The organism is Pseudoalteromonas sp. MMG033, from assembly GCF_057197785.1.
The window spans coordinates 4743231-4800901 of sequence record NZ_CM170070.1 but is presented as its reverse complement, the minus strand read 5'-3'; the positions used below and the strand labels follow the sequence as shown (position 1 = coordinate 4800901).

Genomic DNA, 57671 nt, shown 5'->3' with positions numbered 1-57671 from the left:
TATATTTCAATGCTTCCCTTTGGTCTTGGCTTTTTTTGGGTGGCTTGGGATGCTAAAAAACAAGGCTTTCATGACAAGATTGCAGGCACTGTGGTCGTTCGCTTACAAGGTGCAGGGGAGTAAGGGTAACGGCTCTGTCAGTTTTAATTTTCACCGTGTTTATTTATAAAGGCTGACTCTTTAAGGTCAGTCTTTTCACATTTCTGCTCTTATATTTCTACGTAAAAGCTGTATTTTCACTAAACTTCTTTTCTTAATTTAAAGGCTTTTCTGGTCAAAAAACATTCTCTTTTATGCAACGTAACCGTCACGCAAGTCATTTAATTTAGCTTAAAAATAAAACAATAAAAGAGTGTTAGGATGCTGCATAAAAAGCATTTTTTGAATAGATATCTAGTTGCGATAGTCATTTTTATTTTGTTAGTAGGTATTTATTTTTCACAACTGAGTGTTTCATCAAAATCAAATCAATCAGAACCACAAAAGTCTGGGCAAAAAAAAATCGTTCAAACTGATTTTTTATCTGACAGCAGCGAAAATAATCAATTGCAAGATCAGAGGTTAGTTTCATCTACCGACAGTAAAACAAAAGATACCACGTTAAAAAACGATTTGAATATCACAGCAAGTGACAAGCTTGGTGATACCTTAGAACAGCTAAAAGCAAGCATCATAAATAACCCCGAACCTCTTAAGCATGCCATTATGGGTCCGAGTAATAAGCATATCGCAATGCGTACACAGCTTTTGATGTTGCTTGAGCAAGATCCTAATTTAGTTACTGAATTGATTGATATATTTATCCATGACCCAAATAGCTTGCTTGGCAGGGAGCTCAGTGCGGTGCTATCTGAGTCAGGGCATCCAATGGCGCAAGTCGCGGCGCTCGATATGGCGCTGGATCTATCGAATGATGAGCAAGCAAGATCAGCTGGCCTGTTGCTCCTAGCGAAAATGGACGAAGTCACAGGTGAGACACGAGATCGTGTGTTGGCACATATTGATGCCGGGAATGATCTCAGTTCTGATCTGCAGCAGTTTGCTTTGATGGCATTAAAACCAGCTCCAAGTTCAGCAGAAGACTATCAACGCGTACACCAAACCTTGTCAAAAGTAGTACAAGCAGAAGATAAAAATGTGCGTCGCCACGGGGTTTATCAAATGGCTCAATGGGCGACCAACAATGAGGATTTAAAAGGCGTGAGAACATTGGCTTTGACCGATCCGGATGTTAATACACGTGCGCGCGCGGTCATGTCCTTGGGAGACAGCCCTTTTAAATCAGATGAAAATCGCAGTGTGCTTTGGCAAGTAGTGGATGATGAAAATGAGCCACCTCCCATTCGACTGTATGCACTTAAATCACTTTCCAGATATGCCTTAAACGAGACTGAAATAACAAAATTACGTTTGATGCATAGCGATATACGTGATGATTCAAATTGATATCACAGTTAAACAATGCTGCTTTGTAGTCGGTAGCAGAATAGACAGGATTTGGGATTAGTTTTCCAAACAAGCAAGAAAAACAATCAACTATAATTAAGGAAAAATGATGAAACTAGTAAATTTACTTATGGTAGTAGGTACGATGGCTGCGGCTTCTTTTGCAAGCTCTGCTGAAGCGCGTGGCACACACTATGGCACTGGTGGAGATGATATTATCATTGGTAGCACAGGTACTGATATCATTTATGGTTATGACGGTAACGACCGTCTTTATGGTGGCACGGGTGCTGACGTAATCTATGGTGGTAACGGTAACGATAAATTATATGGCGAAACGGCAGCGGATACACTATTTGGCGGAAATGGTAATGATTACCTAGACGGCGGCACTGCTGGTGACTCTTATTATGGCGGCGCAGGTTATGATATCTGTAAAAATATCACAGGTACACCGTATTATAACTCTTGCGAGAGCTTCTAATTTTAAGTTCTAATTACACAAAAACAATCTAAGGGAGTTAAGCTCCCTTATTAAGTTACGTTGGTGTGATTGTGGTATACACTCGTACTTCTTCGTATGACTTCTGATGATTAACCAATTACTTCAAAGAGTAAGGGTTAGAATATATCCTAACTAACAGTTTAATAATTCCTCTGCGCTTTTCCCTTAACACAATATACGCTATCGCTCGAGTGGGAGCCTTTATAGTATTAGTAGTACATAAGCCATATTGGGTGCATCAGCTTTAGACCAGAAATGACTTGCTAATTTAAAAGAGTTAATAGGCAAAAACTTCGATTATCTTTACTATGATGTTTTAAAACATTTAATGAGCCGAGATGAATAAGGTTATCGAGCTGGTTAAACGAGACCCTATAAGGCTAAAAGCACTTGATGCGGTTGCTCAGTTAGAATTGCCACAATGTTATATAGCCGCAGGGTTTGTGCGTAATTTAATTTGGGACTCACTCCATGATTTTAGTGAGTTTACGCCTTTGAATGATGTGGACGTGGTTTATTTTGATGCTGATGAAGCCGATTCAAATCGGTATTTAAAATATGAAAAACAGCTGTCTAATTGCATGCCTGAGCTTAACTGGCAAGTGCGTAATCAGGCTCGAATGCATATTAAAAATCAAGATGAGCCATACACCAGCACCTTGCATGCGATGAGCTATTGGCCTGAAAAAGAAACGGCAGTCGCGATTACTCAAGTCACAAAGCATCAATATGAATGCATTGCGGCTTTTGGCTTTGAGTCGCTTTTTCGGGGGCAGTTAACCTATAACCCAAAAAGGAAAAGGGCAGTTTTTGATACAAGAGTGCGTTCAAAAGGTTGGTTAGTACATTGGCCAAAGCTTAACGTGATGTAACGATGACAGGTAACTCACAGTAGGTAAGGGCAGGAAAGTATCTTAGCCTTCCTGCCATGTTAAAGAGATTAGATCTTTGCGACATTGGTTGGCCACGGATCTTCAAAAGTGCCGCCATTTCGCCAAAAATTAAGTTCTTCATCCGTTAAAAAACACGCTTCAAGTGCTTTTACGAAACTCGACGCCTCATCTTTTTGACCAATGACTGTCAGTCGGCAGCGCCTATCACCAAATCGACTCTCTATTTTATCGACTTTCTTCTTTAAAATATCATAGTGCTCTTGGGTAAAATTATGGCTTTCGTCTTTTAAAATGGGCGCGCGCCAGAATCCAACAAATTCTAGTCCAACGCTGCCATTAGCTTGGCTCCATAATAATGACATCTCATCTCTGGTCGGTAGCCAAAAGAACCCTTTACTGCGAAAAACACCATGGGTTAAGTGGTTATGGCACACCTCCCATAAACGCGTTGGGTGAAACGGTCGATCATCTCTAATGACTTTAGACACAATTTTTTGATTCTGTTTGCCTGATAGCGTTAAAGGGGCATTGACGGTGCTGCGCAGCTCGGTGATCAACTGTTCAACTAAAAAGAAGTTATAGTCTTCAAATCGGTGAAATTGCGTCACATCCATATTGCCCCAAGCCGTCCCAGAGATGGCCGCATAAGGGTTAATTGGGTGCAGTGCTTGCGCTATGTTCTCGACCGCTTTTGCGGTTATTTTATCCGTTTTGGTCAAAAATATTTGGTTAGAAAATAAGATTTGCTCAACCAGTAAGTTTTCAATGCCTCTGATTTGATTGCTCAGATTTTCTTGCCATTTAGGCACAAGCGATTGTGCAAATTGGTAATCGTCTTTTAACCAGGTTGAGTCAACGAGTGTGACAACGCCTTTTAACGCATAGTCGCGATTATTTTTGAAGAACTCAATCAAAGGCAAAGGGTGGCTGCTGCCAGAAGTTTCGATAATGATCCAAGGTGGTTGCGCATTTTTTTTCAGCGTTTTTAATGCCACTTTAAGTTCTTTAAGACCCTTTGCACTGCTAATACTGTGGCCACTGATGGTAAAAAAGTCATTACTATCATCATCAAAGACCTCGGTGTTTTTAATCAAAACGCCGTCGACATCCAATTCACTCATGTCGTTTACAACTACGCCTGGTACACAGTCATGCTCAACAGACTGAGAAAGTATACTACGCAGTAAAGTGGTTTTACCTGAACCTAAAAAGCCGTGCAAAATGGTAACTGGAATAGACATTAAATTTTCCTAATATGCTTCGATGTTTCTGGTTTTGAAGCTAAGCAGCAACAGAATAATGGGTTTATTTGGTACAATATAACATAACTTAATGTATCGGTGGTAAAGCGCTTGGTTGGTTTGGTTAAATACTTGGTAGATAATAAAAAGCGGGTCGATAGGATAAAGAAGATTATAAGTAAAAAAGCCGAAGTACATGACTTCGGCTTGTATTAACAGGCTAGATTAATCTAAGCCTCTGTTACGTAGTAGTGCATCAGTTGTTGGCTTTCTGCCTCTGAAGCCTTCATAAGCTTCAAAGTAGTCTAATGTGTCACCACGGCTATAGATAAACTGGTATAAACGCTCAGCAGTTTCTTTATCGAAGATGTCTTTCTTCTCAAGGAAAGCGTCAAAACCGTCAGCATCTAAGATTTCTGACCACATGTATGCGTAGTAAGCTGACGAGTAGCCACCTGCGAAAATATGACCGAAGTGTGTACTACGGTGACGCATGATGATTTCTTCAGGTTTGCCATATCCAGTTAAGATCTTGTTTTCAAATGCGCGAACATCTAAATCTTTCACATCTGTTAGCTGGTGGTAAGCCATATCTACTAGCGCAGACGCTGTAAATTCTACAGTTGCAAAACCTTGGTTGAACGTGCCAGCTTGTTTGATCTTATCAAGTAGCTCTTTTGGCATTGGCTCATTTGTTTTGTAATGTAGCGCGAACTTTTTAAGCATTTCAGGCTGTGCTATGAAGTGCTCAAATAACTGTGCCGGGAACTCAACCCAGTCACGGGGTACGCTAGTACCTGCAAGTGTTGGGTAAGTTACGTTTGACAATAAACCGTGTAGTGCGTGACCAAACTCATGGAATAAAGTTACTGCATCTGAGTAACTCATTAGCGTTGGCTCGCCTTCAGCTGGCTTATTTAAGTTCATGTTGTTCAGGATAAGTGGCTTCACGTCACCAGCTAGTTTCTGCTGAGAACGGAATGAACTCATCCAAGCACCAGAACGCTTCGTTGAACGTGCGTAGTAGTCACCATAGAACAAGCCAATTGCTTTACCTGCTTTGTCTTGTACTTCCCAAACACGGACAACTGGGTTGTATACTGGAATATCAGTACGCTCAACAAATTTCAGACCGAATAAACGCTCAGCTGTGTAGAACTGTGCTTCGATCATGTTGTTTAGTTCGAAGTATTCAGCGATTTGACCTTGGTCTAGGTCGAATTTAGCTTTACGCACTTTCTCTGCGTAGTAGCGCCAATCCCACGCTTCTAGCTCATGAGTCACGCCTTCTGCAGCCATTAGCTCTTTGATCCATTCGCGCTCTTGCTCTGCTTTTTCAACAGCTGGTTCCCACACTTTTAATAGTAGGTCCATCGCTGTCTCAGGCTTACTTGCCATTGAGTTAGTTAGTACATACTCTGAGTGATGTTTGTAACCTAGTAGTTGCGCACGCTTTGCACGAAGTTCAACGATTTCTGCAATGATGGCTTTGTTATCAAACTCATTGTCGTTGTCGCCGCGATTAGCCCAGCCTTTAAAGGCTTTTTCACGTAGGTCACGTCTGTCAGAGAATTGTAAGAAAGGCTGGACGCTAGAACGGTTCAGTGTAATAACGTATTTACCAGGTAGGTCTCTTGCCGCTGCTGCCGCTGCTGCTGCATCACGTTGTGCTTGAGGTAAGCCTGCTAAGTCCGACTCTTCTAATACCAAAGTGAACGCACGAGAGTCATTCAGTGAGTTTTGACCAAACTCAGTTGTTAGTGCAGAAAGGCGCTCATTAATTTTTGCAAATTCAGCACGTTCTTCGCCAGTCAGTTTTGCACCTGAGCGAACAAAGCTATTGTAAACACGCTCAAGTAGACGTGTTTGCTCAGCATTTAATAGTGCTGATTTACGGTTGTCGTATACCGCAGCTACACGCTTGAATAGTGCTTCATTCATACGAATGCCACTGCGATGACGTGTTAGCATAGGTGAAATTTCACGCTGTAACGACTGCATTTCATCGTTTGATTCAGTATTTGCAAGGTTACCAAATACAAGTGAAACACGGTTTAGTGTTGAACCTGCCAACTCCATTGCTGCAATGGTGTTGTCAAAATCAGCAGGGCGTTCATTTTCTGTGATCGCATCAATTTCTTTTTTGTGCTCAACAATAGCTTGTTTGAAAGCTGGTAAAAAGTGTGCTGTTTTGATGTCGCCAAGTGGTGGAGCACCAAATGGTGTGTTCCACTCTTGGAAAAATGGGTTTTGAGCAATGTTGCCAGCGGCCGCGTTTGCTGATGCTGATTCAGTTGCTTCTACTTGCGTTGCTTGTTGCTGTTCTGGTGCGTCTGAACAACCGTTCAGAAACATGGCTGCTGAAATTGCTAGCGCCAAATGCGTTTTTCTTAACACTGTATATCCCCTAGGTAAAGGTAGTGAAATTTAATATTTTTAGTTGTGCTTAGATGATACATAATAACAATACTGCATTGTTGGCATTTATCGCATAAAACTTACAGTTGAACCGAAAACCCACGTAAAAGGTACAAATCATGCTTAATGGTGGCGGTTTTTTCTGTTGTTCAACGGCGTTTGATGAACTGTGTTTTATACGTAACTTCCTCTCATTTTCGGCGCTTAATATCGAAAATGGATGTTAAACGCACTAAATATGTTGATTTAGTTATTTTCCTAAATTTAGCGATGAAATATTTTTATCAACTTAGTCGGTGACAATGTTATCTTATAACATAACGTATTTCAGCTGTTTTGTTATACGCTCTGTCGCATGTGTCTCAAAAAGGTAGCAGCGCATTGGTATATTTTTCAGCTGTTAACTAACTGAGTGACTGAATTAAGATGCAAAAATTATTTAAATTATCGCTAATTGCCACAGTGATGTTATCAACCTCATGTGCAATACAACCTAATAAAAAACAAGAAATAACAGAGCCAAGTGGCCCTAAAAATATTATTTTAATGGTGTCAGATGGCATTGGCTTTAATGGGTGGTTAGCAGCCGATTATTATCAAGGCCTTGCGGGTCAACAAACTTACCAGGTGACACGTCCTGATGGGACACAACCTCTGGTTTTTGGATTGGCACATAGCGCATTAAATTTAGTGGATGAAGATGGTAATACGTTAGCCAGAGGTGCAGATTTATCAACAGCAGCAGGTGCTGTAGAGCAAGGCTATGATCCGCAAACCCGTTGGCAGCGCTTTGAAAATGCGATGTTAAATGACTACACCGAATCAGGAAGTTATACCTCTTATACCGATAGTGCCGCAGCGGGTACGGCATTAATGAGTGGCCGAAAAACCGCGGTTGGTCGGGTGAATATGGATTGGAGTAATAGCGAGCAATTCGATACGATTGCGCAAATTGCAATGAAAAAGGGGCTATCTGCGGGTACTGTGACATCTGTGATGGTTTCTCACGCGACGCCTGCTGCTGCGGTGGCACACAATGTGTCTCGTAATAATTACGCTGAGATTTTCAACGAAATGAAAGACTCTGGCCTGTCGGTGATCATGGGAGCTGGACACCCAATTTATGACGCCAGCGGACAGTTAAAACCGCAAGACAAGCAAACATACAAATACGTGGGCGGTGAGCAAACATATAACGCGTTACGTGCTAACGAGAAAGGAAGTGCTGCTGCGTATATCGAGTCTAAACCTGAATTTGAAGCGTTGGCGCAAGGAGAGTCTCTTCCTGATCGCGTCGTCGGGATTGTCCGTTCAGGTTCGACATTGCAAGCGAGTCGAGCTGGTTTAAATAGTGCAAATACGCCTTCAGGGATGGCATTTAACGAGGGCGTGCCAAGCCTTGCAACCATGAGCTTGGGGGCATTAAATGTATTGAACCAAGACCCAGATGGTTTTTTTGCCATGATTGAAGGTGGTGCAGTGGATTGGATGGGACACGCCAACAATATGCCGAGATTCATCGAAGAGCAAGTCGACTTCAACCAAGCTGTGGACGCAGTAATCAAGTGGGTTGAAACCAATTCTAGTTGGGACGAAACCTTGCTGATTATCACCTCAGATCACGAATGTGGTGGGATCTGGGGAGAGGGCACTTGGACAAATGGACAAGGTGGTGCAGTTGCAATGGATAGAAGTAAAGAGTCTTTAGAAACGGCACGCTTTAACCCAGCAGAAGATCAATTTAATGCTTTTTTAGCGGTTCAAAACAGAGGTAAAGGTAATATCCCTGGGTATCAATGGGCTTCGCGTAACCATACCAATGAGTTAGTCCCTCTTTGGGTGCTGGGTAAAGGTGCTGACAGATTTAAGGAATTTTCTCGCACAGATCCAAAAGCTGGGCAGCTTTGGGGCGAGCATTATAATTGGAATGGTAACTACGTTGACAACACCAGCGTATTTCAGGTGATGGAAGCCGCATTATTGCGATCAACTGCCCGATAAATCGTGCTACCAAGTAAGCATGCGGCTCTGTGTGCTTACTTCCCTGATCTTCTTTAAATCAATCACTTTCTTAAATGTTTTACATTTAATACTGTTTAAATACACAGTGTCTGTGGTATCGTGTTTCGAAACTAAAAACAATCAACAGGAAGACCCATGCTTCAAACACGTGAGCACAATGAACCAAAGGATTTCGATTTTATTATTGGCGAGTGGCAAGTAAAACACCGTCGTTTAAAAGATATTTTAAATGGCTCGCAAGAATGGATTGAATTTGATGGCCAATCATCCACAGTGAAAACACTGGGTGGGTTTGGTAATGTCGAAGATAATCATTTGCACATGCCAAGTGAGTCAATAAGAGCAAAAGCAGTTCGCTCTTACAACAGTGAGACCAATGAGTGGTCTATTTGGTGGCTTGATGGGAGAAACCCTGGCGCAATGGATACCCCAGTTGTAGGACAGTTCACGGATGGCGTAGGGCGTTTTTATGCTGATGAAACCTACAATGGTGTGGCTGTTAAGGTCAGATTTGTATGGGACTCAACGAACCCGGATATGCCAACTTGGCAGCAAGCATTTTCTAAAGATGATGGCGAAACATGGGAAGTGAACTGGAAGATGGAATTTACCCGCGTCTAGTAATTCACAATCTACTACCTACGCTCGTCATCCTCCAAGTAGGTGAAATGGGGAAATAGAGTTCAGCCTATTTCCCTTATTTTTTACTAAAGCGCTTTAACCAAACGTGACTCTGACTCCTGCATTGACGGTAAATCCGTCATTGCGAGACCAAATATCAGTTGTCCAGCGTCCACTTTTTGCCTGTTGCGGCAGTAAGAGTGAGTAGTCTTTGGTTTGACGGATATTCAGTAAGTTTTCAGCATTTAAAAACCAACTGACATTGCCCAGCGTGATTTGGCCCAGCAGTCCAAGGTGCCAATATGGGTTGCTGTTGTCCAGATAGGGATTGTTTTCTAGCTTTTGCGTGCCAGTATAATAGGCTTCAAACCCAACTAAATGACTACCATGTTCTTCCCACATGATCACCGCACCAGCGGAGTGTCTTGGTGTCAAAGCAAGAGGTTCGCGACCAAAACCTGTCGATGTTGCTTTACTGGCATCTGTATATAAGTAGCTGGCGGTCAATTTAATGTCATGCCAACGATAACGCAGTAACAACTCAGTGCCGCGAATTTCACTTTGCCCAAGCGCATTCACAATACGCACCGTTTTACCTGAAAGCGTATTAGCACTATCTAGCATTTCAAGCTCTGTGACGTTATCCACATCAGAAGCAAATAAGGTCATGCTGGCTTCGATGCCATTGAACGTATAGCCAAGATCAATGGATGCGGTCGTTGCGCGCTCAGCTTCTAAATCTGTCATAGGAGCGAGTCGTGAAAGGCCCGTATCATCAATGTCTTCGATAAAGGGCGTGGGGGCATAGAATCCTTTGCCGTATGAGCCACGTACCGTCCAATCACTTGGGTTGTAGAGTACAGAAATGCGTGGACTGAATTGCGTGCCATATTCACTGTGCCAGTCCGCTCGGGCACTGAGTGACATCGCGACATCTTGGGTGATGTCGTAGTCTAATTGTGAAAATAGGCCCGGAACTTCAAATTGGTAGTTAAAGTCAGGGTAACTTTCTGATGAAAACGCATCGCTTTGATGCGCAATGCCCACAAGCCAAGCTGCATCGTCCGTATAGCCAGATAAACTCGTTTCAAGCAGGTAGCTTTCATGCGTGTCGTTTTCTAGTATTTGGCCATATTGATGGTCGTGATCTTGATGCATGACAGAACCTCGGACATTGAGGTTGAGTACGTCGTCTAATGGTTGCTCAAAGATAAAACCGCTGTCGAGCCTAGTGGTATCTTGTGCCTGAATATAGGGTTGTCCGTCAGGCATGAGTGCGCCTTCAAGAGTTCCCGCTGTACGCTGCTCAGTCATGGCACCAAATGTGGCATATAAGTTTGCACCACTGTCACTGGACCAATAAAGTCGAGGTCGCATAGTCGCTCGGTTGTAAGCAGCCATATCTACCCAGCCGTCATTATCAAGGTCTTTTGCTGCTTGATGGTGCGCCCCTGCAGTGATAGATGTACTGAGTGCTTCTGTTACTGGCGAAGCGACATAAGCAGTGATGTCTTGACCATCTTTAGAGGTCGCATTAAATAAAACTTCCCCTTCAAATTGGTCTGAGGGGGTGCGCGATATTAAATTGATCACGCCACCCAGTGCCGAGCCACCATAGAGCGACGATGCCGACCCTTTGATGATTTCGACATTGGCCAGATCAGTTGGTGGGATCTGAAGTAACCCGATTGACGCACTTTGGCCGCCGTATAAAGGTAAGCCGTCGCTTAATAGCTGGGTATAACGGCCGTATAATCCTTGTAATCTAATATTGGCACTGCCGAGCGCCGGTGATGTATTTTGTACTCTGACTCCTCCTGTTTCGGCGACGAGCATTGAAATGTTGCCCGGTCTCATCAGGGCTTTTTCTTGCACCTCTTCTGCATTGATGACTTCGGTGCGTGTGGCTGATTCTGTAACGATACGGCCAAGTCTAGATGCAGTAACTTGGATTTTTTCAACCTGATTATTGTTATGGTCGTGGTGATGATCGCCATGGCTGTCTTCATGATGATGCTCACCTGCATATGATACAAACGGCAGGAGCATCGCAGAGATGGCGATAGTAGAATAGGTGTTAAGCATTTTTACCTCTAAACATGCAAAAGCGATACGCACAATGCGTATAAATAAAATGAATTTTAAAAAATGTGCGAATTACAGGCGCACTGATCCTTAAGAGGTAAAAATAGGGGGACGAAAGAGTAAATCTTTCATGTCAATCGGGTGCTGATGGGCAATAGTATGTGCCAAGTGATGGTATTTAGATAATGATACTGATTGATTGTCTGGTTTCACATAGGCGAAAGTCATACAGGCATTTGCTGGACAAATACATTCATCTTCACAGCAGTCAACCTCACAACAGTCATCTTCACTTTGCGCGTTTTGTTTGGCAGTGTCTAAAGAGTTTGAAGCAGGGGTATGCATATCTGAAACAAGTACTGAGTCTTGTTCATAAGACATCACGAAATTATATGCGAGCGACTGGCCAACAAAGGCGACTAACACAGCAGCAATAACAAAGATGTGTGATAAGTGCTTAAGCATATGAATCTCAGTGACGAAAGTGAGCGTACTTTAGAATATTTTATCTAGTTTGTGAATAGGTATGCGGTCAACTGATGTTTATTCTCTTGATAAGTCTGGTGTGTAAATGCAACAGCGTTTTACTTAAATAGCGGCTGTGAGGAATGCAAGGAGTCAATCAAGCTAACAAGTACTATTCGATTATAAGAAATCCTAACCAGCTAAGGGTTTCTGGTTTTGCCGTATAGGTCAGATTATCAAAGTCGCTAAGTCAACGCTTCAGTTGTTAATTTAATATGTCCTTTTAGCCATGTTTATATCAAATTTCAAGCGTATTAAATGAATTTAAAATGATGAAGTTGGTGAATATATATTCGCAATAAAAATTAATCTCAAGGTTTTGTTAACTTTATCTTTTTTATAGGTTTTATTTTTGTAAGTTTATGATTTATATGTTTTTGTTTTTTCCTTTTTAATATAGCATTGCCCGGATTTTATTTTGCAGACCGACAAGTAGTTGATCTTATTTAGTCGATTTTTAAATTAGGGAGTGATGTCTGTTGATTTCTTTTAGGCGATCTAACGCTTTTTTTAGAGCATTTATTTCAATTATTTTTTTATTAAGCATAGCTGCATGCGGGGGAGCAGGAGAGGAGGAGGATTCAGCCGGCCCTCAAGAAGGGAATAGTGGGCATGAAACAATAAAGCCAGCACCCCAAGTTGATATTTATGGTGTGACGCATATTGATGAGCAGGAAGCGTTTAAACTCACTTTTAATACTAATGTCGGTGCTGATGCACGTATCACTTGGTCATATGACGCCGATATTGAGCTAAACATCTCAGGTGATGATTCATCGACATTAACGGTGATATCTCCCGATATAATAGAAAGTCAAAAAGTAACTTTTTTAGTTGAGTTATTGCTTCAAGATGGCACTTCTGCGACTGATGAACATGTTGTTTTTATCAATGCGCGTGATAACGTCCCACCAGAGGCCTCTATTCAAATTGATGAAATCCCTGTTGAGCGCCAAGCATTTGAGTTAATTGGCGTGGCAGATGACGTTGATGGCGAGGTTGTAGAGCATCTTTGGACTCACAATTCAGCACTGGCCTTAGTTCTTGCGGGTGAAAATAGTAGCACTTTAACGGTGACAAGCCCCGATATTCAATCATCACATGAAGTCTTATTTACCTATACAGTGACTGATAATCAAGGTGATAGCACCAGTGTCTCTAAGCTGATCTCAATAGAGCCTTTGACAGTAACTTTTACGCTTGCAGGTAAGGTCACTGATGCGCCAATTGCACATGCTAAAGTTGATTTTGAGGTCGGTACTGGGCTATGGACAGCGATTGCAGATGAAAATGGTGATTATGCTTTAGAAGTCGATGTCGATGAGGCGTATACCTCGGAGTTAGCGACATTAACGGCAACAGGGGTTGATGATCAAAGTAATGTGGTATTGGTTTCTCAGTTGAACTCTGTCGGTTTTATTGCGGAGCAAGCTGGTGCTGATAAAATTGTCACTGCGCTGGAGCTGTTTGATGTCAATATTACGAATGTAACGACAGCAGAATATGCACTTTTAGGTCAAGATCTAAATGGCTATAGCAATGATGATGAGCTAAATGAGGCAAAATCACGAATTTCGTCACAACAAAAATTAACGATTGCGGTGATGCTTAAAGCAATCATTGATCACGGAATTCAATTGCCTGAAGAAAGTGCAACAACACTTGAACTTGTTCAAAACTTTGAATTAACCGAGCTGTTAATAGCGCGCTTGCAAGCAAAGTATCCAGAGTTATTTACTCAAATTGAGAGCGATATACTCAATGATGAGACCTTGGTTGAGAGCACAGCGTTTTTGCCAGAAGGCGAATATATTTTGGCCGAAACACAGTTTTTCGATGGCCTGAATGTTCATTTAGATTTTAATGAAAATAATACCGGCTTTTTAACCCTGTCAGGCAAACGCATCTTTTTCAATTGGCAACAAAATGGCATCAATACGCGCGTCGATCTCAATGAAGAGTTATTGGTAAAAAATGCAGGATTAGAACAACACATTGGCTTTTACACTTCATCATTCTCGATTAAACATTATGAACGAAATCAACAGTCTCTAGCAGTACAAGTTGAATTTGATTTATCTCAACCATTAGATGAGCTACCGTCAGGGCAGTATTCGACAGTCGCTGAGTTATTTGCAAAAGATGATTTACCAGCAGTAACTGAGGAGATGCTTATAGGTACGTGGAGCTTAGACTTTGCGACTACGAATGAGCATTTTATTGTCGACCTGACATTCAGTGAAAATGGCATTGTCGAGATAAGCGAAGGTTTTGGGACTCGTCAAGGTGAGTGGCGTTTAAGCCAAGGCAATATTGAAATTGATGATGGGTTGCAGAGTTTTAAAATCAGCTTGATAAGAGCGTTTAACTTGGGCTATCAAAGTGTTGTATATCACGGTGCGGTATATCAGCAAGGCACTTTTGTTAAGCATCAAACTGTTAACTTTACTGAAATTGACTATCAAAAAACATGGCGAAAAACACACAGTAACAAGTCACACTCTGCATTTTATGTGGATGAGCAGGATAACTTTAACTTTAGATGGCACCGTCATATTCAAGGTAATAATGATGAGGGCGTTTTAAAACGATTTGAATATGCATTAAATGACCTTAAAACTGAATATTGTGATGTTGAGTTTATTGGGTGTGAGATTTCAACAACGCATCACTTTAAACTCTTGGCTCAGGTGGGTAATACCATTGCTGTTTCATATCATAGAGACAAGCACACCGTGTCAGACAAACCGACAGAGATACAGTTTTATACGCTATCTGATCACACGTGGCAGCACGGTGAGTTTACTCAAACCTTGTTTAGTACCAATAAAGTTGAGCAACTTTTTTCTGCCCAAACCAATTTATATTCTGTAAGAGGCAATGAGGTCTCGCAGTTGAGTAGCCAGTATTTTTGCTCATCAAATGAAGGCTGTTTCGACTCAATTGCATTGGATGACACTGTTTACAAGTCTTCGATAGAAAACCAGAGGCTGAAGCTTGAAGCGTATCCGAGCGGTGAGATTTCATATATGGAGATCATATATGAGTCTGACAATGCGATTTCAATGTGTCTCTATGCCCAAGAAAGCACTTGTACAAACGGTACAATACTGGACTTCACGTTTATCAAGCCAGAGCTTGACGTCGTTGTGACACAAACAGGTGAAGGGCGACTGATTACTTCGACAGATAAGTTCTACTTTAGAGAGCACTTTGCTGTTTTTATCGAAGAAGTGGATGGGTATATTCTTGACTCGATTTCAGGGTGTGCCGGGGAGCTAAAAACCGTTGGTGATCACGTCATATATGAAATCACAAATCCTACCACTGCTTGTGAGATTAAGGCTGAGTTTGTTCCTAAAGCTATGCATACGCAAAGCGCTGTATTAGTAGATGCAACACCGTCTGAATTGATGGATAGTTGGTTCTATACAATTGACTCCGGCAATGCAGGCACATATTACGGACTAGATAAGCAAGTTGGCTTCAATGTTGAAAGTTTAGGGTTATCTAATTACCAATTTATATTTTATGATTACGTTCAAACTCGCGTCAATGGCGAGGATTTTTATGCAGCTAAATCTTCACTTGAGTACGATGTTAACGGCACAACCGCGTGCTGGTACGGTGCCAAATCGGATGGTTCAGTAGATGCCATCTTCCAATTTGAGAGCACGGTTTGTACCGCGGTTGCGTTAGCATCGCAGCAGCCAGTGACTGAAATTGAAAGCAGTGAGCTTGTAGGTCAGTGGTATTTTAATTTTGATACCTCCCTTAATTGGTATCAACTCATTTTAAATGCCGACAGTACGGGGACACTCACCACATTAAATCGTGTTGGTGGAGAGGAACAAGTTTATATCAATTGGGCTATCAGCGCTGATGATAAGCTTGAAATCACGGATGAAACGGGCGCATTTTCTTCGCTACAGCTGATCAAAAAGGCGGATACAGTTTATACGTTTTTGGCAAATGAGTTGGTTGAAAGCAATGATGGGCAAAAGCCGAGCTGGCTGAGAAGCGGTGCATGGTCGTTTATCAAACAACAAGAGCAAGCAATTAGTTTATCAGACATAGCTGGGATGTGGCCTGTTAGCAATCATGAGCTGAGTGCTTTTTACCTTTTTGCTGATGGCGAAGTCCGAAATGGTCTGCTTAATGGGGCTGCATCTGCGGTACTTGATGGCAATACGCTCAGGGTTTCTGCAGGCTACAATTCGAATAGAGGAAAGTTTGAGCATTTATGTGATACAACGCGCTATGAATGTACGGAGCGTGTTATTGGGCAATATCACATTATCGCGTTGAATGGGCAAACTGCTTATATTCGTTTTGTTGACGAAATAAATGATCAGCATGTTTTCAAAGCGATCAATATTGACAGCAGTGACAATGTTTCTCAGGGAATTGAGACTCACCATGTCTCAAATACAACCTATTATGAGAAAAAAGCAGGCAAAGTCCGCACTTGGAATTTCCTCAGCAATTGGCGCGGAGAACTTTCAGTTACTTTTGATGGTGTATATCCCGCGTCAGCTGTTGAGCTGTCACAAGGTGAATTGGAAATCACGACAGATGATGAGGTGTTATCTTATCGTTTGATTGAGGTTTCATCAGAAGGTCTTACACTCTGCCAGCTGAGTCAGGGTACCTGTGCGCAGGATATGCAAACTAAGCTGTTTTTCCAAGTACCACATGTCGCTGTCTCACTGGACATACCTGAAATACTTGAGCCCAAACATAACTTAATTTCTGGTCAACTGAAATATGGTACGCAATTAGAGGTGAGGATTGCACGGCCAATGCAAGGTCATTACGCGGATTCATTTTCTGGATGTGGTATTACACGACCTGAAGAGATAAGTAGTGGTTATGTGTCTTTTTTATCGGATACGTTAACAGAGTCATGTTCATTACAGATGACCGCGGCATCAATTCCAGACTCAAACTCGCAAAGGTTAGGTATCAAGGATAAGGTGATAAGCCACTGTATAAATAAATCGTTCAACGAGTATGTTGAGTATCAAAATGCACTGTTTTGCCAGCGTGGTGGGTTAGATCTTGGTGAGATGACCAACTTGGAAGGGATAGAAAAGCTGACATATCTAACTCAGCTTAATTTTATAGGGGTCACGATTAGTAAAGAAGGTGCTCGAAGGTTAGCAGGTTTAACGAATTTACAGTCTATCAGTTGGGATACGAATTCCTCAGATAACACATTTGGCGACCTCGAGTTAGATTTATCACAACTCACGAATCTAGTAACCTTAGAGACTAAGTATATGCCTTTGGCAAGCATAACTTTGCCAAATACCCCAACCTTGCGAAAGTTGTCCTTGTCGCTTACCGGGCTGGCAGAAATCGATGTATCGGGGTTAACGGGATTAAGATATTTAGATGTGAGTTATTCAAAAATTAGCTCGCTGGATTTATCAAATAATAAAGCGCTGTATAGTTTAAATGGGAGTAGCTCTTCGCTGCAAAATATTACGGGTGTCACAGCGGAGCATATCCTTGATTCTGCTTATTTAGATAGAACACATTTTGAAACCTTGGATTTAACTGGGTTTGATAACCTAACTAGATTAGAGTTGGCTGTTTCGAGGTTAAAAGAAATAGATATATCAAAAGCGCCGAGGTTAAAAAGCTTTAAAGCGGATAGGTCTCAGTTACATACAATGAATTTTGCTAATGTTTCAGGTGTTACGTTCGCAAATCTATCAGAGACGCCATTGACAGAGCTCAGTGCTGAGATGATGCCAAATTTACAGTTTTTGGACCTAGTAAAAAACTCCCTAACGTATTTGGATTTGTCTCAACATCAGGATTTGCAAAGCGTGTCAGCATGGCAAGGCACACTCAAGAGTGTTATGTTGCCAGACAATGAAAATGCATTTGATGGCAATTTTTCACTGCAAGCAAATAAAATTGAACGATTGGTCATTCCGGCTAACTCTAATAATACAAGGATAGATGTAAATAATAATTTGCTGACTGAACTGATTGTTTTGGGTACGCCGAGTAGTGTCTATGCAGAAAACAACTTATTGGAGACTGTGTCGATACATTATGATTCAAAGGTGACTTCTTTGTCCCTTTCAGGAAATCAGCTAACGCAGGCTGATATTTCAGGGGAGATCGTAAACCTAGATCTATCGGATAACCAGCTAACATCATTTTCAATACCTGAGGGCGCTCAATTCCATAACTTGAACTTATCGAAAAATGCGCTGACCAGGCTCTCTGGTTCTGGCAAATTAGGTTCTGGTTTGGACGTTTCAAATACGTCGTTATCAGAGTTAGATTTAACGCCATTTGGTACGGTAACGAGTCTAGATATTAGCTTAACAAATATTGCATCTATAGATATACCAGCCACCTTGAGTGGTTTAACGGCTCGAGCAATACCAATGACAGAGCTAATCATTCCTGATAATAGTAATTTAAGGTACCTAAATTTAGAAAGTAATACGTTGAGCGACCTTCAAGGGCTAGAAAACATAGATAGATTTTTAAATATTTATCTAAGTGGTAGTACTATTAAACGTCAGCTTTTAGATACACTTATGGAAACGGAGAAAGTCTACTTACATGGGCTTTCATCCATTGATATAAAGTAAACATGGTTGATTAAAGTTGCATTAGCTTTAATCACAACCTATTGGTGAGAGGCTTTTATGGAGCCATGTTTAGGTTTTAAATAGGACTTTAAGTTGCTCAAAGTCCTTTGTCTTTCAATATAGGAAAATTTAACAAGTAGGGAGTTATATTTCTTAGGTTGTTACCAAAGTTAATATAACCCCCTTTTTTCACTCTTCAAAGTTCATCAAGCATCATCGTATCTTTTAAACATATCGGGGTGAATTAAGGTTGTATTTTAAGTTTTTAGGCTGCTGACCCCAATGTCTGAAAAAAGGGTTATATTTTTTTGTTTAATTCTCTGTTTGAAATTTTATATGTAAAGTCATGTTTTTTATTTGATTATTGATGTAGATTAATTGCTTGCTGGCCTTCATAAAGGCAGGGAATATTCATCAATAATAATAAAGGATTTGCTTTGAAAAGTTTAATACTTCTACTTCTTTTGGTTTTCTCCGGTCAATTGTTGGCCAAGGAAGCGCTGTCTAATTCGTTCTTACAGTTATTTAATAAAGGTGACAGGCATGACGCAAAGGACTATCTGTTAAAAAACATGTCACAAAGTCGTATTCAAACCTATGGCATTGAAGCGCACGTTGGTGCATTTTTAAATATACAAAATACGCATGGCAAGCTAACGCTAATTAAGGAGCTCTCTGAGAAAAATAACAACGAACGCCTGTTAGTGAAGTCAGAAAATCATCAGCTTACTTATACGTTGATGATTAATCGAGAAGCACAAAAGCCTTACGGCATGAACTATTTCTATCTACGTGACTCGCCAGCCAAAGAGAAAACGACAGCGGGACTCTCGGACCAAAAAGTTGCGAGTGAGCTTGCCATCTTGATGGAGCGTTTGGGTAACAATGATGCTTTTTCTGGCGTGGTATTGGTTGCAAAAGGAGAAAAGGTCATTTTTAACCAAGCTGTTGGTTTTGCAAACAAAGAGTGGCGAGTTAAAAACACATTAGATACTCGGTTTGCGCTTGGTTCAATAAATAAGATGTTTACGGCATTGGCTGCTTTAAAGCTAGTTGAGCAAGGTAAATTAAAGTTGGACGACAAACTTGTTGATTATGTCGACCGCAGTTGGTTGCCTGAAGGAGAGGTTGATCAAATCACTGTGCGTCACTTAATGACGCATACTTCAGGGCTGGGTAACTTTTTCAATGATGAATTTAATGATAGCAACAAAGAGTTATACCGAGACTTAGAAAGTTATAAACCACTCATAGCGGGGGCGACACTGCACTTTTCTCCAGGTTCACGTAACCGCTATAGTAACTCAGGGATGTTGATGCTTGGCCTTGTGATTGAAAAAGCCAGTGGGTTGTCATACTACGACTTTGTTCAAAAATACATTTACGATCAGGCCAATATGACTGACTCTGGCAGTTTTGAGTTAGATTCAACTACACCGAGATTAGCAACGGGTTATTTGAAGCGCATGCACAGTGATAATTGGGTGAATAGTACTTATACTCGCGCTGTAAAAGGCAGCCCTGCTGGTGGTGGATTTTCGACAAGTAAAGATTTACATCGCTTTGCACTTGCACTGACAAATTATAAATTACTCAATAAGGAACTAACCGAGCAAGCTTACAGTGAGAAGTCTGCCTACAATTCGGCAAAATGGTATGGCTACGGTTTTTCGATTGGTGGCCAGTCTGGTAATCGTATTGTTGGTCATGGTGGCGCTTATCTAGGAGTTGATGCACGTCTTGATATTCATTTAGATACGGGATATGTCGTGGTAATTTTAGCAAATCAATCAGATGTAGTATCGCCAGTTCGCAGGCACATTAACGAGTTACTCGAAAGGATAGAGTAATTTAATTATAAGTGTCATTAGGGGACTTACAAATTAAGCCACTTTGACTTCTCAAGGTGGCTTGGGTTGCATTATGTTTTTTGATCAGAACACGCAAAAGGTCAGAAGTCCAACTATTTAGGAATTGAGGTTTTGTTAGGTTATTGTTTTTATTGTAAATATTAATAAATTTATTTTTTAAATCTTTTTCTGACATTTTCTTACAGAAAATTGCATTTGTCCCCAATTTGGTATATTTTCCAGCCTTTATTCTATTGGGAAGAAAGATGAAAGGTAATATTTTAGCTACTTTAACTGTGCTTTCATTATTGCTTTTGCAAGGGTGTGCACACACGTCAAACTACGCCGCAAAATCTACATTAAATAGTAGTAGCGAAGCTGGTGAAAAATTAGATAAATCAAAAATCCTGTTGATGCCCATTGATGTTGAATTAGCGGAATTAACAGCACTAGGCGCATTAGAAACGAAAGCAGATTGGACTGAAAGTGCTAAAAAGCATATGAATGTTGCAGCGTCAAGAGTGATGGAAAAGCATAACGCGGATATTGTGCCTTTCGAATCAGATAATACTGATCCAAACGCTATTAGCTATCAATTATCCAAATTACACGAATCGGTTGGCTATTCAATTCTAGTACATCACCTTGGGCCTCAAAAGCTGCCATCTAAAGGTAAGGATTTTGACTGGACATTAGGTAATGACGCGCAAACACTTCGTCAAGAAACAGGCGCAGATTATGCGTTGTTTTTATTTATGCGTGATAGCTATGCGTCAGCAGGTCGAGTAGCAATGCAGGTTCTTTTAGGTGCATCAGGTGGAAGCCAAATTGGTTTTGCATCACTGGTAGATCTTGAGTCTGGAGATGTTGTGTGGTTTAACCGTTTGTTTAGTACCACAGGTGACTTAAGAAAAGAAAAGTCAGCACAAAGATCTGTACAGAATTTATTAGACGGATTTCCTAGCGCGGAATAACACATGAAGAATACGCTTTTATTTGTTTTTCTTGTTGTAGTCATAGTACCGATTTGTAATGCTCATTCTCAGCTAACATATTCGCCTACTATTGACGTGAACTATGAACCGGATTGGTCTTCAGATGAAGGCGGGTTTTGGTACAAGGTTAATCAACTGGAGGCAGATGTCAAAAGTTCTCCTTATCTTATTCGAGACAAGGAATTAAATAACTATGTTTCGAATATGGTATGTAAGATAGCTGGAGAATATTGTTCATCAATTCGTATTTATATTATTGATAATCCACACTTTAATGCTGCAATGTATCCAAACGGCATGATGCATGTTTGGACTGGTTTGTTGTTACGTGTAGAGAATGAAAGCCAACTCGCTGCCATACTTGGTCACGAGATAGCACACTTTTTGCGTACGCACCAAATTGATCAATGGCGACAAGCGCAAAGCACAGCCGCAGCCAATGTCATTCTTGATATAGGAATTGCAGCCGTAACGGGCGTATATGGTTTGGCTACCCTTGCTAATTTAGGTTCTGGTGCGGCTTTTAGCCGTAAGCATGAAAAAGAGGCTGATATTATGGGTGCTGAGCTGATGCACAAGGCAGGGTTTGACCCGCTTGAGGCGAGTTTGTTGTGGGGTAACATTCTTGAAGAAAGAAACTCGGACAAATCAAAAGAGTCGCGTTCTACATTTTTTGCAAGCCACCCAGCTTCAGAAGAGCGTAATAAATACCTTGAATCTCACGCACTAACACTGCCTAAAGTGAAGAGTGAGGATAATAATGGGTCAAGATTACAAGCCGTAGTCAGCGTTCATTATGAGCGTTTGATGAAAAACCATATTGCGCTTCAAGAGCAGGAGCAGACAGAAGTGTTGCTAGAGCGTCATAAAGAGATGGGTTACCCGTTATCTTTGATCCACTATTTTTATGGTGAATTATCAAGAAAACGAGGAAAAGAGCAAGATATAAAAGAGGCGATAACCCACTATAAGACAGCTCTGACTCACGCAGGTTATCCGAAAACAACACATAAACACCTAGCTTACCTGTACTTAAAAGTTAAGGAAAACAGTACGGCTAAAGCACATTTTGAAAAATATTTAGAATTGGTACCGGATGCTAAGGATAAAGCAATGGTAGCTTACTACATTAAAACTTTGGGATAGTAAAATGAAACACATTGCATTAGCACTGTTCTTACTGACACTAACTTCATGCGCTGCGTTTAAGCTGGTTAAGCCGCAGTCTGCAACTATTCATGGTATAACACTGACACCAACCACAAGTTGGAATAAAGTCAATGGTAACCCACATAAAAAATCTCAATTATGGACTAAAGATGGCTTAGCTTTAAATGGGTTATACATCATCGGTAATATTGCGGATGGAGAAACTATATTTAAGTCTTCTAACAAAGAGCTACCGTTACCTTCTTTTAATGCGGGCATGTTGCCAAATGAACTCGAAGAGTTTGTAAAAACGTCATTGAAAAATAGGCTTGATGGTTCAATCAACGTGAGCACGGAGAGTATGGCACCGCAAATGATTGGCGAAGATGTTGGCTTCAGAATCGAACTTTCTTATTTCCTTGAAGGTGGTTTGAAAAAATCGGTTGACGCACTTGTTGCTGTTAAAAATGACAGATTGTATATGGTTATGTATATTTCACCATCTCTACACTATGCAGAGCGTCATAAAGCCGAAGTAAATAGTATTTTCGGTTCTGTTTCTATACTGTAAAGTGTTTGATAATCCAGCTTCAACTTATCCGAATATTTGCTGCTGGATTTTTAAATTTGTGACATCCACCTATTCTTGTATGCAGGCATTACTCGAAAGGGTAGAGTAATTTAATTACAAGTGCCACTGGGATACTTATAAATTAAGCCACATTTTCAATGTGGCTCTGTACTCTATTAAATATTATAATTTACACTCTTGTAGTTTTCTTAACACTGCATTAGCTTCCATTTCATTTATTAAATCTTTAATTATTTGAATAAGCTCAGGCTCAAGATTTAGCACGTTACGGGCTACGTGGTTAATTTTCTCATTGTCTTCTAATTGCGTCAGCTGATCTATTTGCTCAGTTGTAAAAGTAGATAGTCCTTGCTCTTCTCTATCTAGGTTAATTTTATGAAGTTTTGATTTTATTGGGTGTTCATATTGTAGTTGATCAATGTTCAAAGAGATGCTTGAAAATACCTTTTTAAACATAGATTCAAAAGTTCTTAGCTTCCTAGCATCTATTTTCCCGTCCGAAATTTCGTGCACGCTTACTTCGCGAGCATCGCAATCATAGCTAAACTTTAGTGATTCATACATATTATTTATGAAGTGTTTGACCATGTCCTCTTTGTGTTCAAAGTTGGGGAAGATCATAACTCGACGGAGCTTAAGTAGTTGTTGGATCACCCTAGGCCATACCCCTGAGTTAGCCAGATAAATTGATTGATGCATCTTGCTCACTCGCACTACGGCCATGGAGTTAGATGCACCAAGCCAAAGATCACCACCCCAATTATATGACAGTTTTTGTGTTGACTTGTTATTTCGCTTTAATGACGGGCTCGCACTTTCCCAATCCCGAGTGAATGGCATAAACAATTGCATTAAGTATGAAATATATAGCGGACCTCGTGCGCTTGCATATGCGTATTTGTTATTTTCAGTTGCCATTCTTGCAACAAACAGCTTTTCATTATCTGACCGTTTTTGAATGGTTTTTAAAATGCGCCTTTCAAAGTCCATTGTCTCATTTTTCATTTCATTGAGGATTGACTCAGCCGATTGCTCTTTGCAGCTGGCAAGAGAGAATGTTTGGAATAGGTCTGTAGGTAATAGAGGTTCTTCGATGGCAAATGGTTTTTTAACCCCTGTAGCATCGAACCCTGCAGAAATAGTGACAACTTCTTCCGCTAATTTTACTTCGCTCAGTTCAGCAACAAAGTAGTTGCCTATTTTTATGCCATTTTTGTTTACATGGGCTCCACATGCATGAGTTAAATCCAAAATAGCACTGGTTATATCGTCTTCATTTCGGAGGGGCTGTGAACAGAAATATTCGATAACATCACTGGCTGAATTGATAAATTCATCATTTAAATCGTCAACCTCAGACATGACCTTTTCTGCCATGGTACGTTTGTGATTTAAATCGTAAAAGAGTAGCAAGAATGAATGACACCAGAGTTTGCGAATAGACTTTTTTTGTTGTTCATTAAAGCCTTGGTCTCCAATGCTTAATATAAAAGCAAAAGTTCTGATCTCATGGGTTTCTAAGAGCGTCATGCTCTTATTGCGCACAAAGATTGAAAGTAGGTCAAATATGATTGTGCTAAGATAGCCGTTGAGGTGTTTTTTACTTAAATCCTGTCGACTACAGATATGCCCAATATAGCAGGAAAAAATATTACTTATATCAACTTTTATTGATGCAGGAAGAGTATTAAAATGGTTTTCTAAAAGAACTATTGAAATCTTTTTGTCTATATCTATTTTTGTATTTTCCAAAACATATTGCTTATACTCTATATTTTCCGAAAACCACTGCTGTAAGAGTTCAAAAAAGCATATTTTAGGGAATACAAGGTCAATAAAATCAGGGTTTTGAAATTGGTTGAATCGTGATTTATATTTTTCTTCAAATTCTATTCTAATATTTGAATTGAGAACCTCTGGTTTGTTAGTAATTTTAACATAAAAAATTACTAACCCAGCAGACGACTCCAAATCTAAATAATTTTTCTTCCTTTTGGGTTTTTCTATTATAGTTAAGTCAATGTCACTAGTAATTTTATTCTTAGTATGCTCGATCATTAATATTGCTTGAGAAATGACTGCGTATTTGAATAGGTCTGGAGTGTTTTTGTTCTTTATAATTTCATAAAACAGTTCTAATACATCCGTTGCCGCGTGATAGGCCTCTGAAATTTGTGTGGTTGTATCTGTATATTTTAAGTCGTTTTTATTATCGACTTTTCTAGAGAAGTATGCGTTGGTTGATTTTCTAATGAGAGATATTAATGTACTAAATACTTCTATGCTGATATATGAACTTTCTGTGATCTTAATTAGTTCCTTTACTTCATCCGGTTTCCTTATTAGCTTATATATCACTTTTTCGTATACAGTTATAAACATTTCCCTGTCTTCAAATCTGTTAAAAAAAGAATTCTTAAGTTCAGTGATATAAGGAAGGCTAAGGCTATCTAGTAGAAGTAGCTGCCGATTATGCTCCTCTTCTGACAAGATTTCCTCATTGCCATTTTTCTTACTATTAAAACGATTGACGATGCTTTTGACGGTTTTTTCTAATTTTATAACAACGAAAGTTGCAGCACGTCCTATAGTTTGAAAGTTTTTTTGAATCTGCGTCAACCCGCTTTGTTCATCGGGGTTATAAATACGGTTAAAATAGCTAGGGAAACTCTTTTGCAGCATTAACTTATCTGATTGTAACAGGATAAATTTATTAACAACCTCAACCATGGCGTTTACTTCAGAGTTTTTGGTATTTTTATCACCTTCATAGCCTTTAAGAAGAAAAGAACATAAGTGTTTGTTGTTTATTTTTTTATTTGATGCCGGAATGTATTTTTTTGTCAGTTCAGCAAGAAACAGGCTTGAAAATATATTTAACTCTTCTTGGTTGCTATGTAATCTATTTTGCAACATTTTAGCTAGTTTAAAAGTTGTCGGGGCCAAAAATAAAGGGTCAAAATCATTTTCATTTTCCTCATTTGAGAGTAAAGCTTCCTCTATAAAATATATTTTCTTAAATAGCGCCATCGGTGCGTATTGTTGAGGTTCAGTAAATTTATTAACTAACTCTGTATATCTAGCTCTAAGTACCTTGTGAATAACACTCCAATCTCTAGAGTCAGACTCATATATTCTTCGATGTATATTGCATGAACCTATAATGCTCTCTGATGTATTATTTTTTTCGAGTAAATTAATTTTTATTTTCGAATCATCAATTTGCTCTTGTAACTTTTCTAGTGAAATAAAGTGAGCTTGCTCATTGCTCTTTAATTCTTCGAACTTATCTAATGCGCCTGGACGTTTTAAAATGATTCTATCTTCAGGTTCTAAAAGTGAAAATAGTGTTAAGGTATTTTGTGCTTTGCGAGCGAGTTCGGTTTTTTGGTTGGCTCCTTGCCCTAATAGTCGAATTATGGAATCGACTTTGCGCTCGTCTACACAAGCATGCTTAACCCAAATTGATGTCAGTGCATTGAATGTTTTTAGTTGCTTTAGTTTATCTGTATGGTCAGAAACCTTGAGTACGTGATCTAAGTAGTTATTTTCAGGTATGTTTCTTTTTTGAAAAAGTTCAATAAGGGGCTGATAAATTGTATCAGGTTTGCTGTCTGAATCAGCAGGTATTTGATTAAAAAAATCCAGTCTATGCTTTATTTCACCCGAAGTATATCCACTAAATTTATCTACAGTTGCTCCAGAAATAATGCTTTTAAAAATATTGGCATATTGAATTATCTTTCTGCTTTCAGATTGGGTTATTTCAGAAATTGAAGGAGAATAGGCTCTAAATATAGTGTTATCTTCAAATGCATTCAAGTCGTTAATTATCTCAGGTATGTTGCTTTTGTAGTGTTCACTGTTAAGGTCATTGCATTGTGCAATCATAGAGCTGTTATAACAATCAAGTGCTTCGTAAAATTCCTCACATAATCTATCAAGTAAGCCTTTGCTTTCTTTTGTTTTGATTCTTATTTTAAGTTGGTTAAGGTGGTGCGCTAAAAGTAATATGCTCTCTCTGTAATTAAAAAGATCTATATCTATTAGGCGACGTGAAAGGGGGGTAAGCTCAGAGCCCTGGCCACTGTCAATATCTTTAAAGGCATTTATTATGCTTTGTCGAGTGGCAATAAAGACCACCTGAAATTTACTGTCTTTTTTATGAAGTTGGTGTGAAAAATGGCTTAGATAATTAATGTTTCTTTCATATTTTTCGTTGCATGAATTTGAGTTTAATTTGTCAATTATATTTTTTGATGTGATTTTTATTATAATAAATACTTTTGATTTTTTTTCATGGAACAAGCTAAGCTCATCAATAAGTATAGCGGCTTTTTCGGGGCTTGGTATTGCTTTATGGGTGTCTTCGTTTGGGTTGGCTAACCACTCTAATGTTTTTTCATTATCTTCTAAGTTGATTTTTTGGAAAGTTTTTTTTATTTTCCTTCTTCGACGTTTTTGAGTGAGGATGTTTTTTTTATTTTCTAAAATATCTTTTATTGAATACCCGAATGATGAGTTTATATCTGTTATTATTCTAATGATGATTGCAAGTGCCGTACCAAGTGGGATTGCTACTTCTATTGGGACGGATAAGTAAAAAATAAACGATAATATAACTACTAATAAAAAAAGCAGGTAAAGGGAGTCAGAGCAACCTGAACCTTTAATGGCTTCATTAATTTTGTCTCTATGTGTGCTTGGTTCTGATTTTAAGATGCGGCTGAGCTTGAATTGATCTCTATCAGCTACACTTGTAATTACTTCTCTTATTTGTTGTTCAGCTGAATTTGGAGAGTCTAAAGAGATATCTATATTTACAGTACTTTGACTATTTCCAGAAAATGCGTTTTCCACCTGCTTTGCAAGCTCTAACTTTCCTACTTGAGGTAGGCCTGTAATATATATCGGCTGATTAATACAGTACCCATGCTTTTCAGCAGTTGCTTTTGCAATGTCATGTTCACGTTGATTAACTGTTAGTGCAAACTTTTGATCGGCAACCCTTTCTATATAGGTGTATGCGCCAGGTGTATATGTATGGTCGCCTTTATAACAACTTTCTTTACTCATCGCAGCTATCCTTGTGGGTAAAAAAGTTTTGCCACTGTTCAAATTTGGCATTTATATTCAGTTCATCGATATGCTCAATTTGTTGATAACATTGAGCTTTATTTTTTGCGAAGGTCAAGATGTGCTCTGAGATTTTGGAGATTTTGGAGTTTGAGGAGGTGGTAAAGGTAGCCATATCACCAATGATGATTAAAGGCCCTGATTTACTTCGGCTCATCATAACTAGTAGCATTTCCGGCGTAAAAAAACCTGTGTTTGATTGCGGGTTACCAGTTAATGAGTCATGTCTGACTAAGTCCACAATTGTCAGGTAGCGCTCATCACCCTGATACGGATAGACGCTGCCAACAAACTGATTAACATTGTTCTGAGCGTCGAGAAACTTATGTCTAACCTCATCTGAAGCTTTTGAAGCTTTATCCGTTTCACAATGAATTAAGTCTTTATAAACTTCGATTTGGTTGTTATACGGTGTAATGATACCAATGTCTTTATATGTGAGTGGTGTTTTAGTCAGTAATGAAGAGAAGAGCTTGGTGCCAATTTGAGCCTGTGGTGTATTGAGCTCCCATTGCTCATCTTCTTTGTCACGTTTATCAATGTCTTTAATAGTATTCTGACATAAAATTGTTGTATCAATCAGCCAAACCGCGCATGTATCATTACTTGTCGATGAGTTCGCTGGAATCAAAAAATTTGATTCGTTTGGCTCTCGGTAATGTATGTCAACTAACTCAACAATATCGGGTAAGCAACGATACACTTTCTTTAAGCTGGGCATGTCAAAAAATGATTGCTTGGCGATAAATTTAAAGAAGCTCGATTCAAGCGCTTTAGCAGTATGATGAGAAACCCCATATCTTTGCAGCATGGTGGTTTGGACTTCTTTATTTGGTTTCATTACCCCTAACTGTTTAGGATCACCAATTGTAAAGAGCCTAAAATTAGCATATTTCATAATTGCTAGAGTTTCCCCAATTGATGCTATGCCAAATTCATCAACATACAGCTGAACTTGGCTGGCATGCAAGGCATTAAACAGCGGAGTCTTTTCATACATTAGAGACGTCAGCTTTTCTATGGTGCCCCCTAAAATTACTTCACCATTTAATATTTTTTCAAATTGCTCTGAGTTGAGCGTATTTTTAGTCTCTTCACTTTGTTCACAGCTTTTGTTTTTATTTATTAAGTTACCTTCAAGGTCTGGGTGGTATTTGGCCCCGTTATCTTTTTTTTCACCCGCACGTAAAACAGGAATATTATAAAACTGCTTTAGTTTTAAGAGCACACCATCAACGGCTTTATTTGTTTGCGATGTAACTATGATAGGGGAGTGCCTGCCTCGACAATGCAAATATTGTTGAAAGATTATTTCTGATAGGATTGTGGATTTACCTGTTCCTACGGGTCCTTGACATAAGGTAACTTGTTTCCCTGTGAATACTTCAGACAAAAAGCGAAGTTGCTCTTTATCGCTACTAATTTTTGGATTCCTTAATATAACAAAAGGGATCTCAGGTTGTTGAAGTATTGTATTTTCTCTTTCGCCGATTAGTATCTGTGTTGTACTATTGGGCTTTAAGGAAAGTAGCTGATTTCTCTGTGCTAGGTCACTCTCAGGCCACTTATGTCGGCAAGTTTTCGGCCACTCATCTTCGCAAGTCTTCTGCCAATCCGTGATCCGCTTTAAAGAGTCTCTTTGTTTTGTGAGAGTGTTGCTGTTACTGTTACATTTTACAATTTTCGCTGCATCTAAACCGTTTGGATAACTGTGCTTTTTAAACTCTTTGCTATCCTCTTCATTCAGTTTTAGCTTTAATTGCCCATGCTTGAATTCCTCAACAGTAAACTTTTTAGTTTTTAACCCTCTTAAATATTTATGCTCAAATTTTACTTCGAGTTTATTCGGCGGGCGCTTAGGGTAATAGGACAAGAGCGCCTGTTTGTCTTGGGTACCATCAGCTTGAAAGGATAGTAAGCTTCTAATTGTTAGTGACTCATCCGTGAGCTGGAAGGGGCCGCCTTTTAAATAAGCATTGGGTGTTGCAAAATTAGTCTCTACTTTGAGCGCGGATAATTGCTTAAGATATTCAAGTGCAATGAGGTTTTGGCAAGTCATTCTAAATCTATGTTGTAGTGCCAAATTAAGCTCTATTTCATTTTTATTAGATATTAGTCGAGTGATCTCTTTTAGTTTCGGTGCTCTTTGCGGATCTTTGAAACATGCAATTAATTCAGCCGCAGTCGACACATTTTCGACATTAGCAACCTGTTCATAGTCAAAATTACTCGTTGCTCTGGCTCTCTTTTGGCGCAAAATGTATTGGTTAGTGGGGTGACAATACCAAATAAAAACATCAGAGCCATGATTAATTTGTGTTTCGATGACTTTATTGAACTTGTTTTCAAGGGACTTTTCTTGTGTGTCTGTCAAGATAATTAAAGAAGAAGAAAGCTGGGAAGCATTATTAAACTTTGTAATTTTTACCTTAAAATTAAGCTCTGTGAGTTGTTGTTTAAGGCTATTAGCCCTTGTACTACAGTTAGGTAAGCACAAAATGGTAACCGTATTATCCTGCTTGCTTTTGGTCTTTTTTTTGTGTTTCGACTTTGCAGGTTGATTAACTGGTTGAATTTCACTTGTTTGCTTGCTGATGTTCTTTATATCAGCCAAGTGTTTAAATTGGCCATGGCATTCAAGTGTAATGCTATCGTGAGATATGACATCAACTGAAAAGCTTAGATGTAGCTTTTGTGCGTTGTCTCTGGTGAAATTTAAAAAAATCGGTTTTTCATTAAGGTCTTTAAGTGAAATCTTGATACTTTGCCAATCTTGATGAGTATTGGTATATGATTGACCAAGCTCTACCTCATCACTTTTTCTTATAGTGCTAAATATATCGCTTGCATCATGTTGTGCTAGAGCCTTTAATCCCACTCTTAATATAATTGATTGGTCGGATTCTAATTTATCAAAAATAATAGTGTGCTCACGCTGTTCATCTGTATCTTTGTATTTTAAATAGTGGTTTTGGTCCAAGAATATAGATTTGGTTGTCGTAGCTGCATTTATTTGTTGCTCCAACTTATCTAACAGTTTATCTAAGTCTTCATCGGATGAGAATGGTTGACTTTTTACTGTGAGAAGAAGTTTTTTAACCGTCTTTAGCTGTCCATAAGAATATTGTAAATGATCGATTTTAAAGTTATTTTCAGCTGATAATCGAAATGCGTCAATGCAATATCTGACGACTAATAATTGTGTGTTAAAGCTTACTTTTTGCTTTAGTGCACCTTTTTTAAACTGCTCTGTTTGTTCTTCTGATGGAGATACTGTGTGGGTCTCTATTTGCTCCAAAAGTTCGCACGCTTTTTTTATCGAACTACCAATGCTTCGAGACTTTTCGACAGTTTCTGAGTCACTTCTGCACTCTAAAACAAAAGTGGCTGCGTCTAGTGCGAGCGCTTGGCTAATACAATCGGAGCTTATAAGTTCTTCAACGTCTTCCATAAGACACCTTAATGATACATTACGAGAAAATAATAAAGCGCTGTAGAAATAGACTATGTATAGTCACAATTTTTGTGGCTGGTTGTCAATATCTAGTTAACAAATGTGATTGAGAGTTCTTATGAGAATGACGAGTGTAGCTAATGACTTACCTGTTTAGGCGTGCTTTTTTGTGTCCATTAATGAAATGTATTATTAATATCGATACATATATTTCTAAGTCACAGTACTATAAGCTAGCATTGTTAATGATAAAGTAAATTATAAAAAAAAACCGAAATGCCGCTGCATTTTCGGTTTTAAATCTTGTCTTATAACTTCCCTTTTCCTTCACAAATAAATGCAGGTATGCCATTCCATTGTGGGTAATAACAGTTTGTATAGATTATCTGAACGCCAGGATGTTTAGCTTTAAAGTCACTTCTAAATTTAACCCTTGCTTCACTCAAAGTGACATAAAGATAGGTTGTTTTATAGCTGACCACTCTCTCTGATGCTGTTGAAGTTAACGATAAAAATAATGTCGTTGCTGCAATGGCTGTGATTAACGCTGACTTAAATTTAAATGACATATCTAAGATCCTTTTGTTTTTTAAATTTATAATTTCTATATTTCATTTGTAAAAAGTTTTCAAGGCTGTTAAATGCACTTTGTTTGGAAAAAAGTATTTACTCAAGTCACTTCATTGCCCTTTTTCTCTATTGTCAAGAGTTAGTGTTTTCTAATTAATATGTTTAAGTTAATTATCGAGTATGTGTGCCCAATTATGAGGTTGTTTAAATATTCAAGCTTGATTAATAAGTCTAGAAAACCGAAATACTACTTAACTTTCGGTTACAAAGTTTGGTGCTTATATTCTTCCTTTACCATGGCATATATACACTGGGAATACTGCGCCAGTAGGGTAATAACAACTTGTATAGATAAACTTAATGCTAGGGTATTTAGCTTTAAAGTCACTTCTAAACTTAGCAATGGCCTCACTCCAAGTGACATAAGTATAGTGTGTTCTATAGCTCACCTCTCTCGCTGATGCTGTAGAAGTTAACGATGCAAATAATGTTGTTGCCGCAATGGCTGTGATTAACGCTGATTTTATTTTAGATGACATATCTAAGTTCCTTTTGTTGTTGTGTTGTTTGAAAATTAAACGATATGGATTTTGTTTGGTTAATTCAAATGAAATTTATGCATATAGCATATTTTTATTTCTATATTATGAATTGTTATTATTTTCAGTTTTTATTGTATTGAGCTTTTATTAAAGGGTTTATTGTTCTTCTTGTGCTAAATTTACTTTTAAATTTAATGTTATTATAACAATAATGGCGTTTATTATTATTCTAAATAATGTATTAGTGAAGTTTGAAATACGTATTTTTGTGAGGGTTTCTGATAATTTTCCCGCTTTTATTTATCTAAAAAAGGTAAAAATGAAAGTTAAATGTAAAAAAAGTGTGTTATCTTGGTCTTGTTGCGCAACATATATACATTTAAAAACTTAAAAGATATATGAGGATAACCATGAAATTTAAATACGCTGCATTGCTAGGCGTTGTCTCTGCGATTACATTGTCACCAGCTGCAAATGCCTACCTTTATAAAGATCCGGGCTATGTAGAACGCAATGTGAGAACTATACAAAAGAATAATGTGATTGGTCAGTCGCACCAATATCGTGACCAGCAGGGTTGGATGTATGTCGATCAGGTCAGTAATGGCGCGACGCAAGGGGCGTATCAGGCTGGAAATTGGGTAAAATTACATAATCGTAATTTCAAAATGTCCATCGGAGAATTAGAGTTTTCTTTTGATCCAAGCAAGCTGGATTGTACACAAGGCATGAGCTTTAACTTTACTGTGGGCGATGACACGGTTGCGAGTTTTAAACCAAATTGTGATGACTTACTGAATGCCTCTATCACTTATCCAATCGAATATTATTTTGATTTAATTCCTGAGCCTATCAAGCCTAAGGTTGAGCTACCTCTTGATCCATTAGGGTTACTAAAAGTAGGTGTTAAATTTGGCGCAGGTGTTGAAGCTGGCGCGGAGTTTACAGTTGGCGGTGTAATTGGAGGTCACGGAAACGAGGAGCCATATGAAGTTGATGGCGTGAGACGTCCAGATTATGTGTATGCATCTGTTGAACCTTATGTTGGCGGTCTGGTATCTAGCTCTGCCTACGGCTCCTTTGGTCACGGTATTTCTGAGGCGGGCGTAAAAGGTAAATTAAATTTACTTAAAGTCAAAGGTAAGGGGTATGTAGAAGCAGGGATCCGCCGTGTGGTTCAAGATACGCAAGTTGTTGAGCAAGGCTTCTTAGAGCTTAAAATTAGCACCAAGCTGACAGGTGGTGATGGCAAAATACAAGCTTACTGTAAAAAGTTATGGGGCCTGTTGCAATTCAATGTGGACGTCATGAAGTGGGATCCACTATATACGCGTGAGACAGTGCTATACAAATACGCTAGCCCTGTTTGGGAAAATCTATAAACTGTAAAACGTGGTGGCCTAGCCACCACTTTTGAGATGAGTCCATGAAAAAAACAATTTATATATGCGCCGCTGTAGCTGTGGTAGTTGGCTTGGCGATACTCAACTCTTTGAGCAATAATAAAACATTAAGTGAGCCTAAAGCAGTTAAACAAGAGCAGTCAAAAACACTGGCTGAAAAATCGTATTTTTTTGCCTATCAAGTCGATATTCATTCTGCCGTGTTGAGTGAAAGTGGTAGCGCGATGACATTCTCTGAGTTGAGTTGGAACATGAATTTCCAACCTCATGCGTCTGCATCGACCAAATCAGCCGCCATGCTGACTGATATTGTGTTTATGGCAGACAATAAATTACAAACAATGCCTACGCAAATTCCCTTCTTGGTGAAGTATCAGTCTCGACAATTTTCAGAGCTTGATATGCTTGGGTTAAGTGAGCAGCACCCATTATCTGTGTTATCTAAAGTACTTGATTTAATGAGTTACTCATTAGACTCACCGCTTACTTTTGAAGATGCGTTGGGCGTAAAAACATTCCAGTATGTTCAACAAGATAATGTGATAGATCGAGTAGTTACAGCCCACCAAAAACATGCAGACAACACAGAAAAAGAGCAGTGGCAGATCACTTTGAATGTATCCCGTCCAGGCACACCATTGACTCTAGAATATAATAACAATCAAATTTGGCAGCGTAGTGGACAACGCTATGAAGTTGTACAAACTGTGTCAGTTAAGCCTATTACACACACGCCTTTTGAACCTGTTGATTGGCAAGCTAATCACAACACACATATTCTGCCTGATGATCACGCACAGAGCATAGGTCTCGAGGTCACAGGGGATAACTTTTTGGAGTATATACAGTCGCTAAAAGGCAATTTAGATCCTAACTTAGCAAAAGCGATTGGACTATATATGCTCAATAATTTTGATCAAAGTGGTTTAAAAGGTTTGTTCGAGGAGCATGAAAATTTAACTTCTGCATTTATCTACGCGTTACAAAAAGCACAGACTCTCCAAGCTGAGCAAATGATCTCAGATCTTTTGACTGATGATGAGTTAGGCGTGCAGGTACAGCAAAAGTTAGTGATGGCGTTAGGACGCTTTGAAAATGCGTCGGATATTGGTTTTTCTAGCTTAAGATATGTTGTAGAGCAGGGTTCAAATGCTGCGATTTCTGATATGGCGCTACTCAACATGGGCACAATGAGTAAGTTTTCTCCAGCGCAATCCAATCAAGTAGCCGATTATTTGGCTGATAAAATGCGCAGTCCAGCTCATCTTTCGACAGCAGTGTTAGCGGTGGCCAATAGTAAAAACCCTAAGCTGATCGCAAAACTCCCAGCTTTGCTTCAGCACTCGGATGTGCAAGTTAAAAAGAATACGATTAAATCTTTAGGGCAAATGGCTATTTATCAGGATCAGGTGGTAACGAGTCTATTAGCATCTCCTGAAATGGCTTCGATTGATGCCTTTGCTCGTGTATATCAGCAAGCAAACTATAAGTTATCAGCTATGAATATAGAACGATTAAATGGCCTTTATCAATCGCAATCCAATCCGGTGATTAAAAAGAGATTGAGTACGATTATGAATATGTAATTATTGAATGTAGGCAATTCATCATAAGTGAGTCTCTACTTTTTAAAGCAACGAGACTCATCTTTTATTTATTAAAGTTCTTCAGTACACATACGTTGTGCAATACTCTGATTGTCACAGTGGTCTGGGCCATACGTTCTGCGGCCACCACCTGCAATGTTAGGTGTGAGTTTTACTGGTAATGCGAGTGTGTCATTACTTAATGCTTTTATTTTTTTCTTGTTAAGTTTAATTTTCATCTGTTTTCCTTAATGATGTAGCGTGCCTGATCTGTAGGTACGCATTTGACAGGATTTGTTAAACAAATAGTGAAGGTTATTGTTTAACCCAATCTACGATATAGCCAACACAAACAAAGTGCATTGGTTGATCGGTAAAGTCTGGTCTACAGCCGCCCACTTCAGTTGCACCGCGTTGTCTTAGAATTGACATAGCGTGCTCAGGTGAACCACCTCGCGCTTCGATAAGGACTTTATCTTTGCAATATCTCACATTTGTTGTTTTTGTCTCGGAATACGCAAAAGGCACGTTTGCAAAGCAAGTAGCATAGACTTGATGCTTGGTTGCAGGGTTATAAACCCAGTCTCCGATGAACGCTGTAGGGTTTGTCGATAAATTGATAAACCTGCTGATATTTTGAAATGAACCGTTTACTAAAGTACTACAGTTTGCGAAACCTTGATAATAATTGATTTTGCTTGTTTCTACTTCAGTTTTACATTCTTGTGCGAAAGCATTGATAGAGCCGAACGCAAAAAGTAAGCCCATTGCTAATTGTTTTTTCATTATTTTGATTTCTCATTTAATGTTATTAAGTATTGTTTGGAGACGAATGCCAGTTAACAACTGGCTGTTAAACGTATGAATATAGGTACTTATATAACTTAGCATTTGACTTTTGTGATTGTAAGCTGGCAGATCTTCCGGTTTATTTTTTAAGGTGATGATATTTGGTTTAAAAACTATTGTTGTTCGAGCTCTTGATTGGCAACATTACGTGCTTCAATGCTGTATTTTTGATGCTTTAATCGTAAATTGACAGGTTTAAAAATGAGATAGATAGTGAGAAGAACTGCGAGGTTTTGAGTTTCCTGTCATGATTTGTTTACATGGTGATTTAAAGTTTTACCTTGAATTTAACCTTGTAATAACATAGATTTCATGAGCTTTTTATTAAAAAAGCACAATAATTACAATTAAAGGATTTTAACCTTATGACATCATGTAAAGTAATCAAATCAATACTTCCTGTATGCGCGCTAGTACTTGCTAGTGGCACGCAAGCAAGCGTTCAAGATACTGGCGTTGCCCAAAAGACTGAGATCGCCCAAGCGGTTTCTTATCAACTAAATTTAGGCCTTAATAGCGTAGCTAACTCTGCCAATAATGAGTTTGAACATGTTATTAATTACCCTAACGCGCACTTCATCAAAGTGAATTTCGCTAAGTTTTCTCTGCCAAAAGGTGCTTACCTTGAAGTCAGTGACTTGAAAGGTACGGAAGTCTATCGTTATGACCAAAATGACAGCGGTGTCTCTTCATCTATGTCAGTCTCAGCAGATACGATCAAGCTGAAATTGGTTGTGAGTGATACAAGTCTTTGGGAGCAAGGACATGGTATTGAAATTGCCGACTTCTTTGCTGGTTACTCTGATACTGAGATTGCGGCGAATGAAGTCATGTCAGGTTTTGACATGATTGAGCCTAATTCTACTTGTGGTATTAACGAACGTAGAGATGTCGCATGCTGGGAAACATCTCATCCCATTGAGTATGAGCGAAGTCGCCCAGTTGCACGCTTACTAATTGGTGGGCGTAGTTTGTGTACCGCTTGGCGTGTCGGTGCAGGTAATCATATGTTTACCAATAACCACTGTTTTGACTCGGCAGCAGATGCGAAAAACGTGGAGGTATGGTTTAACTATCAACGTTCCGCATGTGGGACTGGTAGTACAAATGGCACTGTTAAAGTAATGGCGGATCAGCTGCTTGCGACAGATTACAGACTGGACTACACGTTATTTACAGTCAATGATTTTGAAAAAATCAGACAGTTCGGTCATTTTGGTTTAGATGTGTCAGCACAGCAAAAAGGCCAGCGTATTTTCATTCCACAGCACGGTAGCGGTAATCCAAAAGAGCTAGCGATTGAGAGTGACCAAAATACCGGTGGTTACTGTCAAATTGACCAAACAGTGACAGCAGGTCGCGGATCAGATACTGACATGGGTTATAAATGTGACACCATAGGCGGCTCTTCAGGTTCGCCAGTTGTGTCTGCTTATGACAATAATGTCATTGCATTGCACCATTATGGTAATAGCACGCAATGTACTACAAAGTTGAATCGCGGTACCCGCATTGAATTGATTTGGCCAGAAGTGGCAACACACTTTGGTGGCGTCATTCCGAGAGGAGATAATGGCCCTGTTGATAACACTGCACCAGTTGCAAACTTCTCTTTCACACAAAGCGGTTTGGCTGTGACTTTTACTGATACTTCCTTTGATGACAAAGGCGTGGTTAGCTATAACTGGCAATTTGGCGATGGTACTACGAGTCAATTGAGAAACCCTGTGCATACATATGGTTCTGAGGGCACTTACAGCGTGTCTTTAACTGTAAAGGATGCTGAAGGTTTACAGTCAACGAAGACTCAACAGGTATCTATTTCTTTAGGTGGTGGCTGTTCGGTTGATGCGTGGTCTGCGGGTAAAGTGTACTTAAAAGGCGACCAAGCATCACAAAATGGTAGCATTTATGAAGCGCAGTGGTGGAACAAAGGCGCGTCACCTGCAGAGCACTCATCTAAATGGGAAGTGTGGCAGTGGGTTCGTGACTGCAACTAATCACTCATAAAGTTGATTTTAAAAAGCCACAATTGCAATTGCATAGTGGCTTTTTTATTTTTAGTCAGCGTCATTATTGCAAACGAAGTGCTCAATTGGCAGTGTGATCTCAGTTCTAAGCAGTGTTCTAGTGTGTTTGGCGTTATTCATTGAAGCTTGATTGCCAGCATAAATATAGCCGCATATAAATTCAAAACGAGCACTAATTTGGCGGAGTACCTCAGCTTGGATCTTAGGGCCAAAGCCTTGTCCTCTGTGCTGTTTTGCAATGATAAAATCACAGATAAGAACGCCCCTATAGCCAAGTTCAGTACAAGGCTCTAGTATTAATGCACCTATTTTTTGTGTTGGTTGGTGTGCTTTGTAAGCGACATAACACAAGTTGCTTTCTATTGACTCAGCAACAGATTCTTTATCTTCGACTTCTAGACGATCTTTTAACTGCGGAACGTCTTTATGGAAAGTGTGGTATTCATCTTTATACCAAGACCAGTCATTCGCCATATCAAATGGTTTAAGTGCGATTTCATTTGAGTTTAGTTTGCTAATATGTTCAATCTCAGCGCCCCAAAAGCAGTCTTCCAATTCTGCACCCTTGACCTGTTTAAGGGTGTTAAAGTGAGCGCTGTTTGGCTTTGACCATATAGAGACCATTTCAGGCTTACACCAACTAAAAAACGCTAAAATCTCAGGCAGGTAAAGCTTGAGATCTGCAAATTTAACCGCCTTTTCGCCAATGACTTCTATTAACGTTTGATCTAGGTTGTTGCGATAAATTCCAGCTAACCAAAGTGTGCCACAGGGCAATTTAATTATCTGGTCGTGTAAATGTGTGTCTGGAACAGTGTCGGCAATTTTTCGGCGGGCTCTTACTTCGGCAAAGCCATTTTTATAGTCATCACATCTTGAGAAAAGCTCTTTGCTTTGTGCTGCTATCGCAGCGTTTATGTCAAAATCTTGCAATGCTTTGGTGTCATAGGTATCGATGACGCCCTGTGTGAGTCTTTCAAGTTCATCGTCTGTTGCCAACATTAACGATTTAAAAGACAAGGTTGAGTCCGTGTTACTCATCGTTATTAAATACCAGCCAGGTTGGGCTGTACTCCATTTAATTTTATTTTTGTTGTGGAATCTATATGAGGGTTTTTTATCTTATTTCAATAATTTGGGTACAAATAAGTGGCATTTAAACAGAATTTTCACAACCAGCTAAACTTAACCCCATGGAGTCGCTCAGCAGGTAAGATTTGTTTTTAGTTGCTTGAGCACAAAACACAGGTTGTAACGATGTCTGAATTAGCCTTGAACAAACATGCTGCTGTATTGTGTATTATGGTGCTATTTTTCAATAGCTTTGCGTTTGCCACCTTGTCCAATGAGCAGCTTGTTAAAAATATTGAAAATCGTCAAGGTACTGCAAAAATCGAAGCGATTATCGATTATGTACAAAAAAACTTTCACTACAATACACCTCAAGCGCTTGAATATGCCGATGAGGGGCTTCAACTTTTAGAGCAACACCCAAGCCATGATCAGTCTGCAAGATTATTGAGCCATCTGTCTCGTGCCTATATATCTTATGGCGATTTGAATAAAGCCAATGAAGTCGCTTTACAAGCGCAGCAGTTTGCTCAAAAGAGCACCGTCATGACAAACGAGCTGCGTGTGCAAATTGTGCTTGCAGATATTGCTATTCGCCAGCGCAAATATGACTTAGCCAGAGCGCGATTAATTGATGTGATAGAGCAGGCGAAGCAGGGAGAATTTGAGGTTCACCTAGCAAATGCGCATCGTCTTTCTGGACATTTAGACAGTAAAACGCGAGATTATGAAGCAGCGCTTGGCAGTTATTTACAAAGCTTGAGTTTATACCGTAAGCTGAAAAATCCGACCATGGCGGCATCTATTCATCAAAGTTTGGCGTCTCTTTACAGGAAAATGAACTTATACGAAAAGGTCTTATTTCATCAAAAAAGAGCGATCCAAATCTCGTTGACACTCGATAACCCTAATCAACAAGCCATTTTTTATAGCAACATGGGCACTTATTTTGATGAAGTGGGTAAGTTTGAAAAAGCAATAGAGATGCACCTGAAGTCTTTAGCGCTGAAAGAAGAGCTTGGCTATAAGCTTGGCATGATCCACACCTATAATCGGCTCGGTAGCGTGTATCGAGAAGCGGGAGATTTTAAAAAGTCAGAGCAAATGCTCAAAGAAGCGGTTGCTTTGAAAAAAGAAATAAATCGACCAGATCCAAATATTTCCACTTACCTAGACTTAGGACGTCTATACATTGAAACAGGGCAGCTTGAATTAGCTGAGCGTTATTTAATACAGAGTATTTCGTTATATCAAGGCTCCCCTTGGGAAGACAGAATTGCAGAGATCCATCAGGCGCTGGCGAAACTGCATTTGGTCAGACAACAGCCACAGAGTGCCATTGATGCTTATATGCGGGCGATAGAGATTGCTCAAGAACATCAAAGAGAGGCTTTACTCATGGACTGCCAGCTTGAAGTCGCCGCTATATTTGAACAACAGGGCATGCATATGCAAGCCTTGGCGTACATCAAAGACTATTTAACGTTAAAAAATAAATGGGAAGAGAAGAATAATCAATACCGGATCAGTGCGTTGGCGATTGAGTTTGGTGTCAGAGAAAAAGAGCGAGAAATAGCCAGTTTAGTCCAACTAAATCGCATCAAAGACCTTGAAATAGAAAAGCAAGCGGTACAACAAGTGGTTTTTTTAATCGGTATGCTATTTGTGTTTTGCTTTTTGTCTTTTAGTTACTTTTGGCGCACTAAAAATAAACAGCTCAGAGTTGAACAAGTGGCCCTAAAGCAAGTTAGTGAAGTAAAAGAAAGGTTAAGCCATGCCCTTTGGGGGAGTGGTGATGAGTTGTGGGATTGGGATTTACAAACAGGTGTAATAACCAGAGATAACCAGATGAATAAGCTCTGTTTGCCATGTGAGCAAATTGGCACCGATTTAAATGCCATAAAATCAAGTGTTCATCCCGATGATTATGAACGTTTGCACAGTAAATTTACCCGCCACCTTGAAGGCGACAGTGACTTTTACGAAGTTAACTATCGTGTAATGACAAAAAGTGGACGATGGCTGTGGGTTTCAGACAGGGGGAAGGTCACTTCCCGAGCAAAAGATGGCACTGTGCTCAGAGTTAGTGGCACGATTAAAGACATTTCTGAAATTAAAGCATCGGAGCTGGCATTGGCTGAATTAAACGCAACGCTTGAGAAGCGAGTTGAAGAGCGGACTTTAAGCTTAAAGCAATCAAGAGATGAATTGGCAGAGATACTCGAAGAGCTGACATCAACACAAGCCAACTTAGTTGAAGCACAAAAAATGGCGTCTTTAGGGCGTTTAGTTGCAGGGGTCTCTCATGAGTTAAATACACCCCTTGGCACGACGGTTACCGCTAGCTCGATATTGCTTAGAGAGTTGTATGAGTTTAAGTCTAAACTAGAAGCCAGTAAGTTAACGCTCAGTGATACAAAAACATTTATTGATGTATCTTTATCGAGTATTGAGTTGATAGACAGTAATACCGAGCGAGCTGCTCAACTCATTAAGCGCTTTAAGCAAGCATCAGCCCACGAATATGTTAGTAGTGAAAGTCAGATTGATCTAAAAGCCTGTATTGAAGGGGTTATTGGATTTCATGGTAAGGACAGTGATGTCATTGTTGAGATAGATTGTCCAGATAACTGCATGGTGCAATGTGACTCTCAAGCGCTTGGCAAAATTTTTGAGGACTTGTATCTCAATTCACTGCTACATGGATTTGAAGGAAAAGCAGGACAAATATCAATAGATGTCACCACTGATCAAGAGCAAGTGATCTTACGCTTTACTGACAATGGAAGTGGAGTTGAGCAGCAAGCGATAGCGCATATGTTTGAGCCGTTTTATACCACGGCACGACATCAGGGTAAGGTAGGATTGGGGCTTTATATGGTATTTAACCTAGTGACTTACGTATTGCTAGGCAGTATTAGATATTGTCCGGATCAAGATAAAGGCGCGTGTTTTGAAATGACCTTCCCCATTGTTAGACCATCTAACGGTTGAATTTAATTATTATTAAGCGCTTTTGCGCAGTGGGCGTATTCGGGTGAAACAGAAAAAGGAAGCCGTATTTAGCTTCCTTGGTGGGTTTTATATTTATTAAGATTGTGCTTTTGGTTTTGCGCTTAAATCAAAGCCTTTGAAAATCATCCATAGTGGGAAGATTAATTCGTATATGCCACCTGGGATATACATCCATGCACCTGAGAAATCTAGACCAAAGTAATCAAAAGCGACTTTTAGTAGCAGTACTGCGTAACCAATCATGCCAAGTACTGAGATGGCTCTTGGAATTAGACGGTATTGGTATAAAGTGATGTTCAGTAAAAAGCCACACAAGCCTAAAGAAAACATCCCCATTAAAAAGCCAAACCAACGCTCAGACTTGAGTGCACTACCCATCATATAAAGGTATTCACTCGATACATCAGGGTTTTCAATAACCTGTTTACCCATGGCAATCAATGTCATCAGCGTCACTGCACCGGTGATCAAGGTTGCGCCTTCAATTAAACGACCACTCACGTACCCGATGGCAATGCGCTCACTGTATTGTCTGATAGTTGGGTAAATCAGAATGGACATGCCAATGACCGCTGCACAGTTAATAAACTCTAATAATGCCGCAAACGCCAGAGATGACCTGTTAAGCGCCGCTTGTTCTAAAAAGTCTGGCTTAGTGAGTAGCTCATAAATAATGGAATCGGCATACATAAATGAGCTGGTTGAGATCAGGATAAGTAATCCGGCAATGCGTGTAGCAAGTAAAGTAGACATAAATAAAACCCTTTTATTTGTTTGCTTGCTGACATGCTTCATTTAAGTGTGCATGTCGACAGTGCGTTTTTAAGATGGGTCTATTGTTGTCGTAAATTGTGTTCAGATCGTCCTAATGGGCCCGTTCGTTCTTTTTATTCGTATATTTTTTAGTGAGTTATAAAAGGTGTTTGTTTACTCTCGATGAAATGCAGACAAATCAGTTGTTAGCGCTCAGTGTACATTGCACTGTCACTTTTAATTAAACTCAGGGTTGTAGCAATGAATGGCTTACACGAATTTCTTGTGGTCGGTGGCCATTTGGGACAAAAGTAATTCGGTATCTGTGAGCGAACTTTTCAGCGTGGCGCTTTAATTTTGTCATCAAGCTGTTGGAAGTTGGTTTACCTTTATTTTATTGTGCTCATTTAATTGGAATTATTTAATTGCATGGTGTGTAAGTCTATGTTTATTAATGTTAATGTTTTATTTTTCGTCGATGTTTATTGGTCGTCGCTTTGATGCCAGTCTTGCTTGAATGATAGATTTCAGTTTGCTTTTTTTTAAAAACGTTCATCCATATAAGGCGCACATTAAAGAGTAGCAGCCGCTTCAATCATGACTTCCTTCAACGCCTGAACGTAAGTCAGATAGGGCCCATCAGCTCAGTCATATGCGTATTTTATTAAAGCGCGATTGTAGCCTGAGTTATTTTTAAACAGAATTTTGTGCAATAAGGGGGAGTTTGTCGGGGGAGGGGATTGCAGTGGGTGTGCTTAAAAACAGAAAAAGGAAGCCGTATTTAGCTTCCTTGGTGGGTTTTATATTAATTAAGAGTGTGCTTTTGGTTTTGCGCTTAAATCAAAGCCTTTGAAAATCATCCATAGTGGGAAGATTAATTCGTATATGCCACCTGGGATATACATCCATGCACCTGAGAAATCTAGACCAAAGTAATCAAAAGCGACTTTTAGTAGCAGTACTGCGTAACCAATCATGCCAAGTACTGAGATGGCTCTTGGAATTAGACGGTACTGGTATAAAGTGATGTTCAGTAAAAAGCCACATAAGCCTAAAGAAAACATTCCCATTAAAAAGCCAAACCAACGCTCAGATTTTAGCGCATTGCCCATCATATAAAGGTATTCACTTGATACATCTGGGTTTTCCATGACTTGTTTACCCATGGCAATTAATGTCATCAGCGTTACTGCACCGGTGATCAAGGTTGCGCCTTCAATCAAACGACCACTCACGTACCCGATGGCAATGCGTTCACTGTATTGTCTAATAGTCGGGTAAATCAAAATGGACATGCCAATGACCGCAGCACAGTTAATAAACTCTAATAATGCCGCAAACGCCAGAGATGATCTGTTAAGCGCGGCTTGCTCTAAAAAGTCTGGCTTAGTGAGTAGCTCATAAATAATGGAATCGGCATACATAAATGAGCTGGTTGAGATCAGGATAAGTAATCCGGCAATGCGTGTAGCAAGTAAAGTAGACATAAATAAAACCCTTTTATTTGTTTGCTTGCCGACATGCTTCATTTAAGTGTGCATGTCGACAGTGCGTTTTTAAGATGGGTCTATTGTTGTCGTAAATCGTGTTCAGATCGTCCTAACGGGCCCGTTCGTTCTTTTTATTCGTATATTTTTTAGTGAGTTACTAACGCGGCTTGCTTCCTATATAATGAAGGGGTTAATCCTGTCGCTTTTTTAAACGCCGTGTTAAATGTTGACTTTGAATTAAAACCAACCTCATATTGAATGGTCGATACGCGTTTATCGGTTTCTTGAAGGAGTTTTTCAGCTGCAGCAATCCGGTACCCATTAACAAATTGGAAAAAGTTGGTTTTTAGTTGCTGAGATAAGGTCTCAGAAATATGGTTTTCACTGACACTGATGGCCTTTGAGAGTTTGTTCAAAGACAGCTCTTCGTCCATAAATATCTGTTCTTGCGTCATGACATCTTTCAAATTACCTGATATCGCGTCCATTTTCTCTTGGCTTAATGTTGCCGTTCTCGATTGTATCGAAATAGGCTGCCCTTTATCCTCTTTAGTTAAGATAGGCTGATTAAGTGCCAACTGAGCGAATGCCAGTAAAACGGCAGCTTCAAAAAATGGTAAAAGTTTCAACCATGGCAGTTTCCAACCAGTCAACGTTGGCACGTAAGATAGCGAGTAGCAAAGCCAAACAATACCCCATAACACGAGCATGATCCTAAACCAATCTAGAGATCTTGATTGTATTTCTGCAAAGCGTTCCAATAATTGCTGACGGTGTCTGGCATGCACTTGTAGTGCCTTGATGAAATAAAAGGCGTTAAACACCATAAATACAACCATATTAGCAATGCAGGTGTATAAGGCGACTTTAAAGTGCTCTGGATTACGTGTTGCGGGATCTGCTAATGCGAGTTTTTCGGCTGATGTGAATCCGATAGCAAATGGCAACATCGCAAGAATAGCCACAACAGGCCCTATCATGGCTATTGCGTAGCTTTTCTTAGAAATTGCAAGCGTTGGCGACATAGTGGCGCATGCATAAAAAAATAAAGCTGGACCAAGGAGGATACGTACAGGCATTTGCATTCCTACTAATGCAGGAAAGTACTGATATGCACCCGTATAAATGACGAGCTCTCCGCTAACATGGATAAGTAGCAAGAATAATAGCGCAATGAGGTATGTTGTTTGTGGTTGCTTCGGTTTGTTCATTGCTTGCACAAGTGCAAGTAAAATCACGCCCCACATACCGGAATAGATGACGGTGTCTAAAACATCCATAATTTCCCTAATACTAGATATAGTAGATAAAACTCGCTGTATATTAAGTACATGTAATGCTTGTGTAAAGTTTGATAGGGTGTTTTTTTATAATTTAATTAATAATTTTATGGCTGGAAGGTTATGATTTAAATAGATATATTTATTATTTATCTGCTTAAAATGTATTCTTTCTCATTGGTGTTTAATAAACTGGTTGTTAAAGCATGCCAACCAATTCTGATGCAAATTCAAGCCTTATAAGGTCTATTTTTACTCATATATTGTATTAGTTTCAATCTTAGCGGTGCTGCTTTTTATTAAATCAACTTACCTACTTTGTATTGCTCGGTAGGTATGGTCATAGCGATTTTTACCATCTTGGTTAGGGACTTGCTATGAGGTCGTGTAGACAAAAGTTGTCTTGTTTTAATCTCGATATTCATGAATATTGGACTGGAAACGTTTTTTGATTGTCAGGGTAACAAGTTTGTTGAGTGACACAATTGGCCAAAAATAAATTTGCTATTGCTGCTATGGAATTCAACTTAATTTACAGCGATTTGGCGTATTTCTATCTACTCTTATTTAGGGGGTGTTATTTATTTAACAGTGATGTAGATGCCAATGCGCTTACACTGATCTTGAGTACGAGAATAACGGTATAAATACAGACGACCAAATACTAAGGAGTGCGAATGCATTTGTTAACTGCGAAAAGATATTTATTGGTGAAATGTTGCCTGTTACTCAGTGGCTTGGCCGTTGCTAGTATATGGGCAAGTACAGAAGCAGTTGATAATGAAAAACCTTATTGGCAGCAAGCGCCTTCTTTACCTATACCATTACAAGAGATCTATCCTGCGGTATTTAAAGAGCGGATCATTGTTGGAGGCGGCTTTACTCCATCAAAAACACCGTCTTTTCATGGTCTGGGTCCGAGTAAAGATGTTTATTTGTTAAATCCATCAACTGAACGTTGGCAGTCAGCCCCTTCATTGCCTGAACGTCGTCACCATCTGGGGATGGTGAGTAATAGGCATTATATTTATGGGATCGGTGGGTATTCAGGGCCTAAAGACGATGCGTGGAAAATAAAAAGGTCTGTGTTCAGATTAGATGGTAAGTTTCAGAGTTGGCGCTCTGGACCTTCACTCCCTATTCCGCTAGCGGAGTCTGTTTATGCCAATGTCGGAAAGTATATTCATGTTATTGGTGGCAAAACCATTTCTTCTAAGACTGGCAAGAAGGTAGATTCCAACGCGCACTATGTGCTCGTGAATAATGCATATTGGCGAAAAGCAAAGCCCGCAAATATTGAGCGTAATTCTGCGGCAAGTGCTGTTATAGGCAATAAAATTTATGTTATTGGTGGACGGTCCTTGGCACTGGGTGGTAAAAATCTAAGTAACGTTGAAGTGTATGACACAAAAATGGATACTTGGACTGCTTTAAGTCCCTTACCGATTGCGTCAGCAGGGCTGTCAGCAAGTGTGCTAGATGAAAAAATCATTGTTACTGTGGAGAGGTATTTGGACCAAATCACCAATGGCAAAAAGGGGAGGCTTTTTCGAATGTGTGGATCTATGACACAAAAATCGATAAATGGCAAGCGCTGCCAGATATGCCGCAAGCACGACATGGGCATGGTGCTGTTACCTTGAATAATACGTTATATGTGATTGGTGGTGCCGCAAAAGTAGGCCCACAAGAGACATTGCAAAGTACACTTTCACTTAATAGATCGAATCCATAGTTTTTAGACATTTGGAGAATAGCCACCTATTGGGGCTATTCTTTATTTAATGGTTTTATTAACTCCAATATGCCTTACCACCATGTCTTGTTTCGCAGTGATGAGCTGCGCGCGACGCATAAGATTCTTCCCCACGTAAGAATTCAATACTCCATAGTATTTTATCGTCTTTAAAACACGTAACGTGGAACCTGCTCGAAAATGCTTGTGATTCCATTGGGATTGCAGAGGCTAAGGTTGCTGTAAGTGCGAAAAGAATTGGTTTAATCATTGTCATTCCTTTTTATAGAAATTTTAATTTATTTATTGATTAGTGTATTACTTTTATTCCATGCATTTAATAACATGTTTTGATGGCTATTTACTTCTTCTAATTTGTCTCATCGTTGCTTTGCCACCCTGTACTCTCTCACAGTATTCTGCGGCGCGATTGGCAATGCGATCTTCGAATGTATAAAACTGTTCATGCCATAATAGACCCCCGTTTTTATGACAAAATACTTCTAGTCCGCCAGGCCCAGCAACTGATTTGTTCGGAAGTATAAAAGCAAGTGCGGCAAGTGGTATAAAAATAAACTTTTTTAGCATGTTAACTCCATTATCACTAGATTATATTGGTATTATTTAATTTGGCTTAATTAAATCTTTAGTGCACTTTACCAGCCAAAACCAATCGTTTTCGCTTTACCACCAAGCTTTCTTTCACAGTGATCTATCGTACGATAAATATAGTCAGTCTCATAACCAGAAAATCGTAGATTGAATATCAATGTGTCATTTTTATAGCAAAGTACATCTACATAGCCTAAAGCTTGAGATTGGTGTGGGATAGTTGTTAATACCGCTGCTGATGCGGCAAGAAGTAGTGCTTTAATCATCATTAATTCCTTTTTGAAAATAGTTATCATTACCATTTTCGGGGTTGTTCTAATCAATTGCATGACTTTGTAAAGGACTTTAATTAATATAATCTCAACTAATTTATTTAAATAAGTGCGACGTCATGAACTGTGATTTCATATACTCACTATTTTTTGGGTAAGTTTTTTCTAAATTAGTTAACCTTAAATAAAGGGTGCTGTAGTGAAGACTGTTTTAGACGTAAAAAAATTAGAGGGTAGTGAGTTTAAATCGGTTTTTATATGTTTTTTAAAGCTTTTTTCTATTTTTTCTATGCTCCATAGATGATCTTTCATTAGCCTTATCGTTTAAAGTCTCTTGTAAGCAATACTTTCAGGATTAGATGATGGCCTCGTCAGTTTTGATTAAAGGGAATTTCTATCTTGCAATATAATTAAGTAAGATTGATTAGGTGGATTTATTAAAATTATAATTTTGAGTAAAAGTCCATGATGAAGTGGAATCGTTTTATAGTATTTAGTTATAGAACTAAATAATGTATTTTTTAGATTTGTGGTGATAGGTTTTTAAATATAATGTTATATTAATTGATGTATTTATCAATTAAGCGCGATTGGTTGTTGGTCATTTTTTATGTTTTAGACACCATTATCATAATGCGTTGCAGCTCGATTAGTCACCTCAGTGGGTCAATCTTTATAAAAAATAACCGCAGTCTTGCTCGTATATTGAAATATTTTTACTGAAACACCACATCTTGTGTCACTGTAGCTACGCTTGTTGCTCCATTGTACCCTATTTTTTTAAATAGAAGTACCGGTCTTTGAACTTCTAAAGTTATAGTCCAGCCCATTGCGTCGCAGCTTGATGTACTTGAGCCGTTCGACTTTTTCTTTAGTTAATAAACACGGTATATTAATCCTGCAGAGAGTGCTGCACTATCAAAAAATCCCGCAGTTAATGCGAGTGCAAAAATAGTTGGTTTTTTCATACCCCCACATTGTTATTTTTAAATAATAAACGCCGAAGCGATCTTTAATTTAAATAACTAATTTATTTAAGTGAAATTATTCAAACAAGATTAAAGTGATTATGATTTTTATTGATAATAACTCTGTTTTTATATTTTATTAAATTAGTTAAGCAGGTAAATCAGAAGGTTACAAATGTAAGATTCATGATGAGTTGTTGCGAATAGCTCTTAACACTGGCTTTGACACATGTTAAAGTATCTAAAAACGTTATAACATATCAAATAAAGGATTTGTAATGAAACCCCTTAACTATGCTTGCCGTTTAAGCGTACTTACTCTCTCTCTTGCTGCTATTTTCTCTGCACAAGCCCAAAACAGCATCGAAACAATTGAGGTCCAAGGTGAGCGTCAAGCTTATCGTGGTGAGTTCTCTCACCTTGAAACGCCAGAGTCGACTTTTGAATTTGATGCTCAGCTGCTTGAAAATACAGGATTAACAGATCTGACAGATGTGCTTGATATGTCAGCTTCTGTGAGCCGCCAGAATAGCCTAGGTGGCCTTTGGGATAGCTATGCTATTCGCGGATTCTTCGGTGATGAAGATATGCCAAGTGGATACTTGGTAAATGGATTTAATGCAGGTCGCGGCTTTTCTGGACCACGTGATGTATCTGGTATTGAGCGTGTTGAAGTATTAAAAGGGCCAAAGGCTGCACTTTATGGTCGTGGTGAGCCGGGCGGTTCAATTAATCTGGTAACTAAAAAAGCCTCTTTTGATAATGCAAGCTCGGTGCAACTTACCGCTGGTAACCGCTCACATCGCCGTTTTGAGGCCGACGTGAATACAGTGATTAGTGATGATCTGGCAGGTCGCTTTATTGGGTTTTATCAAGAGGAAGACAGCTTTCGTGACACCATAGAAACACAAAAGCATGGGTTAATGGCATCACTTGTTTTCAAGCAAAGCGATCAGTCACGTATCTTGTATGATTTAGAATATGCTGAACATGAAATTCCATTTGACCGCGGTATTATTGCCGTTGGGGGAAATTTTGATTTCATGCCAATAGAGCGCTTTTTAGGTGAGCCGAATGATGGACCTACAACAACCAACGTGCTTGGCCATCAATTACAATGGAACTATGAGCTAAATGATACATGGGATCTGAGCTCTGCTGCTGCGTATCGCCAAACTGAACTAGACAGTTTCTCAAGCGACATAGAACTTTTACCATCACATCAGAAATTTTACTTTGATGGCCAAACCTTATCTAGACAGCACCGTGAGCGTCATTATGATACAGACCAGTATGTTGTGCGCTTTGAAGTAGCAGGACAGGTAGAAACTGGTTCAATCAAACATAATATTATTGCAGGTATTGACTATGATAGGTTTGAGTATGATAGAGCCTACTTAGTTGCCAGAGGTGCGCCAGTATCACCGACTGTTTCGGATCAGGATCTATATGCAATTAACGTACATAACCCTGTTTATGGCCAAGTAACCCCAGGTACGCGTTTACCTGCTGTTGTTCGTCAACAAAATCAGTGGTCTACAGGTTTGTATTTCCAAAACCAAATTGAATTGACCGACGCATTGCAAGTGCGTATTGGCGGTCGTTTTGATTCAATGAAGCAAACTTTAGAAGACAAAGTCAAACAACGTGACACGGATCAATCTGAAACACGTTTTAGCCCGCAATTAGGTGTCGTGTATCAAGTTGCTGATAACTGGTCTGTCTATTCTACTTACGGCGAAGGGTATCGTATGAACCTTGGTGCCGACATAAAAGGTAATGCATTTGATCTTAACGAAACAGACTCAATCGAGTTTGGTACTAAGTTCTCTTTATTTGATAATAATCTCGAGATTACAGCAGCTTATTTTGATAGTGAACAGAAAAATATCGTTGTTGTAGATCCTGTTAATGGTGGTCAAAGCGCCATTGGTAAAGCGAGCAGTGCAGGTTACGAGCTTGATATTGCAGGTCAATTACCTGCGGACATTGAAGTAAGATTCTCATATTCGTACCTAGATGCACAGGTGGAAGAGGATTACATTGATACCGCTATTTTTGTAGCAATTGAAAAAGGCGATGATCTGCTAAACATTCCTGAGCACTCAGCAAGCTTACAAGTCAGTCAAGACTATGTAGTGAGTGGCAATGCACTTACTGTCGGTGGTGGTCTTCAGTATGTTGATGAACGTTTGGGCCAACGTGGTGAGGACTTCTATTTACCATCTTTTGTCACTGCTAACTTGTTCGCTAATTATGACATTAATGCTCAGTGGTCAGTGAAAGCACAAGTTCACAATGCATTTGATCGCAAACACTTTACAAACTCTTATACGCAATTCTGGGTACAGCCTGGTGAGCCTCGTAAAGTATTACTGTCTACGTCTTATCAGTTTTAGGAATAACGACAGAGACTTATAAGTCTTAACAAAATGCCTTGGTAAGTCTCCCTACCAAGGCATTTTTTTATGCTTGTTGTGATATCAAGCGTCTTTGTATGTTACTGAAGAAACCTTTGATGTCCTCTAGTACGACATATAAGCAAGGTACCATTATCAGGGTAACAAATGTGGCGAAGAGCACCGAGAAGCTTAGAGAAATAGCGGTTGGAATAACAAATTGCGCCTGTAAGCTCGATTCAAACATGATAGGAACTAAGCCCAAAAACGTGGTCAAAGATGTTAAAAATATGGCTCTAAAACGGGACACACCCGCATTGATGACCGCGTCTTTAATATCTTGACCGAGAATTCGGCTTTTATTTATCACATGCGTCATGACCAGTGAGTCATTGATCACAACACCCGCTGCGGCGATGATGCCAAAAATAGACATCATACTTAGGCTGTAGCCTAAAATGAAATGGCCCCATAGCGCACCGACTAAGGCAAAGGGGATAACCGACATCACGATAACAGGTTGGGCATAACTTTGCAGCGGCAGTGCGAGTAATACATAGACAACTAAAAGTCCGACAATGGCGAAGTTGACCATTTGGCTTTGCTCTTTGCGCTGCTCTAATAAAGCACCGCCGAGCTGTGTCATAAGCTCAGGATGTTTTACTTTAAGCTGAGGCAGAAGAGTCTCTTCGATTAATTTAGCCACGTCATTGATGGCTGATACTTGCTCGTCGACATTGGCACTGATAGTGATAACTTGATGGCCTTGCTCACGAGTGATCACCGATATCCCAGGTACTTCGACGGTTGTGGCAATATCACCAAAAAATACCTGTTCGCCATTGGACAATGTAATGAGCGTCTTATTTATCTCACTAACTTTTTCACGATCAGCATGTACGCCTTTGACCATAAAGATCACTTCCTGCCCTTCACGCATTACACGCTGCATCTCTATACCAAAATATCGGGCTGCAAGTTGCGTGGTTACATCACTTGCGGTGATTTGTAATTGGTGTGCCAATGGCTTGAGCTGCACTTGATATTCAGTTTGTGCGCTATCAAATGAAGAAAAGACACTGTGTACGCCGTCGACACTATTTAGTTTGTCGATGAAGTCCTTACTTGCCAGTTGTAAAGTTGCGATATCGTGTGCAAACAGTTGGTACTGTAAGTCTCCTTTTTCAGCAATATCAATGACATCTGATTCAATAGTGAACTTTTTAACTCCAGGTATAGTGGGCAGGGCTTCTCGCCAGCGCCTTGCTAATTCAAAGGTATCAAAAGGTCTGTCAGCTTCGGCGACTAAAGGCGTGACAACTTCAGCTTCAGTTAGATGATCAACGCGTGTATACATGGCATCGACCATGATTTTGCCTGTTTCAGCTTGTATTTCTTGCTCCACTCGTTGAATCAAGCTTTCAATTTGCCTTACCGCTTCCAGTGTTTGCGCCTCTGAGACGTTATTATTCATTTGAATGTTGATCGACGGATAGTCATGCGGCACTTTAGGGACGGGCGTAAAGCGAACTTGGCCACTGATAAGCAAGCTCACTGAAAAAACTAGCATCAAGACAAAGCCTATGATCACCGCATAGCGATGGTTGATGCTTAGTTTAAGCAGCGGCACATACCTTTTGTTTAACCCTTGTTGAAAGTGATTATTAAAGCGCGAACGCCAGTGTGTGCTAGACAGCTTAGGCATAGGAGTAGAAGCGAGGTGAGCAGGTAAAATCAGTTTTGACTCGATAAGGCTAAAAAATAAACATAAGATGCATACGCCAGCAATGGCAATAAATTGGCCTGAGTTGGGACCTGTGCTGAACATAAAGGGCATAAATACAGCGATGGTTGTTAACACACCAAATGTGGCAGGCATGGCGACTTTTTGCGTACCGAGAATGATTTGCTGATTAGAGTGTCCATGCTTTTCTATTTGCTCACATACGCTTTCACCGATGACGATGGCGTCGTCTACCACAATGCCGAGCACCATGATGAAGGCAAATAATGAAACTAAATTCATGGTGACACCGAGTACAGGCATAAACCAAAAGGCGCCGAGCATGGCAACGGGTAAGCCTAACATGACCCAAATGGCCAGTCGGGTGCGTAAAAACACTGCGAGTACGATAAAGACAAGTAGGGCACCCTGAGCTAGGTTGCTTAACATCATATTTAATCGACCATCTAGGTAGTAGGTGACGTCGACAAATTCGTAAATCTCTACTTCGCTTGGCAATGTTTGGCGTTTGCGCTCAATGTATGGCTTTACGGTGTCCACAACTTGTGTAAGTGACTGCTCTTTATCCGCTAATACCATAATATACAGGGCGCGCTTACCGTTAAATCGTCCCTGATTGAGTGACTCTTTAAAGCCGTCTTTGATAATAGCAATGTCCTTTAGGTAAATCTTTTCACCTAGCAAGCCGGTTAAAATCGGCACTTCTGCTATCCCCAGTCCAGTGTATTGGCGGGATTGCATTCTAAGGTAGATGTTACCGCTGGCAGTTTTAATTTGTCCTGCTGAGAGGTTATTGGATTGAGCGCGCAGTGCTGTTACAACTTGTGCAAGGGTTAGGTTGTACTCTCTTAGTTTATCAGGTGCGATTTCTATGGCGACTTCATAGTCAGGCATCGCAGATAGGTCGACATGAGAGATCCCTTTCAATTGTAATAATTCGTCTCTCATTTCATCTCCCAGTCGCCTTAATGACACGGGATCATCCAAGCCCGATACGACGACGCTAAATGCGCGCTGCCTTTGCACATTTTCATATACCAACAAGGGTTCCATATCGTTTGGAAAAGTTGCGATGCTGTCGAGCTTTAGCTTGATCTCATCTAGTCGTGAGGCAACGATTTCGTTGTTATGGAGCTGAACTTCGATATGGCCACCTGAAGGAGAAGCGGTGCTGATAATGCGCTTTATCCCCACTTGAGGTTTTAAGGCCTGCTCGATTTTTATCAAAATATTTTCTTCGATCTCTTTAGCGGATGCACCAAGTTGTAATGCTCTAATAGTCACCTTATTGCTATCTGATATAGGAAAGGTTTGCCGTTGAATACTGTTGTAGCCGAGTATTCCCATGCAAACAATCAGTAATAACATTAAGTTAGCGGCAACAGGGTGATTAACAAAGTAACCTATCAAACCCGGACGCTGACTCATTGGTTATCTCCTTTGTCTGCCAATCGCACGTTAGCGGTTTGTTGTTTTACTTGCATGCCATGCTGTGGATATTCAGGGAGCCGTGTCACAAGCTGATAGCGTCGCTGTTTGGGGGCGGCTATCAGTGCAAAGTCCTGTTCTTGGCGAAGTACAGGCGCAGAATACTTGGTCAGAGTTTGACTCTCATCTAGTAACCATACCGCCTTATTTTTAAGCTGTGCTTGCGGTATTTTGAGGACGTTTTTAAGCGTTATTCCATTGACATTGGCTTGTAAAAATTGACCAAAATACAAGGGGGTATTATCGCTATGTAATGCGTAGGGGTCGTCAATTCTTATTACATAGTATGCCATGCGTGTTTTCTCATTAAAGCGGCCCGTATGGCGTGTTAAAACGCCGTTTCTTTCAATGCTGCCGGTGCTTATTTGAACGTCTGTGATCGGCAATGTCGGTAAAAATGGACGGTCAAATCCAGCAATGGGTACATGCATTTCGCCATAACTTAAATTCACCAGCTGGCCCAGCGCTTGCGCTTTAGACACGACTTGCCCAAGCCCTGTATTTCGGTTGGTTACAAGTGCATCATATGGTGCATAGTATTTTGTTCTTAATAGGTTTTTATTGGCTTTCTCTAAGCTTGCTTGCGCAGCTTTTAAGCGTGCTTTGGCGCTCGCTACTTGGGGCTTTCTCAGTGCAAGCTCGGTGCTATTGGGGTTATGTGCCCACTCTTTTTTAGCGACCGCTGCTTTAGCCAGTTCTTCAGACAGAGTTGCTTGTGCAAGTGCTAGATTTGCTTGTTTGTCTTTTACTTCAGTCTCGTAATCAAATGGGTCAAGTGAAGCTAAAACCTCGCCCTTTTTGACGATCCCGCCCTCAATGAACTTGTTATTTAACCACACGATTTTGCCACTGAGTTCAAACGCAATGTCGGTTTTTTCGCTCGGTTGCAATACACCAGAAAGCGAAAGCTTTGTCCGATAATCAACAATAGTTAAAGGCTGTGTTACCACTGTTGGGCGAGTGTCTATGCGCGGGGATACTGCAACTTCTTTTTTTCCAAATATAAGGAGCGCTGCGCACGCTGAACCGCCTAAAATTAATACAGCAAGCAAGACCAGTAATCGCCCTGCATGTGTATGATAATAAGACTTATTTTTATTTATTCCCATGAAAAAAGACTCTGTCTGTATTTATTTTAATCGTAAATTTTATGTTTACGTGAAATGTAAGTTATTAAGAAGAATGAATTTATTCATCTTAATTGGTTTACATCAAGGTTACTTGTAAGTTATGTTATAACATAAAACAGGGACAATATAGTAAATTCTTCGTTATGAATATTTCAAATCAAGCACTCGTTCACGCAACTAAAATCGTGGATGGATTCCAACATATCAAGTCAATGTCCGCACTTGAGATCACCCCAGACAATATGACGACGTTTCATCAGTTTTTGGACTTGCTTTCTAATGAGCATGGCAGTGACTTTGCAGATAATGTTTTGGCACAACAAGAGATCCAAGCAATAAAACCTGGGATCCAGCAGCTGTTCAGTCAGGCATCGAGTTTATATGAGCGACATTGGGCAGAGCGTATCGTTCAAAGCTCAGATCCAAAGTTGACTTTGAGCAACGAATATCCGTATTACAAACATTACCAACGTGCCACAGGGCTGGAGGTAAACGCGATCCACTCATTGGCAGCGACGCCGGTCAAGAATGTATTAATGGTTGGCTCGGGCGCATTGCCATTGACAACACTGGCATTACATCAAAGTGGCTTGAGTGTTGATAACCTTGATATCAATGGCCCAGATCTATTATTGGGTCAGCAGGTATGCGATGCACTGTCACAAAAGCACCACATGAAATTTATCCACAATGATATTTGTGAGCAAGGCAATCTTGACCAATATGACGTGATTTGGCTTGCGGCCTTAGTTGGTGATGAGTCTTTGAAAGAGAAAATCATTGCGCACTTGTATGCACAGATGAAGCCGGGTGCACAGCTGGTTGTTCGTACGGCTTATAATTTACGCACCTTGTTATATCCAAGCATTGATGAGCAAGGTCTTGCCCCATTTCAGCTCAAACTGAAAATCCAAACCTATGCAGATAATTTCCACTCAATTTTAATTGCGCAAAAGCCAGAGTAACTTATGTCAATTTTTAGTTCTTACTTGCGGCTTTCGGCTGAGTATCGGTGGATGCTGGTTGCTGCCTTTGTGTTTAACCTTGGGTTTTACATGCTGATCCCGTTTTTGGCGGGATATTTGAAGCAAGATTTGTTACTCAGTGCCACCTTGGTGGGGGTTGTCTTAGGTGTGCGTTCATTTTGCCAGCAGGGCTTATTCCTAGTTGGTGGATTGCTTG

At 39.7% G+C, this 57671-nt stretch carries 39 protein-coding genes (2 of these 39 cut by a window edge); 20 read left to right on the top strand and 19 right to left on the bottom strand.

All coding sequences use genetic code 11. The features are described 5' to 3' along the window. The 4 genes from AC2CZC_RS20800 to AC2CZC_RS20785 form a co-directional block, all read left to right on the top strand. A protein-coding gene (locus AC2CZC_RS20800; protein WP_484583254.1) for an RDD family protein crosses the window boundary here: on the top strand, positions 1 to 123 show its final stretch. It extends 327 nt beyond the left edge of the window; only the last 123 of its 450 coding nucleotides appear in the window; its start codon lies beyond the left edge, outside the window; its stop codon occupies positions 121 to 123. Positions 124 to 360: 237 nt separating this feature from the next. Further along, positions 361 to 1446 (top strand): hypothetical protein, encoded by a 1086-nt coding sequence (locus tag AC2CZC_RS20795; RefSeq protein WP_484583253.1) that lies wholly within the window; start codon positions 361 to 363, stop codon positions 1444 to 1446. A 106-nt stretch (positions 1447 to 1552) separates the two neighbouring features. Then, positions 1553 to 1930 (top strand): calcium-binding protein, encoded by a 378-nt coding sequence (locus tag AC2CZC_RS20790; protein WP_284018721.1) that lies wholly within the window; start codon positions 1553 to 1555, stop codon positions 1928 to 1930. A gap of 359 nt (positions 1931 to 2289) precedes the next feature. Continuing rightward, positions 2290 to 2823, top strand: coding sequence for a nucleotidyltransferase family protein (locus tag AC2CZC_RS20785; RefSeq protein WP_484583252.1), 534 nt, complete (start codon positions 2290 to 2292; stop codon positions 2821 to 2823). 68 nt (positions 2824 to 2891) lie between these two features. Here the strand turns inward: AC2CZC_RS20785 and AC2CZC_RS20780 are convergent, their stop codons facing one another. Both AC2CZC_RS20780 and AC2CZC_RS20775 read right to left on the bottom strand, forming a co-directional pair. Beyond that, the gene (locus AC2CZC_RS20780; RefSeq protein ID WP_484583251.1) at positions 2892 to 4085 is read right to left on the bottom strand and encodes a CobW family GTP-binding protein; all 1194 of its coding nucleotides are present in this window, start codon (positions 4083 to 4085) and stop codon (positions 2892 to 2894) included. 225 nt (positions 4086 to 4310) lie between these two features. Beyond that, positions 4311 to 6482 (bottom strand): M3 family metallopeptidase, encoded by a 2172-nt coding sequence (locus tag AC2CZC_RS20775; RefSeq protein ID WP_484583250.1) that lies wholly within the window; start codon positions 6480 to 6482, stop codon positions 4311 to 4313. Between the two features lie 447 nt (positions 6483 to 6929). Between AC2CZC_RS20775 and AC2CZC_RS20770 the strand changes: the two genes are divergently transcribed. Both AC2CZC_RS20770 and AC2CZC_RS20765 read left to right on the top strand, forming a co-directional pair. Further along, the gene (locus AC2CZC_RS20770; RefSeq protein ID WP_484583249.1) at positions 6930 to 8504 is read left to right on the top strand and encodes an alkaline phosphatase; all 1575 of its coding nucleotides are present in this window, start codon (positions 6930 to 6932) and stop codon (positions 8502 to 8504) included. A gap of 156 nt (positions 8505 to 8660) precedes the next feature. Beyond that, positions 8661 to 9146 carry a DUF1579 domain-containing protein gene (locus AC2CZC_RS20765; RefSeq protein WP_484583248.1) on the top strand — a complete coding sequence of 162 codons (486 nt, stop codon included), beginning with the start codon at positions 8661 to 8663 and terminating at the stop codon, positions 9144 to 9146. A 96-nt stretch (positions 9147 to 9242) separates the two neighbouring features. Here the strand turns inward: AC2CZC_RS20765 and AC2CZC_RS20760 are convergent, their stop codons facing one another. Further along, positions 9243 to 11231, bottom strand: a complete 1989-nt coding sequence (locus tag AC2CZC_RS20760) for a TonB-dependent receptor plug domain-containing protein (RefSeq protein ID WP_484583247.1) — start codon at positions 11229 to 11231, stop codon at positions 9243 to 9245. A 90-nt stretch (positions 11232 to 11321) separates the two neighbouring features. Next, on the bottom strand, positions 11322 to 11696 hold the full coding sequence (locus AC2CZC_RS20755) for a hypothetical protein (RefSeq protein WP_484583246.1): 375 nt from the start codon (positions 11694 to 11696) through the stop codon (positions 11322 to 11324). 539 nt (positions 11697 to 12235) lie between these two features. On the opposite strand from AC2CZC_RS20755, the gene AC2CZC_RS20750 reads away from it, so the two are divergent. The 5 genes from AC2CZC_RS20750 to AC2CZC_RS20730 all read left to right on the top strand — a co-directional run bounded on the left by AC2CZC_RS20750 (position 12236) and on the right by AC2CZC_RS20730 (position 22941). After that, on the top strand, positions 12236 to 18376 hold the full coding sequence (locus tag AC2CZC_RS20750; protein WP_484583245.1) for a leucine-rich repeat domain-containing protein: 6141 nt from the start codon (positions 12236 to 12238) through the stop codon (positions 18374 to 18376). Between the two features lie 437 nt (positions 18377 to 18813). Then, positions 18814 to 20226: a serine hydrolase domain-containing protein gene (locus AC2CZC_RS20745; protein ID WP_484583244.1), complete on the top strand. Its 1413-nt coding sequence runs from the start codon at positions 18814 to 18816 to the stop codon at positions 20224 to 20226. A 266-nt stretch (positions 20227 to 20492) separates the two neighbouring features. After that, a complete protein-coding gene (locus AC2CZC_RS20740; protein ID WP_484583243.1) occupies positions 20493 to 21200 on the top strand; it encodes a hypothetical protein in 708 nt (235 codons plus the stop codon). A 3-nt stretch (positions 21201 to 21203) separates the two neighbouring features. After that, a complete protein-coding gene (locus AC2CZC_RS20735) occupies positions 21204 to 22367 on the top strand; it encodes a M48 family metalloprotease (protein WP_484583242.1) in 1164 nt (387 codons plus the stop codon). Between the two features lie 4 nt (positions 22368 to 22371). Then, entirely contained in the window at positions 22372 to 22941 is a 570-nt protein-coding gene (locus AC2CZC_RS20730; protein ID WP_484583241.1) for a hypothetical protein, read from the top strand. Positions 22942 to 23124: 183 nt separating this feature from the next. Here the strand turns inward: AC2CZC_RS20730 and AC2CZC_RS20725 are convergent, their stop codons facing one another. The 4 genes from AC2CZC_RS20725 to AC2CZC_RS20710 all read right to left on the bottom strand — a co-directional run bounded on the left by AC2CZC_RS20725 (position 23125) and on the right by AC2CZC_RS20710 (position 32661). After that, positions 23125 to 28038: a hypothetical protein gene (locus AC2CZC_RS20725; RefSeq protein ID WP_484583240.1), complete on the bottom strand. Its 4914-nt coding sequence runs from the start codon at positions 28036 to 28038 to the stop codon at positions 23125 to 23127. Continuing rightward, positions 28031 to 31549 carry an AAA domain-containing protein gene (locus AC2CZC_RS20720; RefSeq protein WP_484583239.1) on the bottom strand — a complete coding sequence of 1173 codons (3519 nt, stop codon included), beginning with the start codon at positions 31547 to 31549 and terminating at the stop codon, positions 28031 to 28033. Before AC2CZC_RS20720 ends, AC2CZC_RS20725 begins: the two co-directional genes overlap by 8 nt. A 311-nt stretch (positions 31550 to 31860) precedes the next feature. Beyond that, entirely contained in the window at positions 31861 to 32121 is a 261-nt protein-coding gene (locus tag AC2CZC_RS20715; protein WP_484583238.1) for a hypothetical protein, read from the bottom strand. 279 nt (positions 32122 to 32400) lie between these two features. Next, positions 32401 to 32661, bottom strand: coding sequence for a hypothetical protein (locus AC2CZC_RS20710; RefSeq protein WP_484583237.1), 261 nt, complete (start codon positions 32659 to 32661; stop codon positions 32401 to 32403). A 413-nt stretch (positions 32662 to 33074) separates the two neighbouring features. Here AC2CZC_RS20710 and AC2CZC_RS20705 point away from each other — a divergent pair, with 413 nt between their 5' ends. Both AC2CZC_RS20705 and AC2CZC_RS20700 read left to right on the top strand, forming a co-directional pair. After that, positions 33075 to 34046 (top strand): hypothetical protein, encoded by a 972-nt coding sequence (locus AC2CZC_RS20705; protein ID WP_484583236.1) that lies wholly within the window; start codon positions 33075 to 33077, stop codon positions 34044 to 34046. A gap of 44 nt (positions 34047 to 34090) precedes the next feature. Continuing rightward, positions 34091 to 35653 carry a HEAT repeat domain-containing protein gene (locus tag AC2CZC_RS20700; RefSeq protein WP_484583235.1) on the top strand — a complete coding sequence of 521 codons (1563 nt, stop codon included), beginning with the start codon at positions 34091 to 34093 and terminating at the stop codon, positions 35651 to 35653. A 71-nt stretch (positions 35654 to 35724) separates the two neighbouring features. Here AC2CZC_RS20700 and AC2CZC_RS20695 read toward each other — a convergent pair whose 3' ends face one another. Both AC2CZC_RS20695 and AC2CZC_RS20690 read right to left on the bottom strand, forming a co-directional pair. Continuing rightward, positions 35725 to 35892: a hypothetical protein gene (locus AC2CZC_RS20695; protein ID WP_211036831.1), complete on the bottom strand. Its 168-nt coding sequence runs from the start codon at positions 35890 to 35892 to the stop codon at positions 35725 to 35727. A 76-nt stretch (positions 35893 to 35968) separates the two neighbouring features. Beyond that, positions 35969 to 36439, bottom strand: coding sequence for a hypothetical protein (locus AC2CZC_RS20690; protein ID WP_211036832.1), 471 nt, complete (start codon positions 36437 to 36439; stop codon positions 35969 to 35971). 428 nt (positions 36440 to 36867) lie between these two features. On the opposite strand from AC2CZC_RS20690, the gene AC2CZC_RS20685 reads away from it, so the two are divergent. After that, positions 36868 to 38502, top strand: a complete 1635-nt coding sequence (locus tag AC2CZC_RS20685; RefSeq protein WP_484583234.1) for a PKD domain-containing protein — start codon at positions 36868 to 36870, stop codon at positions 38500 to 38502. Between the two features lie 60 nt (positions 38503 to 38562). Here the strand turns inward: AC2CZC_RS20685 and AC2CZC_RS20680 are convergent, their stop codons facing one another. Beyond that, positions 38563 to 39573 carry a hypothetical protein gene (locus tag AC2CZC_RS20680; protein ID WP_484583233.1) on the bottom strand — a complete coding sequence of 337 codons (1011 nt, stop codon included), beginning with the start codon at positions 39571 to 39573 and terminating at the stop codon, positions 38563 to 38565. Between the two features lie 216 nt (positions 39574 to 39789). Between AC2CZC_RS20680 and AC2CZC_RS20675 the strand changes: the two genes are divergently transcribed. Next, positions 39790 to 42597, top strand: coding sequence for a tetratricopeptide repeat protein (locus AC2CZC_RS20675; protein WP_484583232.1), 2808 nt, complete (start codon positions 39790 to 39792; stop codon positions 42595 to 42597). A gap of 96 nt (positions 42598 to 42693) precedes the next feature. Here the strand turns inward: AC2CZC_RS20675 and AC2CZC_RS20670 are convergent, their stop codons facing one another. From AC2CZC_RS20670 to AC2CZC_RS20660, 3 genes are all read right to left on the bottom strand, one after another. Then, positions 42694 to 43371, bottom strand: a complete 678-nt coding sequence (locus AC2CZC_RS20670; RefSeq protein ID WP_211036836.1) for a DUF4386 domain-containing protein — start codon at positions 43369 to 43371, stop codon at positions 42694 to 42696. Between the two features lie 809 nt (positions 43372 to 44180). Next, positions 44181 to 44858 (bottom strand): DUF4386 domain-containing protein, encoded by a 678-nt coding sequence (locus AC2CZC_RS20665; protein WP_484583231.1) that lies wholly within the window; start codon positions 44856 to 44858, stop codon positions 44181 to 44183. 149 nt (positions 44859 to 45007) lie between these two features. After that, a complete protein-coding gene (locus AC2CZC_RS20660) occupies positions 45008 to 46141 on the bottom strand; it encodes a helix-turn-helix domain-containing protein (RefSeq protein ID WP_484583230.1) in 1134 nt (377 codons plus the stop codon). Between the two features lie 677 nt (positions 46142 to 46818). Here AC2CZC_RS20660 and AC2CZC_RS20655 point away from each other — a divergent pair. After that, positions 46819 to 47784: a Kelch repeat-containing protein gene (locus AC2CZC_RS20655; RefSeq protein WP_484583229.1), complete on the top strand. Its 966-nt coding sequence runs from the start codon at positions 46819 to 46821 to the stop codon at positions 47782 to 47784. Beyond that, positions 47703 to 47876 (top strand): hypothetical protein, encoded by a 174-nt coding sequence (locus AC2CZC_RS20650; protein WP_484584912.1) that lies wholly within the window; start codon positions 47703 to 47705, stop codon positions 47874 to 47876. The genes AC2CZC_RS20655 and AC2CZC_RS20650 overlap by 82 nt, the downstream gene beginning before the upstream one ends. A 58-nt stretch (positions 47877 to 47934) precedes the next feature. Here AC2CZC_RS20650 and AC2CZC_RS20645 read toward each other — a convergent pair whose 3' ends face one another. From AC2CZC_RS20645 to AC2CZC_RS20635, 3 genes are all read right to left on the bottom strand, one after another. Next, entirely contained in the window at positions 47935 to 48147 is a 213-nt protein-coding gene (locus AC2CZC_RS20645; RefSeq protein WP_484583228.1) for a hypothetical protein, read from the bottom strand. Positions 48148 to 48233: 86 nt separating this feature from the next. Continuing rightward, complete coding sequence (locus tag AC2CZC_RS20640; protein ID WP_484583227.1) at positions 48234 to 48464, bottom strand: hypothetical protein; 231 nt, start codon at positions 48462 to 48464, stop codon at positions 48234 to 48236. 68 nt (positions 48465 to 48532) lie between these two features. Beyond that, positions 48533 to 48757 carry a hypothetical protein gene (locus AC2CZC_RS20635; RefSeq protein ID WP_484583226.1) on the bottom strand — a complete coding sequence of 75 codons (225 nt, stop codon included), beginning with the start codon at positions 48755 to 48757 and terminating at the stop codon, positions 48533 to 48535. A gap of 1249 nt (positions 48758 to 50006) precedes the next feature. Between AC2CZC_RS20635 and AC2CZC_RS20630 the strand changes: the two genes are divergently transcribed. After that, complete coding sequence (locus AC2CZC_RS20630) at positions 50007 to 52127, top strand: TonB-dependent siderophore receptor (RefSeq protein ID WP_484583225.1); 2121 nt, start codon at positions 50007 to 50009, stop codon at positions 52125 to 52127. A 67-nt stretch (positions 52128 to 52194) separates the two neighbouring features. Here AC2CZC_RS20630 and AC2CZC_RS20625 read toward each other — a convergent pair whose 3' ends face one another. Both AC2CZC_RS20625 and AC2CZC_RS20620 read right to left on the bottom strand, forming a co-directional pair. Beyond that, on the bottom strand, positions 52195 to 55299 hold the full coding sequence (locus tag AC2CZC_RS20625; RefSeq protein WP_484583224.1) for an efflux RND transporter permease subunit: 3105 nt from the start codon (positions 55297 to 55299) through the stop codon (positions 52195 to 52197). Further along, a complete protein-coding gene (locus AC2CZC_RS20620; protein ID WP_484583223.1) occupies positions 55296 to 56468 on the bottom strand; it encodes an efflux RND transporter periplasmic adaptor subunit in 1173 nt (390 codons plus the stop codon). The genes AC2CZC_RS20625 and AC2CZC_RS20620 overlap by 4 nt, the downstream gene beginning before the upstream one ends. Before the next feature lie 164 nt (positions 56469 to 56632). Between AC2CZC_RS20620 and AC2CZC_RS20615 the strand changes: the two genes are divergently transcribed. After that, positions 56633 to 57454 (top strand): nicotianamine synthase family protein, encoded by an 822-nt coding sequence (locus AC2CZC_RS20615; RefSeq protein WP_211036840.1) that lies wholly within the window; start codon positions 56633 to 56635, stop codon positions 57452 to 57454. Between the two features lie 3 nt (positions 57455 to 57457). Continuing rightward, positions 57458 to 57671, top strand: the 5' portion of a protein-coding gene (locus tag AC2CZC_RS20610) for an MDR family MFS transporter (RefSeq protein ID WP_247686941.1). Its footprint extends 1058 nt past the window's final position; only the first 214 of its 1272 coding nucleotides appear in the window; the start codon lies at positions 57458 to 57460; its stop codon lies beyond the right edge, outside the window.

Bases quoted from the DNA above. Each gene is read 5' to 3' on its own strand.
- AC2CZC_RS20795 (WP_484583253.1), top strand. From the start codon at position 361: ATGCTGCATAAAAAGCATTTTTTGAATAGATATCTAGTTGCGATAGTC.
- AC2CZC_RS20635 (WP_484583226.1), bottom strand. From the start codon at position 48,757: ATGATGATTAAAGCACTACTTCTTGCCGCATCAGCAGCGGTATTAACA.
- AC2CZC_RS20700 (WP_484583235.1), top strand. From the start codon at position 34,091: ATGAAAAAAACAATTTATATATGCGCCGCTGTAGCTGTGGTAGTTGGC.
- AC2CZC_RS20665 (WP_484583231.1), bottom strand. From the start codon at position 44,858: ATGTCTACTTTACTTGCTACACGCATTGCCGGATTACTTATCCTGATC.
- AC2CZC_RS20695 (WP_211036831.1), bottom strand. From the start codon at position 35,892: ATGAAAATTAAACTTAACAAGAAAAAAATAAAAGCATTAAGTAATGAC.
- AC2CZC_RS20675 (WP_484583232.1), top strand. From the start codon at position 39,790: ATGTCTGAATTAGCCTTGAACAAACATGCTGCTGTATTGTGTATTATG.
- AC2CZC_RS20780 (WP_484583251.1), bottom strand. From the start codon at position 4,085: ATGTCTATTCCAGTTACCATTTTGCACGGCTTTTTAGGTTCAGGTAAA.
- AC2CZC_RS20690 (WP_211036832.1), bottom strand. From the start codon at position 36,439: ATGAAAAAACAATTAGCAATGGGCTTACTTTTTGCGTTCGGCTCTATC.
- AC2CZC_RS20630 (WP_484583225.1), top strand. From the start codon at position 50,007: ATGAAACCCCTTAACTATGCTTGCCGTTTAAGCGTACTTACTCTCTCT.
- AC2CZC_RS20725 (WP_484583240.1), bottom strand. From the start codon at position 28,038: ATGAGTAAAGAAAGTTGTTATAAAGGCGACCATACATATACACCTGGC.
- AC2CZC_RS20715 (WP_484583238.1), bottom strand. From the start codon at position 32,121: ATGTCATTTAAATTTAAGTCAGCGTTAATCACAGCCATTGCAGCAACG.
- AC2CZC_RS20660 (WP_484583230.1), bottom strand. From the start codon at position 46,141: ATGGATGTTTTAGACACCGTCATCTATTCCGGTATGTGGGGCGTGATT.
- AC2CZC_RS20730 (WP_484583241.1), top strand. From the start codon at position 22,372: ATGAAACACATTGCATTAGCACTGTTCTTACTGACACTAACTTCATGC.
- AC2CZC_RS20625 (WP_484583224.1), bottom strand. From the start codon at position 55,299: ATGAGTCAGCGTCCGGGTTTGATAGGTTACTTTGTTAATCACCCTGTT.
- AC2CZC_RS20770 (WP_484583249.1), top strand. From the start codon at position 6,930: ATGCAAAAATTATTTAAATTATCGCTAATTGCCACAGTGATGTTATCA.
- AC2CZC_RS20785 (WP_484583252.1), top strand. From the start codon at position 2,290: ATGAATAAGGTTATCGAGCTGGTTAAACGAGACCCTATAAGGCTAAAA.
- AC2CZC_RS20740 (WP_484583243.1), top strand. From the start codon at position 20,493: ATGAAAGGTAATATTTTAGCTACTTTAACTGTGCTTTCATTATTGCTT.
- AC2CZC_RS20640 (WP_484583227.1), bottom strand. From the start codon at position 48,464: ATGCTAAAAAAGTTTATTTTTATACCACTTGCCGCACTTGCTTTTATA.
- AC2CZC_RS20620 (WP_484583223.1), bottom strand. From the start codon at position 56,468: ATGGGAATAAATAAAAATAAGTCTTATTATCATACACATGCAGGGCGA.
- AC2CZC_RS20720 (WP_484583239.1), bottom strand. From the start codon at position 31,549: ATGGAAGACGTTGAAGAACTTATAAGCTCCGATTGTATTAGCCAAGCG.
- AC2CZC_RS20615 (WP_211036840.1), top strand. From the start codon at position 56,633: ATGAATATTTCAAATCAAGCACTCGTTCACGCAACTAAAATCGTGGAT.
- AC2CZC_RS20680 (WP_484583233.1), bottom strand. From the start codon at position 39,573: ATGAGTAACACGGACTCAACCTTGTCTTTTAAATCGTTAATGTTGGCA.
- AC2CZC_RS20755 (WP_484583246.1), bottom strand. From the start codon at position 11,696: ATGCTTAAGCACTTATCACACATCTTTGTTATTGCTGCTGTGTTAGTC.
- AC2CZC_RS20760 (WP_484583247.1), bottom strand. From the start codon at position 11,231: ATGCTTAACACCTATTCTACTATCGCCATCTCTGCGATGCTCCTGCCG.
- AC2CZC_RS20685 (WP_484583234.1), top strand. From the start codon at position 36,868: ATGACATCATGTAAAGTAATCAAATCAATACTTCCTGTATGCGCGCTA.
- AC2CZC_RS20710 (WP_484583237.1), bottom strand. From the start codon at position 32,661: ATGTCATCTAAAATAAAATCAGCGTTAATCACAGCCATTGCGGCAACA.
- AC2CZC_RS20645 (WP_484583228.1), bottom strand. From the start codon at position 48,147: ATGATTAAACCAATTCTTTTCGCACTTACAGCAACCTTAGCCTCTGCA.
- AC2CZC_RS20735 (WP_484583242.1), top strand. From the start codon at position 21,204: ATGAAGAATACGCTTTTATTTGTTTTTCTTGTTGTAGTCATAGTACCG.
- AC2CZC_RS20790 (WP_284018721.1), top strand. From the start codon at position 1,553: ATGATGAAACTAGTAAATTTACTTATGGTAGTAGGTACGATGGCTGCG.
- AC2CZC_RS20655 (WP_484583229.1), top strand. From the start codon at position 46,819: ATGCATTTGTTAACTGCGAAAAGATATTTATTGGTGAAATGTTGCCTG.
- AC2CZC_RS20705 (WP_484583236.1), top strand. From the start codon at position 33,075: ATGAAATTTAAATACGCTGCATTGCTAGGCGTTGTCTCTGCGATTACA.
- AC2CZC_RS20765 (WP_484583248.1), top strand. From the start codon at position 8,661: ATGCTTCAAACACGTGAGCACAATGAACCAAAGGATTTCGATTTTATT.
- AC2CZC_RS20670 (WP_211036836.1), bottom strand. From the start codon at position 43,371: ATGTCTACTTTACTTGCTACACGCATTGCCGGATTACTTATCCTGATC.